The 57,671-nt window shown below is 44.9% G+C and carries 54 protein-coding genes, 2 tRNA genes and 1 pseudogene (1 of these 57 running past the window's edge); 29 read left to right on the top strand and 28 right to left on the bottom strand.

Annotation, left to right across the window (positions count from 1 at the left end; genetic code table 11):
• Window positions 1-168, bottom strand: the 5' end (the start) of a protein-coding gene (locus AC1W6K_RS02545) for an Lrp/AsnC family transcriptional regulator (protein ID WP_377983256.1). Its footprint begins 303 nt before the window's first position; only the first 168 of its 471 coding nucleotides appear in the window; its start codon is at window positions 166-168; its stop codon lies off the left edge, out of view.
• A gap of 99 nt (window positions 169-267) precedes the next feature.
• On the opposite strand from AC1W6K_RS02545, the gene AC1W6K_RS02540 reads away from it, so the two are divergent.
• The 5 genes from AC1W6K_RS02540 to AC1W6K_RS02520 all read left to right on the top strand — a co-directional run bounded on the left by AC1W6K_RS02540 (window position 268) and on the right by AC1W6K_RS02520 (window position 4,368).
• Window positions 268-340, top strand: a tRNA-Gly gene (locus tag AC1W6K_RS02540).
• Between the two features lie 45 nt (window positions 341-385).
• A tRNA-Leu gene (locus tag AC1W6K_RS02535) sits at window positions 386-471 on the top strand.
• A 290-nt stretch (window positions 472-761) separates the two neighbouring features.
• Window positions 762-2,018 carry a serine hydrolase domain-containing protein gene (locus AC1W6K_RS02530; RefSeq protein ID WP_481946316.1) on the top strand — a complete coding sequence of 419 codons (1,257 nt, stop codon included), beginning with the start codon at window positions 762-764 and terminating at the stop codon, window positions 2,016-2,018.
• A gap of 132 nt (window positions 2,019-2,150) precedes the next feature.
• Window positions 2,151-3,152: a glycosyl transferase gene (locus AC1W6K_RS02525; RefSeq protein ID WP_481946315.1), complete on the top strand. Its 1,002-nt coding sequence runs from the start codon at window positions 2,151-2,153 to the stop codon at window positions 3,150-3,152.
• A 61-nt stretch (window positions 3,153-3,213) separates the two neighbouring features.
• Window positions 3,214-4,368: an AraC family transcriptional regulator gene (locus tag AC1W6K_RS02520; protein ID WP_481946314.1), complete on the top strand. Its 1,155-nt coding sequence runs from the start codon at window positions 3,214-3,216 to the stop codon at window positions 4,366-4,368.
• Here AC1W6K_RS02520 and AC1W6K_RS02515 read toward each other — a convergent pair.
• From AC1W6K_RS02515 to AC1W6K_RS02500, 4 genes are read right to left on the bottom strand one after another with little or no spacing between them, the layout of a single operon-like run.
• A complete protein-coding gene (locus AC1W6K_RS02515) occupies window positions 4,363-5,973 on the bottom strand; it encodes an OmpA family protein (protein ID WP_481946313.1) in 1,611 nt (536 codons plus the stop codon). The two genes, AC1W6K_RS02520 and AC1W6K_RS02515, sit on opposite strands and share 6 nt — an antisense overlap.
• Complete coding sequence (locus tag AC1W6K_RS02510; RefSeq protein ID WP_481946312.1) at window positions 5,955-6,536, bottom strand: LOG family protein; 582 nt, start codon at window positions 6,534-6,536, stop codon at window positions 5,955-5,957. Before AC1W6K_RS02510 ends, AC1W6K_RS02515 begins: the two co-directional genes overlap by 19 nt.
• Entirely contained in the window at window positions 6,529-7,404 is an 876-nt protein-coding gene (locus AC1W6K_RS02505; RefSeq protein ID WP_481946311.1) for a TIGR01777 family oxidoreductase, read from the bottom strand. The genes AC1W6K_RS02510 and AC1W6K_RS02505 overlap by 8 nt, the downstream gene beginning before the upstream one ends.
• Window positions 7,404-10,514, bottom strand: coding sequence for a serine hydrolase domain-containing protein (locus AC1W6K_RS02500; RefSeq protein ID WP_481946310.1), 3,111 nt, complete (start codon window positions 10,512-10,514; stop codon window positions 7,404-7,406). Before AC1W6K_RS02500 ends, AC1W6K_RS02505 begins: the two co-directional genes overlap by 1 nt.
• Before the next feature lie 105 nt (window positions 10,515-10,619).
• On the opposite strand from AC1W6K_RS02500, the gene tpiA reads away from it, so the two are divergent.
• A complete protein-coding gene (tpiA, locus tag AC1W6K_RS02495) occupies window positions 10,620-11,381 on the top strand; it encodes a triose-phosphate isomerase (protein WP_481721490.1) in 762 nt (253 codons plus the stop codon).
• A 79-nt stretch (window positions 11,382-11,460) separates the two neighbouring features.
• Window positions 11,461-12,138: an HAD family hydrolase gene (locus tag AC1W6K_RS02490; RefSeq protein ID WP_481721488.1), complete on the top strand. Its 678-nt coding sequence runs from the start codon at window positions 11,461-11,463 to the stop codon at window positions 12,136-12,138.
• Between the two features lie 234 nt (window positions 12,139-12,372).
• Here the strand turns inward: AC1W6K_RS02490 and AC1W6K_RS02485 are convergent, their stop codons facing one another.
• The 10 genes from AC1W6K_RS02485 to AC1W6K_RS02440 form a co-directional block, all read right to left on the bottom strand.
• Entirely contained in the window at window positions 12,373-12,972 is a 600-nt protein-coding gene (locus AC1W6K_RS02485; protein ID WP_481946376.1) for a NifU family protein, read from the bottom strand.
• Between the two features lie 95 nt (window positions 12,973-13,067).
• Window positions 13,068-13,475, bottom strand: coding sequence for a 50S ribosomal protein L27 (gene rpmA / locus AC1W6K_RS02480; protein ID WP_481946309.1), 408 nt, complete (start codon window positions 13,473-13,475; stop codon window positions 13,068-13,070).
• Window positions 13,476-13,513: 38 nt separating this feature from the next.
• Window positions 13,514-13,828: a 50S ribosomal protein L21 gene (rplU, locus tag AC1W6K_RS02475; RefSeq protein ID WP_395785081.1), complete on the bottom strand. Its 315-nt coding sequence runs from the start codon at window positions 13,826-13,828 to the stop codon at window positions 13,514-13,516.
• Window positions 13,829-13,935: 107 nt separating this feature from the next.
• The gene (locus tag AC1W6K_RS02470) at window positions 13,936-15,105 is read right to left on the bottom strand and encodes an AIR synthase related protein (RefSeq protein WP_481721484.1); all 1,170 of its coding nucleotides are present in this window, start codon (window positions 15,103-15,105) and stop codon (window positions 13,936-13,938) included.
• A gap of 2 nt (window positions 15,106-15,107) precedes the next feature.
• Window positions 15,108-16,079 carry a porphobilinogen synthase gene (hemB, locus tag AC1W6K_RS02465; RefSeq protein ID WP_481946308.1) on the bottom strand — a complete coding sequence of 324 codons (972 nt, stop codon included), beginning with the start codon at window positions 16,077-16,079 and terminating at the stop codon, window positions 15,108-15,110.
• Between the two features lie 31 nt (window positions 16,080-16,110).
• Window positions 16,111-16,443 carry a helix-turn-helix domain-containing protein gene (locus AC1W6K_RS02460; RefSeq protein ID WP_481721480.1) on the bottom strand — a complete coding sequence of 111 codons (333 nt, stop codon included), beginning with the start codon at window positions 16,441-16,443 and terminating at the stop codon, window positions 16,111-16,113.
• A gap of 70 nt (window positions 16,444-16,513) precedes the next feature.
• The gene (locus AC1W6K_RS02455) at window positions 16,514-17,989 is read right to left on the bottom strand and encodes a M61 family metallopeptidase (RefSeq protein ID WP_481946307.1); all 1,476 of its coding nucleotides are present in this window, start codon (window positions 17,987-17,989) and stop codon (window positions 16,514-16,516) included.
• Window positions 17,986-18,672 carry a DNA repair protein RecO gene (gene recO, locus AC1W6K_RS02450; protein WP_481946306.1) on the bottom strand — a complete coding sequence of 229 codons (687 nt, stop codon included), beginning with the start codon at window positions 18,670-18,672 and terminating at the stop codon, window positions 17,986-17,988. The genes AC1W6K_RS02455 and recO overlap by 4 nt, the downstream gene beginning before the upstream one ends.
• Window positions 18,666-19,445, bottom strand: a complete 780-nt coding sequence (locus AC1W6K_RS02445) for a lysophospholipid acyltransferase family protein (RefSeq protein WP_481946305.1) — start codon at window positions 19,443-19,445, stop codon at window positions 18,666-18,668. The genes recO and AC1W6K_RS02445 overlap by 7 nt, the downstream gene beginning before the upstream one ends.
• 1 nt (window position 19,446) lies before the next feature.
• Complete coding sequence (locus tag AC1W6K_RS02440; protein ID WP_481946304.1) at window positions 19,447-24,003, bottom strand: hypothetical protein; 4,557 nt, start codon at window positions 24,001-24,003, stop codon at window positions 19,447-19,449.
• Here AC1W6K_RS02440 and AC1W6K_RS02435 point away from each other — a divergent pair.
• Together AC1W6K_RS02435 and AC1W6K_RS02430 are read left to right on the top strand one after the other, a co-directional pair.
• Complete coding sequence (locus tag AC1W6K_RS02435) at window positions 23,972-24,481, top strand: KdsC family phosphatase (protein WP_481946303.1); 510 nt, start codon at window positions 23,972-23,974, stop codon at window positions 24,479-24,481. The two genes, AC1W6K_RS02440 and AC1W6K_RS02435, sit on opposite strands and share 32 nt — an antisense overlap.
• Window positions 24,472-24,981, top strand: coding sequence for a gamma carbonic anhydrase family protein (locus AC1W6K_RS02430; protein ID WP_481946302.1), 510 nt, complete (start codon window positions 24,472-24,474; stop codon window positions 24,979-24,981). The genes AC1W6K_RS02435 and AC1W6K_RS02430 overlap by 10 nt, the downstream gene beginning before the upstream one ends.
• A 190-nt stretch (window positions 24,982-25,171) precedes the next feature.
• On the opposite strand, the gene AC1W6K_RS02425 is transcribed toward AC1W6K_RS02430, so the two are convergent.
• A complete protein-coding gene (locus tag AC1W6K_RS02425) occupies window positions 25,172-25,564 on the bottom strand; it encodes a GNAT family N-acetyltransferase (RefSeq protein WP_481946301.1) in 393 nt (130 codons plus the stop codon).
• Between the two features lie 59 nt (window positions 25,565-25,623).
• Between AC1W6K_RS02425 and AC1W6K_RS02420 the strand changes: the two genes are divergently transcribed.
• The 4 genes from AC1W6K_RS02420 to AC1W6K_RS02405 are packed head-to-tail and all read left to right on the top strand — an operon-like array spanning window position 25,624 to window position 27,667.
• Window positions 25,624-26,193 carry a methyltransferase family protein gene (locus tag AC1W6K_RS02420; RefSeq protein WP_481946300.1) on the top strand — a complete coding sequence of 190 codons (570 nt, stop codon included), beginning with the start codon at window positions 25,624-25,626 and terminating at the stop codon, window positions 26,191-26,193.
• Between the two features lies 1 nt (window position 26,194).
• Window positions 26,195-26,680, top strand: a complete 486-nt coding sequence (locus AC1W6K_RS02415; RefSeq protein ID WP_481721462.1) for a DUF4442 domain-containing protein — start codon at window positions 26,195-26,197, stop codon at window positions 26,678-26,680.
• Window position 26,681: 1 nt separating this feature from the next.
• Window positions 26,682-27,401 carry a pirin family protein gene (locus AC1W6K_RS02410; protein WP_481946299.1) on the top strand — a complete coding sequence of 240 codons (720 nt, stop codon included), beginning with the start codon at window positions 26,682-26,684 and terminating at the stop codon, window positions 27,399-27,401.
• Window positions 27,398-27,667, top strand: a complete 270-nt coding sequence (locus AC1W6K_RS02405) for a hypothetical protein (protein ID WP_481946298.1) — start codon at window positions 27,398-27,400, stop codon at window positions 27,665-27,667. The genes AC1W6K_RS02410 and AC1W6K_RS02405 overlap by 4 nt, the downstream gene beginning before the upstream one ends.
• Window positions 27,668-27,862: 195 nt before the next feature.
• Here the strand turns inward: AC1W6K_RS02405 and AC1W6K_RS02400 are convergent, their stop codons facing one another.
• The 7 genes from AC1W6K_RS02400 to uxuA all read right to left on the bottom strand — a co-directional run bounded on the left by AC1W6K_RS02400 (window position 27,863) and on the right by uxuA (window position 36,723).
• Window positions 27,863-30,151, bottom strand: coding sequence for an NADP-dependent malic enzyme (locus tag AC1W6K_RS02400; protein ID WP_481721456.1), 2,289 nt, complete (start codon window positions 30,149-30,151; stop codon window positions 27,863-27,865).
• A 325-nt stretch (window positions 30,152-30,476) separates the two neighbouring features.
• Entirely contained in the window at window positions 30,477-31,184 is a 708-nt protein-coding gene (locus AC1W6K_RS02395; RefSeq protein WP_481946297.1) for a DUF2490 domain-containing protein, read from the bottom strand.
• Window positions 31,185-31,205: 21 nt separating this feature from the next.
• On the bottom strand, window positions 31,206-32,459 hold the full coding sequence (locus AC1W6K_RS02390; protein ID WP_481946296.1) for a YeiH family protein: 1,254 nt from the start codon (window positions 32,457-32,459) through the stop codon (window positions 31,206-31,208).
• 108 nt (window positions 32,460-32,567) lie between these two features.
• The gene (locus tag AC1W6K_RS02385) at window positions 32,568-33,500 is read right to left on the bottom strand and encodes a 3-keto-disaccharide hydrolase (protein WP_481946295.1); all 933 of its coding nucleotides are present in this window, start codon (window positions 33,498-33,500) and stop codon (window positions 32,568-32,570) included.
• 4 nt (window positions 33,501-33,504) lie between these two features.
• Window positions 33,505-34,770: an MFS transporter gene (locus AC1W6K_RS02380; protein WP_481946294.1), complete on the bottom strand. Its 1,266-nt coding sequence runs from the start codon at window positions 34,768-34,770 to the stop codon at window positions 33,505-33,507.
• Window positions 34,770-35,528, bottom strand: coding sequence for an SDR family NAD(P)-dependent oxidoreductase (locus tag AC1W6K_RS02375; protein ID WP_481946293.1), 759 nt, complete (start codon window positions 35,526-35,528; stop codon window positions 34,770-34,772). The genes AC1W6K_RS02380 and AC1W6K_RS02375 overlap by 1 nt, the downstream gene beginning before the upstream one ends.
• A 10-nt stretch (window positions 35,529-35,538) precedes the next feature.
• The gene (gene uxuA, locus AC1W6K_RS02370; RefSeq protein WP_481946292.1) at window positions 35,539-36,723 is read right to left on the bottom strand and encodes a mannonate dehydratase; all 1,185 of its coding nucleotides are present in this window, start codon (window positions 36,721-36,723) and stop codon (window positions 35,539-35,541) included.
• 215 nt (window positions 36,724-36,938) lie between these two features.
• On the opposite strand from uxuA, the gene AC1W6K_RS02365 reads away from it, so the two are divergent.
• From AC1W6K_RS02365 to mscL, 3 genes are all read left to right on the top strand, one after another.
• The gene (locus AC1W6K_RS02365; protein ID WP_481946291.1) at window positions 36,939-37,904 is read left to right on the top strand and encodes a zinc-binding alcohol dehydrogenase family protein; all 966 of its coding nucleotides are present in this window, start codon (window positions 36,939-36,941) and stop codon (window positions 37,902-37,904) included.
• 62 nt (window positions 37,905-37,966) lie between these two features.
• Window positions 37,967-38,107 (top strand): hypothetical protein, encoded by a 141-nt coding sequence (locus tag AC1W6K_RS02360; protein ID WP_481946290.1) that lies wholly within the window; start codon window positions 37,967-37,969, stop codon window positions 38,105-38,107.
• Window positions 38,108-38,170: 63 nt separating this feature from the next.
• Complete coding sequence (mscL, locus tag AC1W6K_RS02355) at window positions 38,171-38,551, top strand: large conductance mechanosensitive channel protein MscL (protein WP_481946289.1); 381 nt, start codon at window positions 38,171-38,173, stop codon at window positions 38,549-38,551.
• Here the strand turns inward: mscL and AC1W6K_RS02350 are convergent.
• From AC1W6K_RS02350 to AC1W6K_RS02340, 3 genes are read right to left on the bottom strand one after another with little or no spacing between them, the layout of a single operon-like run.
• A complete protein-coding gene (locus AC1W6K_RS02350) occupies window positions 38,548-40,050 on the bottom strand; it encodes a GH3 auxin-responsive promoter family protein (RefSeq protein WP_481946288.1) in 1,503 nt (500 codons plus the stop codon). The genes mscL and AC1W6K_RS02350 overlap by 4 nt on opposite strands.
• Window positions 40,051-40,055: 5 nt before the next feature.
• On the bottom strand, window positions 40,056-40,742 hold the full coding sequence (locus AC1W6K_RS02345; RefSeq protein WP_481721070.1) for a tetratricopeptide repeat protein: 687 nt from the start codon (window positions 40,740-40,742) through the stop codon (window positions 40,056-40,058).
• Window positions 40,743-40,753: 11 nt separating this feature from the next.
• A complete protein-coding gene (locus AC1W6K_RS02340) occupies window positions 40,754-42,169 on the bottom strand; it encodes a DEAD/DEAH box helicase (protein WP_481946287.1) in 1,416 nt (471 codons plus the stop codon).
• A 93-nt stretch (window positions 42,170-42,262) separates the two neighbouring features.
• On the opposite strand from AC1W6K_RS02340, the gene AC1W6K_RS02335 reads away from it, so the two are divergent.
• The 3 genes from AC1W6K_RS02335 to AC1W6K_RS02325 are packed head-to-tail and all read left to right on the top strand — an operon-like array spanning window position 42,263 to window position 45,286.
• Window positions 42,263-43,453, top strand: a complete 1,191-nt coding sequence (locus AC1W6K_RS02335) for a chloride channel protein (RefSeq protein WP_481946286.1) — start codon at window positions 42,263-42,265, stop codon at window positions 43,451-43,453.
• Entirely contained in the window at window positions 43,453-44,643 is a 1,191-nt protein-coding gene (locus tag AC1W6K_RS02330; protein ID WP_481946285.1) for a M14 family zinc carboxypeptidase, read from the top strand. Before AC1W6K_RS02335 ends, AC1W6K_RS02330 begins: the two co-directional genes overlap by 1 nt.
• Before the next feature lie 7 nt (window positions 44,644-44,650).
• On the top strand, window positions 44,651-45,286 hold the full coding sequence (locus AC1W6K_RS02325) for a DapH/DapD/GlmU-related protein (protein WP_481722365.1): 636 nt from the start codon (window positions 44,651-44,653) through the stop codon (window positions 45,284-45,286).
• On the opposite strand, the gene AC1W6K_RS02320 is transcribed toward AC1W6K_RS02325, so the two are convergent.
• Both AC1W6K_RS02320 and lipB read right to left on the bottom strand, forming a co-directional pair.
• On the bottom strand, window positions 45,281-46,006 hold the full coding sequence (locus AC1W6K_RS02320) for a 3'-5' exonuclease (RefSeq protein ID WP_481722367.1): 726 nt from the start codon (window positions 46,004-46,006) through the stop codon (window positions 45,281-45,283). The genes AC1W6K_RS02325 and AC1W6K_RS02320 overlap by 6 nt on opposite strands.
• Before the next feature lie 5 nt (window positions 46,007-46,011).
• Complete coding sequence (gene lipB, locus AC1W6K_RS02315) at window positions 46,012-46,746, bottom strand: lipoyl(octanoyl) transferase LipB (RefSeq protein WP_481946284.1); 735 nt, start codon at window positions 46,744-46,746, stop codon at window positions 46,012-46,014.
• Window positions 46,747-46,816: 70 nt separating this feature from the next.
• Here lipB and AC1W6K_RS02310 point away from each other — a divergent pair, with 70 nt between their 5' ends.
• The 10 genes and pseudogenes from AC1W6K_RS02310 to AC1W6K_RS02265 form a co-directional block, all read left to right on the top strand.
• Window positions 46,817-47,170 carry a YraN family protein gene (locus tag AC1W6K_RS02310; RefSeq protein WP_481722371.1) on the top strand — a complete coding sequence of 118 codons (354 nt, stop codon included), beginning with the start codon at window positions 46,817-46,819 and terminating at the stop codon, window positions 47,168-47,170.
• 22 nt (window positions 47,171-47,192) lie between these two features.
• Window positions 47,193-47,606 (top strand): rRNA maturation RNase YbeY, encoded by a 414-nt coding sequence (gene ybeY, locus AC1W6K_RS02305; RefSeq protein ID WP_481722373.1) that lies wholly within the window; start codon window positions 47,193-47,195, stop codon window positions 47,604-47,606.
• A gap of 64 nt (window positions 47,607-47,670) precedes the next feature.
• Window positions 47,671-49,530 (top strand): tRNA uridine-5-carboxymethylaminomethyl(34) synthesis enzyme MnmG, encoded by a 1,860-nt coding sequence (mnmG, locus tag AC1W6K_RS02300; RefSeq protein ID WP_481946283.1) that lies wholly within the window; start codon window positions 47,671-47,673, stop codon window positions 49,528-49,530.
• 1 nt (window position 49,531) lies between these two features.
• Complete coding sequence (locus AC1W6K_RS02295; RefSeq protein WP_481722249.1) at window positions 49,532-50,416, top strand: class I SAM-dependent methyltransferase; 885 nt, start codon at window positions 49,532-49,534, stop codon at window positions 50,414-50,416.
• Entirely contained in the window at window positions 50,409-52,040 is a 1,632-nt protein-coding gene (locus AC1W6K_RS02290; protein ID WP_481946282.1) for an Ig-like domain-containing domain, read from the top strand. Before AC1W6K_RS02295 ends, AC1W6K_RS02290 begins: the two co-directional genes overlap by 8 nt.
• 482 nt (window positions 52,041-52,522) lie before the next feature.
• Window positions 52,523-54,301, top strand: coding sequence for an AMP-dependent synthetase/ligase (locus tag AC1W6K_RS02285; protein ID WP_481946281.1), 1,779 nt, complete (start codon window positions 52,523-52,525; stop codon window positions 54,299-54,301).
• Between the two features lie 96 nt (window positions 54,302-54,397).
• Window positions 54,398-55,471, top strand: a complete 1,074-nt coding sequence (gene gmd / locus AC1W6K_RS02280) for a GDP-mannose 4,6-dehydratase (protein ID WP_481946280.1) — start codon at window positions 54,398-54,400, stop codon at window positions 55,469-55,471.
• A gap of 2 nt (window positions 55,472-55,473) precedes the next feature.
• On the top strand, window positions 55,474-56,727 hold the full coding sequence (locus AC1W6K_RS02275; protein ID WP_481946279.1) for a nucleotide sugar dehydrogenase: 1,254 nt from the start codon (window positions 55,474-55,476) through the stop codon (window positions 56,725-56,727).
• Window positions 56,728-56,730: 3 nt separating this feature from the next.
• On the top strand, window positions 56,731-57,219 hold the full coding sequence (locus AC1W6K_RS02270) for a UpxY family transcription antiterminator (protein ID WP_481946278.1): 489 nt from the start codon (window positions 56,731-56,733) through the stop codon (window positions 57,217-57,219).
• Window positions 57,220-57,402: 183 nt separating this feature from the next.
• A pseudogene (locus AC1W6K_RS02265) lies at window positions 57,403-57,671 on the top strand (hypothetical protein); the annotation flags it as partial.

Raw genomic sequence — 57,671 nt, 5'->3', positions numbered from 1 at the left:
ATGATAACTTTGAATGATTCCGAGCGACTCCAATTTCTTAACCCGCTCCAGGGTAGGTGCCGGTGAAAGGCCTACTTCCTTGGATAATTGGGCGTTCGTAATTTTCGCATTTTGCTGTAAAATCTCCAATAATTTATGGTCGATTTGGTCAAGTTTGTTGATGCTCATTTGTTGGTTTTAAAAGACAAAACTAAAGATTTTTTGAGGATTTTTTCGCTTCTCCCTTGCATAAATAACTTTAAGGTTCTACTTTTGTACCCACAAAACGCGAAAGTAGCTCAGCTGGTAGAGCGCGACCTTGCCAAGGTCGAGGTCGCGGGTTCGAACCCCGTCTTTCGCTCAAAACGAGAAGGCACCTCTGGGTGCTTTTAAGTTTTACAGGGCTGCCTGGGTGGTGGAACTGGTAGACACGCAGGACTTAAAATCCTGTGAGCAGAAACGCTCGTGTGGGTTCGATTCCCATCCCAGGTACATTAATCGACGAAAACCTACTTAGGAAACTGAGTAGGTTTTTTGTTTATAGACGTTAGACGCTGGACGTTAGATGTTGGACACTAGACGCTGGACGCTAGATGTTGGACACTAGAGGTTAGACGCTGGACGTTAGATGTTGGACACTAGACGCTGGACGCTAGACTCTGAACATTAGACGATGAGTGAGAGGCTAAATATCAAACGTCCAGCGTCCAGAGTCCAGCGTCTAATGTTTATTTGCAAGTCCCCCTCACAATTGTTAGTTTGCGGTATAATTAACAAACCAAATGAGAACTCTTTTATTTTTCCTCCTGAGCATTGCCAGTGCATCAGCCCAAATCCTCTCTCCGATTCAGAAATCTCATCCGCAAATGGATGATAAACGTTTGGCCTTAATCGATTCAACCATGAACGAATATGTAGCCAAAGGGTGGTTAGCCGGCGCTGGAACACTCATCGTCAAGGACAATGCAGTGGTTTACTACAAGGGACATGGCTATTCAGATGTAGCAAATAAAAAACCGATGCCTGCGGATGCCATTTACCGCATTATGAGCCAAACGAAGGCCATCACGAGCTTTGGCATCATGCAATTATTCGAACAAGGACTTTTGCGTTTAGATCAGCCCGTTTCTGATTTTATCCCCGAATTCGAAAATCAAACCGTCTTAAAAGATTTCAATTCCGCGGATTCCAGCTACACGACCGAACCCGCCAAACGTAAAATCACGATTCGCGATTTATTGACGCACCGCTCCGGCATCGATTATCCCGCCATTGGATCCGACAAAATGAAAGCCATTTACGCGAAAGCCGGCATTCCTTCTGGTTTAGGAAATATTAACTCACAATTGCTAGACAAAATGAAGGCCTTGGGGAGATTGCCGCTTGTGCACCAGCCGGGTGAAAAATTCACCTATGGACTAAATTCAGATTTATTGGGTTGCCTAATTGAAGTCATCTCTGGGAAGACATTGGAAGAATATTTCAATACCCAAATCTTCGAGCCGCTCGGCATGAAGGATACGTATTTTACAGTTCCATTAGAAAAAGCCGCACGCATGCCGAAGGTGTATACGGAAGATGCCAACAAGCAAGTTATTCCGTGGGCGCCAACGTTCCGCAACCTGGATCCAAATTATCCGCTTTTCCCAAAAGAATATTTTTCCGGTGGTGCGGGACTTTCGTCAACGGCGTTTGATTATGCGATTTTTCTACAAATGTTGCTAAATGGCGGTGTTTACAACGGAAAGCAATTGTTAGGACGCAGAACGGTTGAAGTTATGCTCAGCCCGCAATATGAAATCACGAATACCGAAAAAGATTTATTTAGCCTCGGATTTTCACTAACATCCAAAAGGTCCTCTTTCTTGGGCATGCGCTCCGAGGGATCGTTTAGTTGGGGCGGATACTACGGAACGACCTACTGGGCAGATCCAAAGGAGAAAATGATTGTACTCATCATGACGCAGCAAAGTCCAAATTCACATAGCGAAATAACTCCGAAAATCGAAAATATCATTTACGGTAGTTTGAAAAAATAAGGCTTGGCGACTGCCAGCCTGCGCGCGGGGAAACGCTGCCGGGGTCTTCAACCCCGGCAGCGTAGTCGCAGCGCCAAAGCCCTAACGATTTCCAACTTACATTTCGTATTTTTGTAACTGATAATCTGACGCATGCAAAAAATAGTCATCACCATTTGTTCCATTAACTACCTCGCGCAGGCGAAAACACTTGGTGATTCCCTCCTCAAGCACAATCCAGATTATCAGTTTTTGATCGGGCTCGTGGACCGCTTAGACCAATCGGCCATCGAAAAAAGCCAATTGCCCAACTACCCATTAATCGAACTACATACCATCGGGATTGAAGATTTGGACCAGATGTGTGCTAAATACAACATCACCGAACTGAATACTGCGGTCAAGCCATTCTTCCTCGAATATGTCTACACGACGTACTCAGAGGCGGAAATAGTGCATTATTTTGATCCAGACATCATTGTCTATCAACCTTTGACCATCATCGAGGACGCCCTTAAGACAACTAGTTTATTCCTAACGCCACACATCACAAGTCCATATCCGGACGAAAATAGACCGCAAGAACGCGACCACTTGAATACAGGAATTTTTAACCTAGGTTATTTAGGAACGCGCCGTACCGAAAATACAGCAAAATTTTTGACGTGGTGGAAAGATCGACTGCGTGACCATTGTTACATTGACCTAGCGAATGGCATGTTCGTGGACCAAATCTGGGCCAATTTTGCGCCCGTATTTTACGATGATGTGTATGTAAGCAGACACCTTGGCCTGAATATGGCCTATTGGAATTTACATGAACGTACGATTACAAACGACCAAGAACCTTACGAAATTAACGGAAATACACCGCTAATCTTTTTCCATTTCTCTGGATACTCCCCTGAAAATCCGAGTGAAATTTCGAAATACCAGAACCGCTATACCTTCCAAGAAAAAGGCGATGTGGCCTCCTTATTCGATTTTTATGCACAAGCCCTTATAAAAAATGGGCACCATGAATACAAAAAATTCCCGTGCTTTTACATCAAACCAGAAGTCCTAGCTCCGCGAAAACGCTTTCTGCGCGTACGTAAATACGCCAGCATGCCATTCCGCTGGCTTGTTAATTTCATTGATTCTGTGAACGTTTGATTTGAATTTCCAATCATTTTTATTAGAATTGATAAAGTAAGAGGTTTTGTTCTAAAGATTTATGCTTTTATATTTTGCAATAACCGTATTGTTCCTTTCCATCATTCTCCTGATTTACAATTGGAATGAAAACAAAACGGCTATTTACCTAGGCGGTTTCCTTTTCTTAGTTGCCTGGTACGCGGTAACCCATTATTACACTTCAATTGCAAAAGATCCATTTTGGTTCGCCATTTTTTACGGAAACTTTGCCTTTTTAAACCTTGCGGCTGGCCCTTTAATTTATTTTTATGTACGGGGGACGATCCAAGATACCGCTCAGTTACTCCCAAAAGATGCCCTGCATTTTATCCCGTTTGGGTTGAATTTTGTCGGCCTCTTGCCTCATATTCTTTCGCCGTTTTCGGACAAATTAGTGCTTGCTAAAAATATTATTGCAGATTTTAGCACATTGCCAACGTATCAAATCGACCAAATTGTTCCGATACAAGTGAATTTTATGATGAGACAGCTACTGCTTTTGGGATATTCCACTTATTCACTTTACAGCTTATACCAATTTAAGCAGCGCCAAACTCAGCCGCAATCTTCTCCTCAATACCGCATTACATTCCGCTGGCTATTTGCCTTTCTATTCATCACTCTTTTTTCAACTACCTGCTACCTTTATTTTACCGTTGGCTTCTTCTTCGATCAACCCACTAACGCATTAATAAGATTGAACTGGGCAACCTATGTCATGACGTTTACACTTTTTACAATATGCATATTCCTACTCATCTTCCCCCAAATTTTATACGGACTTCCTCATTTCAATACCAAATCAAATGAGGCGCTAGAAATCACACTCGATTCTGATCTAGAGGAAAGATTTATCGATCTGGGCGAACAAATAAAAACATATATTGTTGAAGAAAAGCCCTATTTAAATCCGGAGTTTTCTTTGACTGATTTAGCCCAAAAACTAGACGTCCCTCAGCATCACATCTCCTATTGTTTTCGATTTATATTCAAACAAGGCTTCCCTAAAATGCGATCTGAGTACCGCATTGCATATGCCAAAAAGCTTCTCGAAAATCCAGAAAATGACTACTTAAGTTATGAAGGAATCGGCCTAGAATCTGGATTTAGCGCCCGCTCGCGTTTCTATGCAGCCTTTCAGGAAATCGAAGGTTGCTCACCTGGCGAGTACCGCGAAAAAATCCAATCACTATAAAATCGCAAATTCCACCCGACGATTTTGACTACGACCCTCTTCTGTTTCATTGGAAACCTTCGGCTTCTTCGACCCATATCCCTTTGACTGAATACGCGTTTGTGCAACGCCGGCGGCCAATAAATACGCTTGAACTGCATCAGCACGTGCTTGCGATAAACGATCATTAATTAAATCCGTACCCGTATTATCCGTGTGCCCACTAATTTCAATGCGAAGACTCGGATTATCTTGCATCACCTGCACCATCCGCTTCAATTCTGGATCAGATTCTGGCGTCAAGGTCGCCTTGTTCAACTCGAAAAACAAGTTATTTATGGTCATGCTTGACCCTTTAGCAATCGGAACCATCGTCAAATCACGATCATCTAATTCCAAATAACGTCCCCGCATTTGGCTTAAATCCAAGTGCAAGGAACTCGGCAAAAATCCCTCTGCCTTCGCCGTAATGCCATAATTGATCCCGTAAGGCAAGACCAATTTATACTGCCCCGTAGATGGATCAGGCGTGGCTTGGCCAATAATCTTACCCGTTTTTAAGTCCTCATAGGCGACAGATGCTCCGCCAGGCACCGTCCCCGTCGCATTCAAAATTTTACCGGAAAGTAAGACTACGGCCGACGAGGTCTCCGATGACGCAATGCGCGGACTCGACTTCACATCCTGTTGGATGATCGGCTCCTCTTTCGCCACCGCAGCAACGACCGGCTCCGGCTCCACCGCAATCCGAAAAATATCCTTCTTTCCCGTTTCAGTAGATGATAAAAAATAAGCAAAATCACCTTTGGCAGATAACGTATAGTAAGCATCGTACGCTGGCGTATTCACCGGCGGTCCGATATTCACCGGCTTTCTCCACGATGTCCAGCCCTGGCCCAAGCGCTTCGCCATGTAGATATCATGACTACCCTGTCCGCCCGGTCGGTCCGAAGAAAAATACATCGTCATCCCATCAGCAGCCAAAAAAGGCGTCGTTTCGGAGTATTCGGAGTTAATGGCATCCGATAATTTTTCGGGTTTGGTCCATCCAGTCGCTTGTAAAAAACTCACATAAATATCGTCGCGGTCACTTTTCTTCTTCTCCGAAAAAGCGAGCAAAAGCGTCTTCCCGTCCATCGACAAATAGGCGTACTCATTGAGTCCTTTACTCATCCGCTCGTAATTGGGAATATTGATTTTCTCGGGAATGGACCAACCGCTAATCTGTTTCTTCGCTAAAGAAAATCCACGCGTTTCATAGGTTCCATTGACATACGAACCTTTCAACAAGATGGTTTGGCCATCAGGCGAAATAGATAAAATGGTATTGTATTGATCGCGATTCAGCACATCAGGCATGCGTCGCGCCGTGGACCATGCTTCCCCTACGCGTTCGCTATACCAAATATCCTGCGAACCCGCCACCGTCTCCGAACCTTGCGTTCCGTACTTATTGGCCGGATGATTCTTCCTGCCAAAAAACAAGGTATTCCCATCTGGCGCCATCACCGGGTTTAATTCCGCGTAGTCACTATTAATCGCAGAACCCAAATTCTCCGGTTTTTGCTGCGCGAAAATCGTGCTCGCACTCACTAAAATCACACAAATTATCCGCGATAAATCCATTTCTTTTCCATTTTTGCTGGCTCATAAGCCATCATCCAGTCGATCAACACATCTGGATCTTGCTCCACCTGCAAAGCTTCTAAATTAGGCACTTTTAAAAATCCTTCATCCACCATGTGCTGCATTTGAGCCAATAAATGATCGTAATAGCCATTGGTATTCAGGATGGAAATTGGCATTTGGTGTAAGTCTAATTGCTTCCAGGTCAACATCTCAAAGAGTTCGTCCAACGTCCCAAATCCACCTGGCAATGCGATTACCCCATCCGCGCGATTCGCCATAAATTGCTTGCGCGCATGCATAGATTCCGTGACAAAACACTCTTGAATCCCGGTATGCTTGACTTCCCACGGTTCCATAAACGAGGGAATCACCCCAACACAATGACCGCCAATTTTTAAATATTCATCCGCCAGAACCCCCATAATACCAACACTCCCTGCACCAAAAATCAACTCGCAATCATAGCGTTTCAACGCATGTACGAGGCGCTTCGCTTCCTGCTCATAAATCGCATTATGCCCCTTTGATGACCCACAATACACTAAAATCTTCTTAAACATGCACTAATTGTTTAATCGCTTCCGAGAAGCGTTTGTATGTAAACGTAAAACCAAGCTCGTTTTGTATTTTTTGAGACGAAACAAAATTTCCGCCCGTCACCAAACAAGCCATTTCTCCTAATATCAGTCGTAACATGAAGGCCGGAGCATGCGGCCGCCAAACAGGTCGGTGCAACGCCCCCGCAATCTCCCGAGTCATCGCCGCATGCGTCAATGGTTCCGGTGCGACCGCATTATAAACGCCCTGAGCGCGTTCGTCCGTCAGCGCCTGCGCAAACATCCGGACTAAATCATCCCGATGAATCCACGACTGACCTTGGTCTCCGGTACCTAATATAAAGCCTGCAAACAGACGAATCGGTTGGGCCAATACCGGAAATATTCCCCCATCACGCTCCATGACCAAGCCGATGCGTAATTTCACCACACGTAAATCCTTGATTTCGTCCACGGCATCTTCCCATGCCCGTGTGCATTCTGCTAAAAAATCTGTACCCGAATCGGTGGTTTCCACGCATGTTTTTTGGCCTGAATCCGCACCATAATACCCAATTGCCGAAGCTGAAACTAAGGTATGCACCTGATGTTTTTCGGTTCGCAACGCGTGCGCTAAAAGTCGAGTCGAATCTACGCGCGACGAAATTAATTCTTTTTTACGCGCGGATGACCAGCGCTTATCCGCAATTCCTGCGCCGGCCAAATGCACAATGGCATCAATCCCATCTAAAACGTGCGGGTCCATCATTTGATTCACGACATCCCAACCCGAATTCCGCGAAAGTATCCGCACTTCGTGGCCGGCATTTACCAAGTATTTTTGCAGTGCCTGCCCGATAAACCCGGTTCCTCCCGTGATGAGAACGTGCATTAATTTCCTTTTTTGATGGCCTGGTAAATGACTTCGTTGATGCCTGTCCGAATATTCGCATCGGAAATCCGGCTGTTATTTCGCGTTGGATATACCCGGTTGGATAGAAATACATACACAATGTCGTGCGCGGGATCTACCCACGTATATGTTCCCGTAAATCCTGAGTGACCGAAACTCTCTTGGCTAGCAGATTCCGCAGCTGAAATACCCGGCTTTTTACGATCCGGCTTATCAAAACCAATCCCGCGGCGGGCGTTTTCCTCCATCGAGAATGGATACGAAGTCCATTGCTTAACTGTCTTTTCATCAAGAAATTGCCTGCCGCCATAATAGCCTTTTTGCAAATACATTTGCATCAATTTTGCGAGGTCATTTGCATTACCAAACAGACCTGCGTGGCCACTAATCCCGTCTAAAAGCGCGGCGCCTTCATCGTGAACTTTGCCATGGATCAAGGTTTTGCGGAAGAGGGAATCGTATTCGGTGGGCACGATGCGCGCCAACGGGAAATGTTTCTCTGCCTGGTAAACGAGCGTTTTCGCGCCCAGCGGTTTGTAAAAAGTATCCGACAAATAATTCGTCCACGTTTTTCCTGTCATGCGCGTGGAGATTTGCGGCAATAAATAATACGATAAATCCGAATAAACATATTCCTTCTTATCTCGCAAGGCTGAATTTTTGATCGCCTCCGCAATCATAGCTCCCGTGCTGCGATGTGCCCAAAGATTAGGCGCTACTTGGGTTGGATATTCTTCCGAAGCCGCATAAGAAAGCGTGCGTGGTTTCCAGCGGGTCACCTCGTTTTTCAGATCAACACACGTATCCCACATCACTTTTTGATTTTGTTTGATGCGCTTTAAGCGTTCCGCGGCATTCGATTTCAACACATATTTATTCACAAAAGCATCTGCATCGAACTGCTTGCGGTATTTTTTACTATGTAAAATCATGTTCGTGCTATCCACGTAATCTTGCCAAAACGGAATCCATGCCCGCAAGCGTGCTTGGTGCGTCAAAATATCCAGGTATTTTAAGTCACTTTTGTTGCTCGTTTCAAAACCCGGAATCAAACTTCCCATCGTAGTTTGCACAGAGAATTTCCCTTCATCTTGCCACTTCATCAAAGCTAGCACTGAAGTTGAAATTTTCGTAATCGATGCCAAATCGAAAATATCACTGGTCTTCATCGGCTCTTTTGTTTCGTAAATTTGCGTACCAAACGCTTTGTGGTAAATCACTTTCCCTTCTTTGGCAATCAGTACAACGGCACCTGGAGCACCTTTGATATCGATGGCTTTTTGTGCCAACGAGTCAACTTTTCGGTATAGAAATTGGCTCGAAATACCCACCGCTTCCGGAATAACTTGATACTGCAACCTGCCTAATGAAGGCGTCATGACGCCCATCCCAGCCGGATACTCAGCAGATGCGCTCACTGGCAATTTCCCTTCTGCCGAAATCCCACCAAAAATCGCCATCGCCGCGGCTTCTTGTTGGGCAATTCCATCCTGATACATTAAAACGAGTCCGGCCGTCTTGTTTAAATTCTCAAATGACTTGAAGGTAAAGGGATTCGCAAAATGGGTATAAATGGCTTTTTCAGTAGCAAAGCGGCTGACCAACGATTGAATCTTTGGTTTAATCGCGTAATTATTGACTGGGCGATAGGAGATACCATGCAAACCCACGAGCACAACGTCCACATTTTTAAGTGCGTTTTCAACATGCGTAATGGTGCTATCTACCGAATTTTCGTCGAGGTAGTAGTGGTCCATTTCCATGTAGTTTTGGGCCATTTTTTGGAATTCGGTTGGGAAAACGGATCCGTAATTCGCTTTACCGATCGCCAGGGTGGCAATCTTCAAACTGTCTAATTGGCGAATTGGGATCAGGCCTTTCGGGTTTTTCAACACGGTCACTGTTTTTTCAGCTAGGGTACGTTTCAGAATCTCAGCGTTGATTGGATTCAGGTCTTCAATCAACTGCTTGATTTCGGTGGGTTGATATTGATCAAGGCCAGCCCACGCTTTGGCATTTAATATTCTACGGACACGCACGTCTAATTCCGCTTCCGTAATTTCGCCGTCGGTGAGTGCTTTTTTTATCGCATTAAACGCGGCAGGAACATCCACAAACGTTTCGAGGATGTCGTTGCCGGCTAGAAAAGCTTTGACATTTGCTTGTCCTTCTGGGAACATTTTGGTGGCGCCTTTCATGTCCATGGCGTCTGTGAAGACAAGGCCTTGGAATTTCAATTGGTCTCTGAGCAATCCGGTGACAATCGGTTTGGACATCGTAGACGCCAGATTCGTGGTGGTATCGAGGGACGGAATACTTAGATGGCCCACCATTACACCTTGCAAACCTTTGTCGATGAGCTCTGCATAGGGAAATAATTCCAGGCTATCGAGGCGCGCGCGGTTGTGCGTCAAAACCGGAATGTCGTAATGGGAATCGACGCCGGTATCACCGTGCCCGGGAAAATGTTTCGCCGACGTAATTATGCCACCTTTTTGAAGGCCTCGCATGTAGGCTAATGATTTTTGGGTGACTTGATTTCTATTTTCACCAAAAGACCGGAAGTTGATGACCGGATTATTCGGATTATTATTCACATCCACCACGGGCGCATAATTGATGTGCACGCCTATCCGTTTACACTGTTGGGCTATCTGAAAACCCATTTTCTCGATCAATGCATCATTACCTTGCATCGCCCCGAGTGTCATTTGGTAGGGATAGCGAACCGTCGAATCGAGGCGCATATTTAAGCCCCATTCAAGGTCCATGCCGATGAAAAGGGGCACTTTAGACATGGCCTGAAGTTTATTGACCAGTCTGGCTTGGGTCGTTGGGTATCCGGCAAAAAGTACGAAACCGCCCACGTGGTAGTTGCGGATAATGTCGAAAAGACGCGTTGTATCGTAGATGGGATTGGAATTTCCGCGGGGCATGAGCACTTGTCCAATTTTCTGGTCGACACTTAGTGAGGCCATGACGGAGTCTACCCATTTGGATTTGGTATGGGGGAAGAGGTCTTTTTGGCTTAAAGCGGGTAGCGAAAATAGTAGAAAAAGGCAGGCTAATACGGCAAAAAATCGTCTCATAGGTGTTGATTAGTCTGTGAAAATACGGAATGTTTGGGATTTTTTTCGCCGAATTTTCGCAAGCGAGAAAGGAATTGTATTTTTGAAGCTTAATTAGATGAACGTATGAGAAAAAAAATTGTTGCTGGAAACTGGAAAATGAATAAAACGGCTGTTGAAGCATTCGTTTTAGCTACTGAGGTAGCTCAATTAGTGAAGTCGGATGTTCCGGCGGACGTACAAGTGATTATGGCGACGCCGGCCTTGTATTTAACGGGTGTTTCTCAGGTGGTTGAGGGCATGTCAAATTTAGCGGTTGCGGCACAAAACTGTCACGAGAAAGATTCTGGGGCTTATACAGGTGAGATTTCGGCGGTACAATTAGCATCAGCTGCGATTCCATATGTGTTGATTGGTCACTCGGAGCGTCGTGAATATTTTGCGGAATCAAATGAGCAGTTGGCGTTGAAGGTAGACGCAGCTTTAGCCAACGGTATCACACCGATTTTCTGTTGTGGTGAGAGTTTAACGTTACGTGAGGGCGGTAATTTCTTAGCCTTTGTGGCGGATCAATTAACGGCAAGTTTGTTCCATTTATCTGCTGAGGAGTTCGGGAAAGTGGTTATTGCTTATGAACCTATTTGGGCGATTGGAACGGGTTTGACGGCTTCGGCTGGGCAGGCACAAGAGATGCATGCACATTTACGTGTACATATTGCTGCCAAATACGGCGCAACGGTCGCAGATGATTGTTCTATTTTATATGGTGGATCTTGTAATGCGAAGAATGCACAAGAGATTTTCGCGGGTCCGGATGTGGATGGCGGGTTGATCGGCGGTGCGTCATTGATCGCGGCGGATTTCATTACGATCGCAAAATCGTTTTAATCGGGTAAACGCTGCCGGGGTCGTAGACCCCGGCAGCGTTACGCTCCGAACGTTTTTACAGGGTAAAAATTACATCAGTATGTTGATAATCGCATTTGACGCCGACGATACCTTATGGGTAAATGAACCTTATTTTCGCGAGAGTGAGGAGGAATTTGCTGCGTTGTTTGAGGACTTTTTGCCCATGCATCAGACGCAACAGGAGCTTTTTAAAACGGAAATGGACAACCTGGCCCTGTATGGGTATGGTGTGAAGGGATTTATGCTATCGATGGTTGAAACGGCGCTTCGTATTACCAGCGGAACACTTTCAGCTGAAGGAACTGATCGAATTTTGAATATCGGCAAACGCTTGTTGGCTCGCGAAAATGAGCTATTAAAAGGCGTAGAGGAAGTTTTGTCAACACTTTCCTCCAAATATCGCTTGGTCGTAGCGACGAAAGGGGACTTATTAGATCAGGAGCGAAAACTGCGCAGATCAGGTTTAGAAAAATACTTTCACCATATTGAAATCATGTCGGATAAGAAGTCGGCAGATTACTTAAAACTGATCAAACACCTCGATATTGCCCCAAATCAGTTCATGATGGTGGGTAATTCATTAAAATCAGATATCATTCCTGTATTGGAAATCGGCGGTCATGGCGTGCATGTGCCTTTTCATACCACGTGGGAACATGAGGTGGTGAGTCATCCGGTGGTGCATCCAAAGTTTCGGGAGGTAGGCCAACTGGCTGATATTCTAGAATTCTTATAAGATAAAAATCACAACTTTAGCAAATGGGCTAGGCAGTTTATCAACAAACTGGCCAGTTACACACCAAAAATAGGCCCTATGGCCTGTAATGAAGGAAAAATTATGCGTTTCGCGCGGGAGTTTGACTTTCGAAAAAGTGGGACCGGGAAGTGACGCTGCCGGGGTCTGCGACCCCGGCAGCGTCTACCCGCCGACAACGATCAAAAAAAAGATTAATTGTCCAACAAACTGATATTAAACACCTTCCGCAACAACTTCCTTTACTTCAGAAATCATGCGCGTCATTAAGGTTTCGATACCGGCTTTTAACGTCATTTGGGAAGAGGGACATCCAGAACAAGAGCCCTGCAATAATACTTTCACCTGGCCAGAAGCCTCATCGAATGAGTGAAAGGAAATAGCACCACCATCAGATTCAACAGCGGGGCGTACATATTCTTCTAAAACTTGCTTGATTTTACCGATAATCTCGGTATCCGAAACACCCTCTTCGTTGATCACCGCATCTGGCAATACAAAAACAGGACGTTTTTCGGCAAAATACTGCTTCAAATACTGCTTTATCCCAAACAACTCATCCTCCCAAGCAGCGCTTTCCGTCTTCGTTAACGTAATAAAATTAGTTGTTATAAATACCCGACTTACAAACTCAAATCCGAATAAAGCTACAGCCAATGGAGAATTCTTCTCTTTTGTTAACCCGTCGGCAGGTTGCGTATAGTCGAATGACATACCCTCAGGCAACAATTCCACATTGAAAACGAATTTCATGGAATGCGGATTGGGCGTAGACTCAGTATATATATGAATTTGACCAGTAAGCATAAAACTAATTTATGAAAGCTAAACCACTAATTTAGGCACAAAGTTTTCGAAAAATAAAAAACCTGGCATGAAAATACCAGGTTTCTTAAAAAATCTAGAAAAAACTACTCAGCAGCAGCTTCTTTTTTCTTAGCAGGAGCTTTTTTCGCTTTTGGCGCAGCTTCTACAACTACTTCAGCAACAGCGACTTCCACAGCCGGAGCTGCTTTTTTCGCTGACGCTTTTTTCGCTACCGGTGCCACAGGTGCCGCCGCTGCCACAGATGGCAAAACGTGCACGAATGAACGACCTTTAAATCCTTTTTTGAATGCAACTACACCGTCCGCTAAAGCAAATAATGTGTGATCTTTTCCAAGACCTACATTTTCACCTGGGTTGTGCGCTGTACCTCTTTGACGTACAATAATATTACCAGCGATTACAGCCTGGCCTCCAAATAACTTAACGCCTAGACGTTTACTATGTGATTCGCGCCCGTTTTTCGACGATCCGGCGCCTTTCTTATGTGCCATGTTTTTTTATTTTATGCGTATAAAACGCTAATGTTCAATTATTTAACAGAAATACCTTCGATTAACACTTGTGTCAAATTTTGACGGTGTCCATTCATTTTTTGGTAAGACTTTCTACGTTTCTTTTTGAAGACCAAAACCTTTTCACCACGAACATGGGCTAAGATTTTAGCTTGAACAGTCGCACCAGCCACGGTGGGTGCTCCTACGGAAATCTTTCCGTCATTGTCAACAAGTAATACCTTGTCGATAACCAGTGCAGCGCCTTCCGCTCCCGCCAAACGGTGGGTGTATACGGTACGGTCTTTTTCTACTTTAAATTGCTGCCCGGCAATTTCTACGATTGCGTACATTTTAGATGTATTTAAGTGAAACAAACCCACGAGGCCAGGTCGTTACCTTTACAAAGCCTTTTAAATGGGGTCGCAAATATAAAAAGTATTTAGAACAAAGGCAAACCCTAGTCGTAAATAAATTCTCCGTACGTACTTTTTATTGTTAATTTCTTAACTGTAGCCGACTCGACACGTCCTACAATCTGAGCCGGAATGCCAAATGACTTCGAAATCTGAATGATCTCCTCCGCAAATTCAGGCGCCACATAAATCTCCATCCGGTGACCCATATTAAACACCTTATACATTTCCTGGAAGCTGGTGCCACTCTCTTTTTGAATCAAATCAAACAGGGGTGGAATCGGAAATAAATTGTCCTTAATTACATGAACCTCCTCCACAAAGTGCATCACCTTCGTCTGTGCCCCACCTGAACAATGCACCATTCCGTGAATCTGTGCCCGCATAGCACCCAAAATGGCCTTAATAACCGGCGCATAGGTACGCGTTGGCGACAAAATTAATTGGCCTACATTTAAAGGCGTCCCCGGTACCGCTTCCGTCAAAGAACGGGATCCCGAATACACTAAATCGGAAGGAACCGATGGATCAAAACTCTCCGGATATTTTCCAGCTAGATAATTCCCCAACACGTCATGGCGCGCTGAAGTCAAGCCATTGCTGCCCATACCGCCATTATAGGTTTTTTCATAGGTAGCTTGACCATCCGAAGCCAAACCCACAATCACATCGCCCGCCCGAATGTTGCCATTCGAAATCACATCCGAACGCTTCATCCGACCAATCACCGTACTATCAACAATAATTGTACGGACCAAATCCCCCACATCCGCCGTTTCGCCACCGGTACTATATATGCCTAGACCATTCTCCCGCAACATCTCCAACACCTCTTCGGTCCCGTTGATAATCTCCGCAATCACTTCGCCTGGAATCAAATTTTTATTCCGACCAATCGTACTCGAAAGCAACATTTGGTCCGTCGCCCCCACACAAATCAAATCATCCGTATTCATCACAACCGCATCTTGTGCAATCCCTTTCCACACCGAAATGTCACCCGTTTCTTTCCAATATAAATAGGCCAAAGAGGACTTCGTTCCCGCTCCATCTGCATGCATGATGTTGCAAAAATCCGCATCTCCACCCAAAATATCCGGTGAAATCTTGCAAAAAGCCTGCGGAAATAAGCCCTTATCTAGCTTGGCAATGGCCTTATGAACATCTTCTTTAGAAGCCGAAACTCCCCGTTGCATGTAGCGATCGGTTGACATATTTACGCTTTGGTTAATTGAGCAAATTCTTTGGCAAAATACGTCAGAATCACCTGCGCACCCGCCCGTTTAATCGATAATAAACTTTCTAACATCGCCTTTTCTCCATCAAGCCAACCATTATGAGCGGCCGCTTTGATCATCGCATATTCGCCTGAAACATTATACGCGGCAATCGGTAAATTTGAATTTTCACGCAACAAAGCGATGATATCTAAATAGGCCAAAGCGGGCTTTACCATCAGAAAATCTGCACCTTCCGCCTCGTCTAATTCCAATTCAATTAATGCTTCCCGGCGATTTGCAGGGTTCATTTGATAGGATTTTTTGTCGCCAAATTTAGGTGCCGACTCCAATGCATCCCGGAACGGGCCATAAAAAGCGGACGCATATTTGGCGGTATAGGCCATAATTCCCACATTCGAAAATCCTGCGCCATCCAATGCTTCGCGCAAATAACCAACCCGACCATCCATCATGTCTGATGGGCCTATCAAACGAGAGCCAGCTTGCGCCTGTGCGATCGCCATTTTGGCAAGCACCGGTAAGGTTTCGTCATTTAAAATTTGACCATCTTTCACGATACCATCATGCCCATCGGAACTGTATGGGTCCATGGCAACGTCGGTCAATAAAGATATTTCTGGGAAACGGCTCGAAACCGCATGAATCGCGTCTACATACAAAGAGCCTTTTCGGTGACTTTCAGAAGCAATTGAGTCCTTTAATGACTCCTCCACCTGCGGAAATAAAGCGAATGAACGAATGCCCAAATTGGCACATTCATCCATTTCCTTCAACAACAAATCAACAGAATAGCGATTAATTCCGGGCATTGAGACGATTGGCGTCTTTTTGCCTGATCCAGCCTGAACAAATAGTGGGAATAACATGTCTTTCACCGACAGGCGAGTTTCCTCGACCATATCACGAATGACAGCACTTTGACGATTTCTACGGGGCCTTTGCAGCATAACGATGAATTTAAGCGACAAAGGTAGGAATTTATTGCGGCAGTTTGGACAGGATTTCGCTTAATTTCAACTGCAGTTGGTGCACCGCCGCCGCCTGTTCCGCAAATTCGCCTCGGGTAACAAAACCATAATCGGGGATGGCAGCCTCCGCAACTTGCCCGACCGTACTTTCCCTGAGAAAATCGATAATATCCACTTCAAGAACTGAAGCGATTTGCCCAAGACGAAAAAGAGTCAACTCCGTTTTTCCGCGTTCAATTTTGGAATAGGCCGACATCGTTATGCCCATCTTCATCGCCATAAATTCCTGACTAAAATCTTGTAACTGGCGAAATTTGCGTATACGCATCGAATATTCTTTCATGGTAGTAAATATCAAAAACATATAGGCTGTAACGTTCAATCAATTTAGCCAAATTAGTTCTTAATTCGCCCTAAATATTCTGTTTCTGACTATTTGCCAATGTGAAAGAGGTTAAAAGCGCCGAATTTTGAATCTCCAACTGCATAGGGGATTCACTAAATGACAACCCGACAAACACCAATAGTTCTCCAATTCGTTTACCCAATGGCTCATTGCCTTCCACCCAGATTCGCCAAAAATCAATTAACGATGCTTCATATACTTTTTCTACCAAAGCATAAAAATCCGTCCTCGTATATCCGTTTTTGAATTCCGCCTTCATCGCCACTAACACATCGCGTAAGGAACGCTGATGATTGAATTTTTGACGTATCATCAAATCCAAGGCCAATGCCACAAGTGCCCCTTTGAAATAAATAGAAACTCGCTTCCCCGGCAAGGCCTGTCCGTAACCATCCAACCACAAATCAATCGAACTTTCCACTAAAGATTGTTGGGCCGCGCCATCACGCTCAAAATGCAATTTCAAATTTCCAAGCAACATTCCCACATACTCGTCAGCTGTCACCACGCCTGATGCCCACAAAAACCAATCCCCCAAATACGTTGTAATCCCCTCAACAACCCAGCCAGTATCAAAAAGAACTTGCCTCGTGTAATCATACGGCAATAATTCCTTCGGTCGGATCGTCGCCACATTCCAAACATGAAATAATTCATGCGATGCCAAACCAATCAAATCATCATACGAATCTCGATCCTCAGGCCCCATGACCATCATCGTAGATGCCGCATGCTCCACCCCATGGTAAAATGGCTTCGGACATATCCAATGCAAAAAATGGTATTTCTTACCCGGAAATCCCCCCATGTAATCGATCTGAAAATCCACAAATCGTTCATATGCCTGCAACAACCGCTTCGAAAAATGCTGTTGGGGCCCCACACCTTCAACAAAAAACTGAACTCCATGTGATTTCCAGCTGTGTGAAAAGATTTCAGGAGCAGCTATAAACGGAGAATCAACCAATTCGCGATACGATTTAGCACGAAATCCAGACCCGTAAGTAGTTAAAGAACAGGCAGTTCCGCGATACCCCGGCAGCGTGGAAATCGCCGGCGGAATGGAAATCGGCAGCGTGGAAATCGGAGGTGTGGAAATCGCCGACGAGATGTTTACTTCACAAGGCCTATTTTCTCCCCGATCTGGAAAGATTAAACAAGCAATAAAATTGATGTAAAGTAAGTCCGACTGTGAAACGCAGCCCCCCGCATCCGGCTGATCCGCAAAATAGCGATAACTCAAAACGACCGGATCCAGCGAATCTATAGTAAGCGTCCACGTAGATAAACCCGACTTCCGAATCAATCCCCGCGAAGAAGTAATTCCAGCGATATTCTTTGCAAAATACTGAGCCTGATACCGCCCCGGTCGCCAAATAGGCAAATGAATCTCCTGTGGCCCCACGCGCTGCGGCGTAAACTCCAACGAAATCGATAAAAACCGATCCTCCCCCTCAATCGTATAGCGCAACAATCGACTCATGACAATACTTCCTGTAAAATTTGCAACGAACGTAACTCTCCAAACGACTCCATGTGCAATTGATAATAAAAAATTAAAGCGGCCAAAATCGCTTGCCGTTGGCCGCGCTTCATCAGCACCTCTTGCCCATAATCCGCATGAAAAAGAGCCCCTAAAGCCGCTGCATCAATCCCCGCCAAACCCGGAACTCCCGCCACGCGCAATTGCTCCAAAAACTCAGACGCCAAACCCGGATAAAAACCCAAAAACTCCGTCAAATTCCACAGAAATTGCAAGTGAAAATTCTCCGTATGCCCCGGAGCTTGATCCAAAAACTGAAATGATGATTCCAGAAATTCAAACAACACCGGATTCGCCTCCTCCTCCTTCAACACTTTCGACAAGACCTCACTTAAAAATAAAGCAATACTTGAATACGCAATATCAAAGGGTATTTTTCGGTATGGATAATAACATTTGGCAGAAGAAATACGATGAATTCCCTTGCCCGGCTTGTGAAAAACCTCGAGCTCCAACAAAGTCAATGGTTGGAAAAGGGCCATTTTATGTTTCGCCTTCACCGAACGCACCCCATTTTCAATATAAGTTGTTATGCCACATTCCGCCGTGTAAATCGTGACCAGCAACGATGATTCGCGGTAACGCATATTGGAAATCACCAAGCCTTTGGTCTTCGTTAACATGCCTCCGCTTCCAGTCCAATTTCCAACCGCAAACGCTCCAAAATTTCCTCTGGCGTCGCTGACGAATCAAAGCGAATTGGCTCACGGAATTCAACAGTCAAAGTCGTTTGGCGCTTGCGCATCAACAAGCCTTTCTTATCAAATGCCCGCCGAAATCCATTAATTCGAACAGGTACCACAATTGGATTTTCGCCCTTAATCAAGTGAGCCGTTCCCTTGCGCAAAGGCGCAAAAGCACGTGTTGTGCCCTGCGGAAAACTAACTACCCATCCCGATTTTAACCCCTTTCCAATCTTTTCAACAGCAGCTAAATCAACATCGCGCTTGACATCTTGGCCCTCCGCGCGCCATGAACGATTCACTAAAATTGCCCCCGCAAATGCCAAAATTCGAGGTAATAAACCATCATTTTTCATCGTTTCCGCCGCCGCCACATAGAATAAATTGGACCTCGGGGCCACCAAATAAATCGGGTAATTCAAGGAATTTCGAAAGCCCCATTTGACCGAAAAAAAGATATGATACAAACACACCACATCCATAAAATACGTTTGATGATTCGGTAAAAACAAAACGCCATTCATAGGTAAATCGTCTAAATATTCAGTCCCCGTAACCTTCGTTTTATTATAAACATTCAATCGATTATACGTGATGAATCCCAGAATCATCACAACAATTCGCTTAAACAATATTGGATTTCCAAAAGGATCTCTTTCCCCCAATCCGAGCGTATCCATAAACCGAAAAAGCTTTCCTAACTTCGTTTCCATATTAAAATCCTCCCTTTTTTACCGCCGGCTTTGTTGGCGCCGACTTCTTCACAGGTGCCGCTTTTTTAGCAGGAGACACACCACGATAATAACTCAAAAACCGTTTCAAAAATGCATCCTTTTCATCCGCAGCAGCCTCAACTACGGCCAATTTACCCTTTTTGTCCCCCTTAACAGCCTCGCGAATCGCCGCAAGAAACGCATTATCCGACGAATAAACACCTAATTCTTCATTAAAATAGGCAAAATAATACCAAAGATCTGCCGACAATTCCCAGTACCCATAAAACTCTTCTTTACTCGGCTTTTTAATCACCTCCATATATCCTTTCACCGTACTATTCACATCCACCGGACCCACATTCACCACCGGCAAACCTCCCACGGAATAAAATGAAGACGTATTAGGCGACCAAACCCAGCGAACCGCCGAAAGATTGATACTGCCCGCAAATTCCGGCGCTACTTTATCCAAGCCCAAATGTACTTGATCCATTTTCGTACGAATCGCTTCGGGAATGGCACGCCCCAACACCTGTGCCGCTCGCTTCAAATACGCATCTCGATTTTCAGGCTCATCCGCTGACTCTCCCGGTATTCCCTCATCCAACCCAAACTTAACGATGCGGTCGCCCATCACTTTGAGTAAATTTGGCGGGAAAGCAAATTGAAGACTTAACCAAGTTTCCAATCGTGGCACCAAGGAATCCGTGGACATATCTATTTTCCCAAAGGCCTTGATCGGCTTATTCCCCGTAAATAATTGCACCGCTCCCTCCGCCTCCATGCGCCGCTTTTCTACAAACAAACGAATTTCTGAATCTTTCCCCTTCACCTCATAACGATCCTTTTCTTCCACAACTTCCCCCTCCGCTTGAAACAAAACCGGATCTAAATCGTCTGAAACAGGACCCAAAAATGTAGGATATAATTTATTGTCCGCATTGATAAAAATTCCGGCGGTGACTGGCCGACCGGCCTCATCGCGGACACTTGGATCCAACTTAAGTGTAGGCGTTTCCCCCTTTGCATTCTCAAACGGAATCCATGCCGCCTTGAAATTGGGTAAGCCTAAAACGGGGCGCAAAAATCCTTTAAACTGTAAATTTGCCTTCCCCGAATTCAGGGCAACTTCTCCCTTAAATTGCTGATGTTTACTAAAATTCAAAGGCGTCTTCTCGGAAATTAATCCCTCCGCCGTAATGACTGTTTCTGTTTTTTTATTCGCCAAAACCGACTCCACAAATTCAAAATTGCGCAAAGCCACTTTCACCGTATCCCCATCACTCCGCGGAAATAAATAATTCGCCTCGCCCTTCCAGGAGGTCGAATTTCCTTCGGTTACTTTTAAGTCGGCCAACATATGTGTTCCGTTTAACAGCGCTCTTGCGCTAGAAAACGGCTTAAATGCCCCCTCTTTTTGTAAACCAAATACCCCTTTCGCCGGGTAAATAATACTCGGCCCTGAACTAACTTCCTTAACCCCACTAAGTGATAAAAACTGTCCTTTTAAATCATATTCGGCCGTATTTGCACGAATGAGCCCTTGGGACTGATCTGGAATTAAGCTATCATTTTCTGCCCAGCGCTGTAGTTCAAACCCTGACTTTCCTGTCAGTTTAAACGTCTGATTTTGCGTGTCCCAAACAGCATCTTTGAGTGTACTTTGGTAGGCAACATATGGAAAAACAATGGGGCTTTCTTCGCCTTTCATCGGCTTGATTATCATTTTTCCCGTACCCACTGTCGCGTCAATGGTTACTGATTGCGCTTGAACCGCAGGTTTAAACAAGGCCATTTGTCGGCCTATCTTCATCTCCACCTGATCACCGTGCCACGAATTTGCATTCAATCGAAAGTTATTCCCCACGAAAACCCCATCATTAAACGTCATTTTTCCTTGGGCAAATACTTGTTTCTGATGCATGCCGAGTCGGCCTTCTAGTTGCACCTGATTTTGAAAAAGCGAAATAGCCAATTTTTCTGGTTGGATCCACAAACTGTCTTGCGATGGAATCCAGCGTAAACTATGGGCCGGAATTTTAGCTTCTGGGAAAATAGATTTGCCTCCAAAAACGGATGTTATTTTAGCTGCTGTACCTGAAGAAATCAATGAATCGGGATAAAAATGGGTTGCTTTTTCTTGGGCAAGTAGACCGAGAAATTGCAAATTTCCTTGACTCTGCAGACCCGCGCGATTCATGGTTAATGGGGCGCTAAGGGTATATTTGGCTTGTCCTTTATAGATCTCAAGCGGTGTTTTGCTGGTATATTGAAAACCAAAAGACTGGTCGGCCATTAAAGCCAATGAGGCTTTTAGTGTGGGCAAAAGACCATCCGAATAAAAATTCCCTTGAAAGGTTATTTCCTTTTGGGTGAGGCTGTCTAATTCGATCCGCGGAACTTTGAAATAATACTTTTTGGTATACACACCTTGCGCGCGCCAGTCTTCATCGAAATAAGAAACTACGCCATTCGGAATGAGTAATTTAGGGTAGGCTGCGATTCCGTTTCGACCTGATTTGTTGGATGGTGGACTAAGTAAAATTGTCCCTGCTTCGTATTTAAATTGGCCGCCAACTTCATGTGAGCTGTTTTTTGGTAGGAAAGTAATGGAATCAATCTTGGGAAATTGAACCGCAAAATTGGTGAAATTGAAATAAAATGCGGGGCCACGAAAGCGGTAATTGCCTATTTTTATTTCGCCTTTAAAGTCGAAATCGCGTCCTTGGCTGAAGGAAATTTGGGAATCGGAGGGAAGGAAATTGGCCTTGAGCGAATCGGAAATCATGACTTCTTTGATCCCGCGCACCATGAGTTTTTTTTGTGCCAAATCAAGGGAAATATTGGCTGAATCCCGAGGAACTAAGTTGCCATAGGAAGGAACATAAAACCGATCAAAGTCTTTTTTAGCAAACTTAACTTGCGCATAATGTTTCCCGAGGCGCGTCCAAGAAACCCGATCGGTGGACGCTTGATAATTCAATAAGCCTGCACGTTTAAATTGTTCGAATCCACCTTGTAGCGATTTAGGATCCCGCTGATATCGGGTGGCGATGTCGCCCAAATAGGCCTCGCTCTGCTTCGTTTCATTTAAATAATTATACAACACGCGGAGCGGGTCATAGGTCAAAATTCCTTGTTCGGAGTCGATGCGCTCAGCATCAAAAAAATCGAATGATTCAACCCAAGCGGGCACTTGGGTCCTTCCCGACACACGGTAAAAATCAATCATTCGGGTGGGCACTTTCAGAATGGCCAAATCTACCGCAAAGCGCATTTGATGAAAACTTTCTTCAAACATTTGCTTGCTTTCGTTCAAATTTATGTGCCAAGCTTCCTCTCCTGGAAACCAATTTGCGCGCACATTGGAGTGATAAAGTGAATCTTTGGCGCCAACAAAAGCAGTGAATTCACCTTGGGACATCTGAATTTTCTCATCGGCACTAATGTAAGCAAGCGGCGTCTTAAATTCGGCTAATTTCTGTTTTTGCGCAAAGACTTCAATCCGCGCGGGCGTTGATCCATTGGCGGAAATTCCTTGCTTATTATCTTGAATATTTAAGCGGCCAAACGCCTTCCAATACAGGCCTTGTAAAGGTTCTTTTAATTCCGTTTTTGACTGGAAATCAAAGGAGAAAAATGGCGTTCCTGCTTTGCGTTTGAGGGATAATTTTCCTGATCCTTCGAGCAGGCGTTCGCCTAATTTCAGTGTTCCTTCTTGACTGACCAACACCCCTTTACGCGGAATTAATTGAAATGTTTTCATCTCCCAATCACCGTAAGCGCCACCTTTCGTGCGCGCTTGGGTCCCAATTCCGATGCGATCTTTAATCGACCACTGAAAGGATTCTGGGGCAAGTGCAAGGCTATCGCGCGTAATTTTGGATTGTAAAACGGCCTTATTCCATGTTAGCGTAGGTCCATTTGAAAAGGTAAATGTAGGCGTGGTATCACTAAGCGGAGATTCGGAATCCCAGCTATCGGCGGCAGAAACAACGGCTTGGGTTTGATGCCAGGCCAGATGTAGATTTCCTTGGATTCTAATTTGGTAATTTCCCGTTCCTTCTAGGGTTTGATTAAACTGCCATGTGTCGATTTGTTCTAGGAGGGAAATGGCTATTTTGGGGTCCTTTGCCTCGAGTATTTTAGGCCAAATTTCCAGTAATTCCGATTGTAATTCAGGTGCAGATTGGAGGTAAACACGTACCAATAAGTAGGCAATTTGAGGCGAACGCATTCCTTTTGTGGCCGTTTGTGTGATTTGCGTACGCAGGTTTTCTTGGGGGGTAGACTGCCAAAAAGCGCTCCATTTGGCGGCAATCTGTGGGGCATCTTGGTATTTGCTTTGGAGCATCCAGCTTTTAACCTCGTTGGCAAAGCGATCGGGATTACCTGAAAATTGCTGGGCATGCAGTGCCTTTGGCATAACCAAGCAAATACATAAACACCAAATAATTCGATTCCACATGGGGGTAAAAATACGTAAAAATTGCAGATATTTGTTGGCACAAATCCCCCCAATCATGTCGAACGTCCTTTCCTTATTTTCCTCCATTAAAGCATTTGTATTTGATGTAGATGGTGTGATGACGGATGGTTCGGTACATGTGCTTGAAAGTGGGGAACATTACCGGACGTTTTTTATTCGGGATGGTTATGCGATTGAGCGTGCGCGGATGGCGGAATATCGGATGTGTGTGATTACGGGTGGGGGTCATGCGGGCGTGAAAAAGCGTTTAGAAAATCTAAAATTTCAGGATATTTATTTTGGTTTGGGGGGCAAGGACAAATTGGAAACCTATTTGGGATGGTTGGCCCAAACCGGCTTACAAGAATCCGATGTATTATACATGGGCGATGATGTTCCCGACTTAAAAATCTTGTCCCGACCGGGGCTATTGAGTACGTGTCCGGGGGATGCGATTCCGGAGATCCAACAAGCGGTCAAATATGTTTCGCCGTTTGGCGGCGGGAAAGGCGCGGTGCGTGATGTGATTGAAAAAGTAATGAAACTACAAGGAAAATGGCATTAATCTTACCAGTAAAGGGCGTTTCGCCTGTGTTTGGCGCGGAAAATTGGCAGGCACCGAATGCCACGATTGTGGGTGATGTGACCTTTGGGGAGCATTGCACGGTTTGGTTTAATGCGGTGGTTCGCGGGGATGTGAATCGCATTCGCATTGGAAATTATACGAATATTCAGGATGGTGCCGTGATTCATTGTACGTACCAAAAGACCGAAACGACCATCGGAAATTATGTGTCGGTGGCGCATAACGCTATCGTTCATGGCTGCACGATTGAGGACCACGTGCTGATCGGCATGGGCGCTATCGTGATGGATGGGGCGGTGATCGAGACAGGTTCAATTATTGCCGCGGGCGCTGTGGTGACTTCGAATACACGCGTTCCGGCTGGCAGTATTTATGCGGGGAACCCGGCGAAATTTTTAAAGCCGGTGAGTAACGATGCGGCAGGTGTTTTTATGCGAACGGCGATGAATTATGTGGAGTATGCAGGGTGGTTCAAATAGACGTTAGACGCTGGACGTTAGACGCTGGACGTTAGTCCGCAGTCAATAGTCCGAAGTCCGGAGGATTTTTTTCTTCGTTACCTTATTTAAAATCAATTTTATAAAAGATGACCCAATGTTCAATTTTCCCTTCGGACTGTTGACTCCGCACTTACTTCTATTTTGAACTTACGTCCCGATACGCTGGACGTTAGCCGCGCTCCATGCGCACATAGGTTTTCCCAGACTTCACAAAGGTAGTCAAACGTGCAAATAGGCCGAATTTCTCGTAAAAAGCCTGTTTTTCGACTCGGGCATGGCACCAAATGTTTTGACCTGGACGCAAATCAATCACATGCCGCAATAAATAAGATCCATACCCCTTTCCTTGCTCCGATTTAAGCGTCGCAAATTTTCGAAACTGCAGGCCTTCAGGTGTGTCAAAAAGTGAAATGATCGAGACAACTTGGTTGGCCACGACCACCCCGAGATGTTTCCCTTGCGCATCTTCAGGAACGCGCACAAAGCTTGGGTCGCGCTCCGGCCACATGACCTCATGGCGAATTTGCCAAACCGCTTCGAGGGGTATTTCTTGAATCGTCATGGTCGTAAAATTAATAAGAAAAAGGTGTAAATGAGGAAGAAAATTGCCAACTAGCATGCATGGAAATCTATTTACTAGCAAGCGCATGGGCGGCATACTTTTTTGTCCATAGTTTTTTGGCGGCTACAGAGGTGAAAAATTGGGTGGAAAAAACGCTCCCTACCGTCTTTCCATTTTACCGAATTGGCTATAATATCATCGCCTTTTCTAGCTTATTACCACTCTTATATGTAAGCATCGCTGCGCCCAATCAGGCACTAGAACTTCCCACTTGGACCTGGTACCTGGGTATAATTTGCATGGCCTTGGGATTGGTTTTGCTCGTACGTGCCTTTCAGGCATTTGATGGTGCCGAATTTTTAGGCATTAAAAAAGAAGCGACGCCACTGTTAGTCCAAAAAGGAATGTATCAATATGTGCGCCATCCACTTTACTTCGCGACAATTGTGCTCATTTTGGGCCTATTTTTATGTCTGCCTACCCAGAAAATGGGATTGACGTTAGGCATATCGTACACCTACATTGGCATCGGTTACCGTTTGGAAGAACGAAAATTAATAGCCATTTTCGGTACTGAATATCGAGCGTACCAAAAGCGGGTCAAGGCCCTCATTCCATTTATTTTATAAGATGAATCCAAACTTCCCAGCCTTCAAACGGCTCATCACGAACCCCATTTTATTTAAATTATTTATCCTTCAAAAGCTATCCGCTGCATTTTGGGCTGGACTTTCGATCGCTCATTTTGATGAAAAAACATGCGTCGTTCGGGTCAAATATTCCTGGTTTAGCCAAAACCCCTTTCGCTCAATCTACTTCGCCGTCGAGGCTATGGCCGCTGAAATGAGCGCGGGGATGTTGGCCTTCGGACAAGTATACAAACGTGATCCCGCCGTCAGCATGCTAGTAGAAAAAGTAGAGGCCACATTCACCAAAAAAGCGACTGGCGTCGTGCACTTCACCTGCGAAGATGGACTTGCATTTCAAGCTGCGGTCGAAGAAGCACTCGTGAACAATTCAGGAAGTAAATTGGTTTCGAAGTCGGTAGGAACAAATTCAGCTGGCCAACAAGTCGCTGAGTTTACCATCTCATGGACCTTTAAAGCGAAGAATTAAAATGACATCTTATGAATTACATGTAGCAGGAACGCGTGGAGCGGCTGATCATGGCTGGTTGAAAAGTTTTCACACCTTCAGCTTTGCGAATTACTATGATCCGAAACGTATCCACTTTGGTGCACTTCGCGTATTAAATGATGACACCGTTTCAGGTGGGATGGGCTTTGGCCAACATCCACATGATAATATGGAGATTATCAGTATTCCGTTGGAAGGCGATCTGGAGCACAAGGACAGTATGGGAAATACGACCGTGATTCGCCATGGAGAAATTCAGGTGATGAGTGCGGGGACGGGGATTTACCACAGCGAATACAATCGAAATAAAGATGCGACGGTCAAGTTTTTGCAGATTTGGATTTTCCCAAATAAGAAAAATGTAACGCCACGGTATGATCAAATCGAGTTAAATCCGGCGAATCGTGCCAATAAGTTTGATCAGATTTTATCTCCATCACCGGATGATGCCGGGGTATGGATTCACCAAGATGCCTGGTTTCATATCGGGAAATTCGATTCAGGGGTGTCGGCTGAATATAGCGTCAAAAAGACTGGAAATGGCCTTTATGTGTTCGTCTTAAATGGAGAAGTGGCCGTAGACGGGTATGCCTTAGCTTCGCGTGATGGCCTCGGTATTCGCGATGCGGCTTCCGTTTCATTCAGCGAAATGAGTCAAGACGCTGAAATTTTACTCATGGAAGTTCCCATGCAATTATGAAACATGTCGTGATTTTTGGCGGCAATAAAGACATCGTGGGGTTGTTGGTGCGCTTAATAGGCAACTACCCCGAGTTTACGGCCAGTGGATTTCAGGATGCCCAGGAGGTATTAGCTCTGGGGGTTCCGATGGATGTATTGCTGTTGAGTAGCGGTGTTTCGCCTGAGGATGAAGCGCTAGTTCGAAGGAGGGTTTCGGTGCCGATTATCCAACATTTTGGAGGTGGAAGTGGCTTGTTACGGGCAGAATTACAGCCTTATTTATGAGGCAAAAAAGGCGTTTCAGCCTTAGCTTTGGCAAAGCTTGGAGCTTTGCCAAAGCTAGCTAAGAAGAGCAAAATTTCAATAGCTGAAAAGTATTTTATCAATTAGTTGGGCCCGCTTATTCGTTTAAATCTAGTATTTTCGCGATACGCTGCCGGGGTCGTTGACCACCGGCAGCGTATAAATTAATTTAAAAAATTATTTGTTCATTTGCGCATCCACGACGGCGATGGCAATCATATTAACGATTTCTCGAGTCGTTGAACCTAGCTGCACCACGTGCACCGGTTTCTTCAAACCTAAAAGAATAGGTCCAATTTTTTCGATATCTGCAATTTCTTTCACCAAGTTGTACGCAATATTAGACGAAGATAAATTCGGGAAAATTAGAACATTCGCCCCTTGTTCCGCCAAATCGCTGAACGGATGATTCTCTTTCATCAAGTCCAAATTAAACGGTAAATGCGCTTGCATTTCACCATCCACAATCATTTTTGGATTACGTTGTTTCAGCATGTGAACTGCCTGCCTCATCTTCTTCGCATCATCCCCATCCGCACTTCCGAAGTTCGAATAGGTGATTAACGCGATCCGCGGTTTGATGTTAAACTTCTCCACTTGCTTCGCTGAAAGCTCTGCAATCTCCACAATTTCTTCTGCGGTTGGGTTGAAATTCACGGTTGTATCCGCTAAAAATAACGGACCAAAACGCGTCATTAAAATGTACATACCCGACACTTTTTGTACGCCTTCTTTCCGACCAATCGTCTGCAACGCTGGGCGAACCGTATCCGGATAATTCCGACTCATACCTCCAATCATCGCATCCGCATCACCCATGTCCACCATCATACTGCCGAAATAATTTCGCCGACGAATGATTTTTTGGGCCTCTGCTTTATTATATCCTTGACGCTGGCGACGCAAGAAAAACTCCTCGCTGTAACGCGCTGAACGTGCCTTATCTTCCTTCGTTGCCGGAACATACGGATCAATAATTTCGACATTTGGAAGGTCAATTTTATTATCAGTCAGCATCTGCTCGATCACCTCGCGATTGCCCAACAAGATGGGCGTAGCGATGCCTTCTTCGCGAACTTCCTTGGCCGCTTTTAATACAGAAAGATTTTCAGCATCGGCTAGAACCACACGTTTTGGTTTCGATTTAGCTTTGTTGATGATCACCTTCATCAACGTATTATCAAGTCCCAAACGTTTGGACAATTGCAACTCGTACGCATCCCAATCTTGGATCGGGAATTTAGCCACACCCGTTTCCATGGCGGCGCGGGCAACGGCCGGTGCGACGGTTGTCAACAAACGTGGATCTACCGGTTTTGGGATAATATATTCGCGACCAAAAACTAGGTTATCGTGATCATATGCCAAGTTGACAATATCGGGAACTGGTTTTTTGGCCAAATCAGCCAAGGCATACACCGCCGCTAATTTCATTTCTTCGTTGATGACCTTCGAGCGCACATCGAGTGCCCCACGGAAAATGTAGGGAAAGCCCAACACATTATTCACTTGGTTCGGGTAATCGCTACGTCCAGTCGCAAAAATAATATCTTTACGCGCGTTCATGGCCTTTTCGTAGGCGATTTCAGGCGTAGGATTTGCCATGGCAAAAACGATTAGGTCTTTGGCCATTGGGGTAATCATTTCTTCAGTGAGGATATTTCCTTTGGAAAGACCTACGAATACATCAGCGCCTACAAGCGCTTCTGTTAAAGTCGTTTCTGCTGGATAACGTTCATTTGCAAATTCGGATTTGCGACCGTCCAGGTTGGTGCGACTCGGGTGAATCAGGCCTTTGGAATCGAACATCAGAATGTTCTCTTTTTTAGCGCCCAATGAACAATACAATCGAGTACATGAGGTAGCAGAGGCTCCGGCACCATTGATGATTATTTTTACTTTGGCGATATCCTTGCCCACAATTTCAAGCGCATTTAACAACGCGGCGGAGGAAATAATGGCTGTTCCGTGCTGGTCATCGTGCATGACCGGGATATTCAATTCCGCTTTTAATCGTTCTTCGATCTCGAAACATTCGGGAGCGGAGATATCTTCTAAGTTGACACCACCGAAAGTGGGCTCCAGTATTTTCACGGTACGAACGAATTCGTCGACGTCTTTGGTATTCAATTCTAGGTCAAAAACATCGATATCTGCATAAATTTTAAACAAGAGCCCCTTGCCTTCCATGACGGGTTTGCTGGCGCCGGGACCGATGTCTCCGAGTCCAAGCACGGCGGTACCGTTAGAGATTACGGCAACTAAGTTTCCTTTGGCCGTGTATTTATAAATGTCTTCCGGATTAGCTGCTATTTCGAGGCAGGGATCAGCCACGCCAGGCGAATATGCGAGTGTTAAATCCTTTTGAGACGCCGTTTCTTTGGATGGAATGACCTCAATTTTGCCGGGCCTGCCTTTGGCGTGGTAATGAAGGGCTTCTTCTTTAAGCGAGTTGGTTGATGACATAATATGTTGATGAATTCAAGGTGCAAAGTTGCGAAATTTCATTCATGATGGTGTAAAAACTTAATAAGTTTCAACAAATTTAAAGTAAACCCTTGTTCCCTCGTTAAATATCAAGTTACTGAAGTTTGCTTTTGCGCTTAAGGGCGCATCGGACTGATTTTATCAGAAAACTTATGAAATATAAGGGTAACTCGAGGGTAGACGCTGCCGGGGTCTACGACCCCGGCAGCGTCACCACCACTCCTGATAAGCAGAACTAACCGGTAACTAAACAAACCACTGCTTTAGAGCGCGAAATTTTACGAAAACTGATAAACTGAGTAATCTAATTCATTTGATGATACACCATTAAACTCAAGATACTGCGATCATAATAATTCAGATTCGGTCTTTGCTGAAACGCATGCAAATACCCAACATCCATTGTCAGATTATCACGAATGGGAATACTCAATCCTGCAAACATCCGGTGTTGATCTAATACATTCGCCGGATTCTCCTGGCCCACATTCAATAAAATCTCTGTATTAACTTTCCCCTGAATATGCTTAACTAATGGAAAAAAAGCCTGAAAACGATAACGAAACCGGTAGTTACTAAAATTAACATCCTCTGATAACTTCGTGCGCGCCAGGTCAGTCCCGCGATTAAACCGCATTTCAGAGCGAAATCGGTGGTCAATTCTAAATGCAGTACTGCCATGCCTATAAACAACATCTACATGCGGCCGATATTCTGGGATGGCCAAACGTGTAGATATACGCGGATCATTTGGCGTATTTAAAAAAATAGCTGTTCCGGCAGAAACATCCCAATTCTCCCCAAATGTATGATGCACATGCGCACGAAATGCGTTTTGATGATGTACAAGCGGGTCAGCAAAATGCCGTGTGTGCACTTCCCCTTGCACAAACCATTGATTATTAATGGGATAAGTTAAATAGTACCCGTACCAAACTTGGGATTGATGCTCGATTTTGTGTTGAGCAAAAAGACCAAATATTGGAACCAAATAGAAAAAGAACCACTTCATCTTTACAAAACAACTGTTTACCTAGTTGAAAAGCACATAAGCAACGGCCAGCGTCACAAACACGTTAAATAACTGAGCGATTAAAAAAGCATACAATGGCTTCTTTCCTTCCTTCGAAAATAAATCTGAAAATTTGGTTTCCAAACCAATGCTTGTAAAAGCTAAGGCAAACCAAAGGCCCTGCAAGGATTTAAATCCACCCTTCACAGCATCAATCGACTCAGCAGGAATAACAAATGAAAAAAGTAAAGACGCTGCAATAAAACCCAAAACGAATTTTGGGAAGCGCTCCCAAATAACCGCCACGGTAGGTTTTGCCTCTTTTGCCGTTGCTGAGTTGTTATTTGTTACGGTCCAATAAATAGAAATTGCGAAGGCTGCAAAGCCCAATAACACATTCTGCGAAAATTTAACAATCGTCGAAATCTTCAAGGCCTCTTCCCCCACCATCGTCCCAGACGCGATCACCGCGCCCGTCGTGTCGATGGTTCCACCTAACCAGGCCCCTGTCACTGCTTGCGAAAGACCTAAAGCTTGTGCGATAAATGGTAAAAAAATGATCATCGGAATAGCGGTAATCAACACAATTGAAATCACATAAGACAATTTTTTTGAATCGCCTTTAATCGCGCCGGCCGTTGCAATCGCTGCCGAAACACCACATATAGACACCGCACTCGAAATCATGATGGCAAATTCTTCGTCAATGCCCATTTTTTTGGAAACCCAAAACGCAAAATACCAAACTGAAATAACCACCACCAAGGCCTGAATTAAACCAAGCGAACCCGCCTTCAAGATATCTCCAAAAATCACACTGGTACCTAGTAAAATAAGTCCAATTTTCACAAATAGCTCGGTGGACAGCGATTCTGTTAGCCACCCCGGCAGCGTGAAAAAATTGCTTAATAATAGACCTATCGTTAAGCTGAAAATCACTGCTTCCAAATTCCAGTTTTTCAAAAATGCGTTCCCCGCTAAGATTAATGCCAGTGACGTAAGCACGAAAACAATGGGAAATCCTTGCGCAGTGCCCTTTATTGACTTGCCAAGTAGTCGGGCAGCAACGATCGCAATGGCATAGGTGAATAGAAATACCTGGCCCAACTTCCACAAATTTTTGCTTGTCAGCACCTTATCCTGTAATTCTACTTGATTTTCCCAGCCGAAACTTGGGGTGGGGATCAGAATACCAAGAAGTGCGATACCAATGAGTAAAAATCCAAGAAAAACGACCGTCCAGTCTTCTGAGAGTACTATTTTATTTTCCTTCATGTTTATGCTCCTTTTTACGTGCGGGGGTGACGCTGCCGGGGTCTGCGACCCCGGCAGCGTCTACCCGGAAGCAAGTTCCAATTATTTTCTAAAAGTTTCCTGATATTTTTAACGTGCCGGCGTAATGACAATGTTCCGATATTCAACTGGACCGTGGTCTCCCTGAATCATAATCGGCCCTGGGGCCGCCTCATCGCTATCCATCGCACCACCCGTGATGCCCGGAATATTCTGGTCAACAATCACTTTTTGGCCATTCAATGTCACAGAAACTTTACGCCCCGCCAGCGTGATGTCGTAGGTTTGCCACTCGCCAGAAGGTTTAGCGGCTTGAAATAAAGGATCAATAAATCCGTAAATTCCTCCTAAATAAATGCTAAACGGCTCCTTTCCATAGCTGTCCTCCACCTGAACCTCATAACGTCCGCGCAAATACACCCCGCTATTACTTCCTGGCGGCAAACGGAATTCAATATGCAATTTGAAATCCGTAAACTTCTGCTCCGTACAAATATTCGCTCCCGAAGCAGCACTCTTCAATACGCCATTCTCCACAACCCACTGATTTTTTGGGCCCAAAGCCTTCCAACCAGTCAAATCTTTTCCATTCAATAACGATATTGGCTTGCCCCATATAGGCTCCGAAGAACGCCACAACGAAGGCGCACGTACACCCGTAAATGCCATGGATTTTCCGTTTGGCTTAACAATGGTTCCCGATAATTTTCCATCTTTCAAATCCCCCTCAAAAGACAAATACGCATCCTCCTTCTCCCACTGCGGCGGAATCTTAAACGACACATGACCATCCTTAAAAAACACTTCAGCGATCGGACGCGCCGAACCGCCATCCCCCACAAAATGACCAGTCAATGTCCGCAATCCAGAATGCCGAACCTGCAACCAAGATGGTGCCGTCGACACACCTCCGTTCCGATTTTCCATCGAAACCGATAAATCCCATGCACCCTCTAACGGATGATGTTCCTGTGCCAAAGCACTGGAAGAAAATGCAAGTAAAGCAATCAATAATTTTTTCATAGGTCTACGATTTAACCGCCTCCATTTTAGGCGAAATGAAATGAATCAACAACCACGCAAACAAATACGCGCAGCCACAAGCAACAAATATAACATTATATCCGGCCGACAATGCCTGGTCTGCCTTGTAGGAATCTAAAATTACGCCAATAATATACGGAAAAATCACCCCCCCAAGTGAGCCCGCAAGTCCCCCGATCCCCACGACAGATGAAACGGCGTGCTTCGGAAACATATCCGATACGGTCGTAAATATATTTGCCGACCATGCCTGATGCGCCGATGCAGCAATGCTAATTAAAAATACAGCCTGCCAAATATCCGTCGCCCAGCGTGCCCCGATAATCGGCACCGCACACAAAGCAAAAAAGAACATCGAATATTTTCGCGCCTTGTAAACTGGCCAGCCCTTCTTCATCAACCAGCCTGAAATATAGCCTCCGCCAATACTACCAATCGACGTGCATGTAAACAAAACCGCCAAATGTAAACTCGGCTTTTTCAAATCCAATGCAAAAGTCGTCGAGAAATAAGACGGCAACCAAAACAAGAAAAACCACCAGATCGGATCCGTGAAAAACTTGCCCACAATGAAGACCCAGGTTTGGCGATACCCAAATAATTTACCCCACGCAATAGGCGCCACCTGCGTAGTTTCCTCCTCCGATTGAATATGCGTAAGTTCTTCTGGCGTAACAGAACCATGTTTCGCAGGCACCTCGTAAAACCACCACCACAAGGCCAACCAAATAAATCCGATCGCACCTGTAATGATAAACGCCTCTTGCCAGCCATAAGCCCCCAAAATCCAAGGCACCATAATGGGCGCCACCATGGCTCCGATATTTGCCCCGGAATTAAAAATGCCGGTTGCCAAAGCGCGCTCCCGTTTCGGAAACCACTCCGCAACCGTCTTTATCGCAGCAGGAAAATTCCCTGCTTCACCGGCTCCTAAAGCTGCGCGTGCAACACCGAATCCAAAAGTTGTCTTCGCTAAGGCGTGTGCCATGCATGCAATAGACCAAATAACAATCGAAATCGAATAGCCCATTTTGGAACCGATCTTATCAATCACCTTTCCAAAAGCTAATAATCCAATCGCATACGAAGCCGTAAAACACATCACAATAAAACTGTAATCCGTCTCCGACCAATTTAATTCTTTCTCCAGTGTAGGCTTCAACAACCCAATCACCTGGCGATCCAAATAGTTAATCGTCGTCGCAAAAAACAACAGAGCGACCACCACCCACCGATAATTTCCTTTCATTAGAATCCGATTGAATTCCCGCCGTCAACCGGGATTGAGACGCCTGTTACGTAATTTGATGCATCCGATGCCAAATACACTGCGGCCCAACCGATATCCTCTGGTTTCCCGAAATGGCCCATCGGCGTGCGATCCATCGCCTTGTGCTTCCGATCCGGATCCGAATTCATAGCAGTCCGACTCATCGCCGTTTCAATAAATCCGGGGGCAATCGCATTCACGCGCACACCCTGCCCCGACCACTCCGAAGCCAGCACACGAACCAATCCATAAATACCGGTTTTTGACGACGCATATGCCGCCACCCGATCGATTCCGTAATAAGCCGCCATGGATGAAATCATAATGATGGATCCTTTGCCGCGCTCGAGCATATGTTTCCCCACTTCACGTGTCAAGGCAAAAACAGCATTCAAATTCACATTAATTATGTTGGCAAAATCGTCATCCGAAACTTCCACCGCGTATCGCTTCATATTAATCCCCGCATTATTCACCAAAATATCGATGCCCCCATGTTTCGAAACAATCTCGGAAACTAAAGAAGTAGTCAAACTCAAATCCGACACATCATTCACTGCAAAATGAGCACCTGCACCAAGGCTAGCCACGGATTCTTTCAGCACATCTTCGCGCCTACCGGTAATCACGACCGTCGCGCCGGACGCTAAAAAACATTTCGCGATATCAAACCCGATTCCAGTTCCGCCACCTGTGATGAGCGCCACGCGCCCGTGTAATGAGAATGGTTGTTGCATTTTACTTTTTCTAATTTAAAGTGGAGCGAATCGCTAATTCTAGTCCACGTATTTCTGCCAAACCGCGTAATCGTCCGATCGCCGAATAGCCTGGGTATGTTTTCTTGTTCAAATCATCGAGCATTTGATGACCGTGGTCGGGACGCATCGGAATCTCCGCGCCTCCTCTTCTTTTTTCTTCTTCCGCGACTGCTTTGACAACCTCGAACATATCTACGTCGCCCGTTAAATGCGGCGCTTCATGAAAAATCAAGGGGTCATTCTGTTCCCGGAAAGTCGTACGTAAGTGCATGAAATGAATGCGATCTGCGAACCGACGAATCATCGCGGGCAAATCATTATCGGCCCGCACCCCTAAAGATCCCGTGCAAAATGTGATACCGTTAGCCCGCACCGGCGACGCTTCCATCAATAAAGCTAAATCCGATTCCGTACTCACCACCCGCGGCAAGCCTAATAAAGGAAATGGAGGATCATCCGGATGGATGCATAGATTGATGCCTAATTCCTGTGCCAAAGGCGCAATCGATCGCACAAAATAGTGCAAGTTTTCACGCAACTGATCCGCTGAAATATCGCGGTATTCGTCCAGTAGACTTTGAAAATTCTCTAAATGAAAGGCCTCCTCGGAGCCCGGAAGACCTAAAAGTGCCGTGTTTTTTAACTCGTCTTTCTCGGCTGAAGTCATCGTCGCAAAACGCTCAGAAGCTGCCGCCTGCACAGCCCATGTATAATCCGCGGCCGCACCTGTGCGCTGTAAAATATGCAAATCAAATACAGCAAAGTCGGTCCACACAAATCGCAAAGCACGTGCGCCATCCGGCATTTCGAAATTTAATTTGGTACGTGACCAATCCAGCACGGGCATAAAATTATAGCAAACCGTTTTGATACCGCAAGCTGCTAGATGACGTAATGAAGTCTTGTAATTTTCGATGTGCTGAGCACGAGAAGGCAAGGCCTTTTTTATTCCTTCGTGTACGGGAAGCGATTCGACCACCGACCAATGTAAGGGCGTCCAATCCTGATTCCCTGCTTCAATAATCGAAATGCGTTCTTGGATAGCTTCGGTGGACCACACATCGCCAACGGGGATTTGATGTAACGCAGTGACAACGCCAGTACATCCGGCTTGTCGTATATCCATCAACGAAACCGGGTCGTTCGGTCCGAACCAACGCATCGTGTGTATCATGTAAAATTGTTTAAAGGCTTACGCGTTGTAAAGTGCAAAATGCACAAAATTTACTGAAATCTTTGCGTGTTTATTGGTTCATTTAGCCCAAAAGACGGCTGGGAATTAGGCCAAAGCCCAGAAGAAAACGTCGTTGATTTTCACTTGGTTTAGAATTATGAGGACTAATTTAATTTAAATTGCTAATTTCAGAAACCTAAACCGATTTAATCCTGATGCAAACTTGGTCATGCACCCAACCGGGAACTTTTGAATTACAAGAAACAGAAATACCTAATCGTCCTGCAGGATATTCGCTATTGCGCGTCCGCGTGATTGGAATTTGTGGCACCGACATACACGCGTTTGCTGGGAACCAACCCTTCTTTCAATATCCCCGAATTTTAGGGCATGAATTGGCGGCCGAGGTCGTGGAATCCGAACAATTTTCAAGCAGTTCATTGGTGACGATTATCCCTTATTTTAATTGTGGGACTTGCTCCGCGTGCCAACAAGCCAAACCGAATTGTTGTGAACATATTCAGGTTTTTGGCGTGCATACCGATGGCGGCATGCGCGAATATATCACCGTGGAGGACCGATTTATCTTAGCCGGGAACGGGCTTTCTGCTGATGAACTTGCCCTGGTAGAGCCCTTATCCATCGCCGCCCATGGACTGCGTCGTGGAAAAATTCAGGCGGGCGAAAAAGTGCTTGTCATGGGTGCCGGGCCCATCGGATTATTCACCATTTTACTCGCCAAAATCCAAGGGGCACAGGTCGAAGTAGCTGAACCGAATGCGGCGCGTTTGGCATTTTGTGAGGATAAATTGGGTGTGTCTGTAGCTTCACAATCGAGCTATCAAACGGTCATCGACGCCACCGGAAACCGCGCAGCCATCGAATCTGGTTTTGCCAAAATCGCCCACGGAGGTCAATATATCCTCATTGGGCTTCAAAAAGAGGCCATTTCCTTCATCCACCCCGAATTCCATAAACGCGAAGCGACGCTGATGAGTAGCCGCAACGCTACAATTGAAGACTTCCTGTATGTCATGGATTTGCTGCGTACAAAGCGGGTCAATGCAAGTGATTTCATCAGCCACCACGTGGCTTGGTCGGCAGTCGCTGAGGTATTTCCGAAGATTCACCTGCCGGAGATGGGGGTGATAAAAGCAGTCGTCAGTAGTCAGTCAAACTAGACGTTGGACGTCAGACACTGGACGTTAGTCCGAAGGGAATTAGTCTGGAGGAAAATTAGACATTGGACATTATACGCTGGACGCAGGACATCAGTCCGGAGGGAATGAGTCCGGAGGAAAATCAGACATTGGACATTAGACGCTGGACGCTGGATGTCAGTCCGAAGGGAATTAGTCCGGAGGATACTTTTACACACGTCTAACGTCCAGCGTCTAACGACTAGTGTCTAGTTGGACTAGCTACTATTTTCCCTACCTTTGCCCCCATGTCCTGGATAAAAGAATTTAAAGCCTTCGCCATTAAAGGAAATGTCATCGAACTTTCCGTGGCCGTCGTCATCGGAGCAGCGTTTTCGAGCATCATTAATTCGTTGGTAGAAGATGTTATTACGCCACTAATATTAGCTCCGGCAACGCATGCGGCGGGCGTGGCCGACATCGATAAGCTATCCTGGGGTGCCGTCAAATATGGCAAATCACTTGCCGCAACCATCCAATTTTTAATGATTGCTTTCGTGTTGTTTTTGGCAATTAAGGGGATAAATAAATTGAAAATCAGCGACGAACCCAAGGATGAGAACCTGAGTTCCACCGACAAGCTTTTGACCGAAATTCGGGACCAACTCAAGAAACAAGGGAAAAATTAATTCGCCACAAAGGCGCGTAAACCATTCGCAATGGCCCGGTCATTCGATAAACGAGGAACCTTGTTTTGGCCGCCCAACTTACCCTGCGATTTCATGTAATCAATGAATGCATTCGGTTTTAAAAGCGTCAATTCCAATCCCCGCAACACCTTGCCCGTAATCAAATCTTGGTAGTAAATATTTTGCGCACGCATAGATGCCTCTAAAATGGCTTGAAATCCAGCTTTGTCTGGTAAGGGGCCAGATAGCTCCACCAACCACTCATGGTGCGGTAAATCGCCTTTTTCTGAATTTACTTGGGGGGCGACGGTGAACTCCACCAGCTGCACATCTGGGAACGCTTTGCGCGCCTCAGCCATCGCACGTTCCACTTCCTCCGCAATCACATGCTCCCCAAATGCCGAAATAAAATGCTTAATTCTTCCCGTCACCACAATCCGGAACGGATCCAAAGACACAAATTTGACCGTATCCCCAATCGAATAAGACCACAATCCTGCGTTCGTAGACATCAATAACGCATAATTTACGCCCACCTGTACCTCCGCTAATGAAAGTCGCTTCGGCGTTGCGGTGAAATACGTTTCCGTGGGAACAAACTCATAAAAAATTCCGCCATCCACATTCAGCAATAAGCCTTCTTCCCCGGTCGAATCCTGAAATGCGATGAATCCTTCCGATGCCGGATAAGTTTCTACCACATCAATATCCCGCCCAATCGACTCCATTATTTTCTGTCGGTACGGTTCAAAATTCACCCCTCCCGTCACAAACAATTGAAAATCAGGAAATAAATCGCCTATTTTTTGGCCCGACTGCGCCTCCAAGCGGTCAAAATACATCTGTACCCAAGGCGGAATTCCGGATATCAATCCCATCCGTTGGCCTATCGTCTCCCCCACAATCGCAGTCAATTTCTCCTCCCAATCTTCAATGCAATTCGTCGCATACGTTGGCAATTGATTCCCACGCAAATACCCTGGAACGTGGTGATTCACGATGCCCGATAAGCGTCCGGTAGGAATTCCGTTCTTGGCTTCCAACTCCGGGGAACCGGATAAAAAAATCAATTTTTGGTCCAAAAACGCCGCATTTCCGGAGTAGTGTACATAATGCAATAGGGCATCACGCGCGCCAGAAATATGAAAAGGCATGGATTCATTCGAAATGGGTATATATTTCGCACCCGAGGTTGTGCCCGATGTCTTCGCAAAATACGCCGGTTTGCCCGGCCATAAAATGTCAGGCGAACCTAAGACCATCTCGTCGATGTAGGTTTTCAGGTCCTCATATTCCGCAATGGGAACGCGGATTTTATACTCTAAATAATTTCGGATTTTGTCAAATTCGTAAGCCTGACCAAAGATTGTTTTTTCGGCTTTCTTTAGATTTTCTTTCAACCAATTTTCCTGAATTTGAACCGCCAGGGCATGCGAACGCTGATGCTGTTTCACGATGCGCTTGGCAAATGGTTTCGCGAAAAATGACCGAATTCCCATAGATTCTACTTAAATATACCCTCCGGATCAGGCATTTTTTCAGCTAATAATTGGCCTAAACTAATGTCCAATTGTGAAATATCTAGCTTTCTTGACGTATGCAAATACGTCCACGCTTCCGCATAACGTTCCTGTAAATACGCCACTTGCGCACGCTTCATCCACGCCATCCCATATCCGGGTTGTTGGCGCAATGCAATTGCCAAATGCCCCTCTACCCCATCCAACGTTCCACATTCCATTTGTTTCAAATAACAACTCAATTGAACCACCGCTAAGTCGACACGTAAAATCGCCTGCGCCGTATCCAAGCTCAATCCTTTTTCTAAAAATTCAATGGCTTTAGGGAAATCATTGCGCTGAAAGGTGATGACCCCGAGGCCCCAATAGGCGTCCACCGACTGGTCATTCAATGCATGCAATAAATTAAAGCGGTACGTTGCCGTATCTAATTTTCCGGCTCCAACATACTCCCAAGCACGTTCCACAAAGAAATCGCTAGCCTCTTTCCGCGAGCCAAAACTCGCATCACAGGACTCCACAAATTGGGTTAATTCCGTTTGGTCTTTTTGAGAAAGGGCTTTCTGGCCGTAAAGAGGTAAATATTTTGCCTCTTTGACTAAGGAGTCTAGCGTCGCCGAATGTGCCGCAAAGCTAGCTAAAAGCAATAGTATCAGGTATCGTGTCTTCATGAAATGCAAATCTACCGTTTCTTTTTATTTGTCGTACCACCCGGACGAAATTTGGCATTTTTTCCTGGTCGGTTATTGCGCGGTGCCGGCTTGGGATCAAGCTTCGCGCCCCCCTTCGGTCCAGCCTTCGTCACAGCTTTGCGCGTAGGTACTTTTTTTCCACTCGCGCGGGCTTTGATGACCCACTTTTTCTCATGGAATGCGCCTTTGAATTCCGGATCCTCGCGTTTCCGCTGATCATCCACCGCACGCAACATGTCTTGCTGCTCTAAAAAAGGCGTTTCTTCAATCAATATTCCTTCGGGTAATGGGGCAATCTCTATCTTCTGTTGGATGATTTCCTCAATCTTTGCCCAGTGATATTGCTCAGCCAAGGTGATAAATGTGATCGACTCCCCCACCTGCTCCGCACGTCCTGTCCGACCAATCCGATGCACATAATCCTCATAAATTAGGGGCACATCAAAGTTGATGACATGCGACACCTTCGGAATATCAATGCCGCGCGACGCCACATCCGTCGTCACCAATACCTTTATCGAACCCTCCCGAAACTGCTGCATCGCATTGATTCGCGTATTTTGCCCTTTATTCGAGTGTATCACCCGTACTTGATCCTCAGGTAAGACTTTACGGGTTAGGTATTTTTCTACTTGGTTTACAGCGTCTTTGCTCCGACAAAATATCATAACGCGCTCAAAATGAGGCTGTTGTATGAAATATTCCAAGGCGTTAATTTTGGTTTTCAAGTTTTCCGCTTGATACACAAATTGCGTTACTTGGCTAGCCGGTGTCGCCTGAGGCGTCACTTCAATCCGTAAAGGAAACTCCAAAAACTCATGGGACAGGTTCTCTACTTTTTCTGGAAAAGTCGCGGAGAACAATCCATTTTGACGTTTTTTATACGGTATTTTTTCTAAGATCTCGCGGATTTGCGGCATGAAACCCATGTCCATCATTTTATCCGCCTCATCCAAAATCAAGAATTTCAACTCCTTGACAACAATTACATCCTTCCGATATAATTCTAAAAATCGACCTGGCGTCGAAACCAAAATATCGATCCCCGCCTCTAAGGCTTGAATCTGCGTCTTTGGCCCTAATCCACCATAAAGTGCGAGTAAACGTAAGTCGGTGAACTGCGCCAAACCCACCATCACTTCATGAATTTGAATAACTAATTCGCGCGTAGGAGCTAAAATAAGGGCCCGCGGGTTTTTACCTTGGGCATATTTAATGCGCATCAACAAAGGTAACGCGTAGGCTGCCGTTTTACCTGTTCCCGTCTGCGCGATACCTAAAACATCATGCCCCTGCAACATCATTGGAATCGCCTGTTCCTGAATAGGAGTAGCTGAGGTGTAGCCCACGGCCTCGCAAGCGCGCTGCAATTGTGGGTTTAAGCCAAGTGATGCAAAATCAGTCATAAAGGGAATTCAATTCGTTAAGGCAAGCTGAACTTGACCGCACAAAGGTAGGCAAAATAAAATTCCCTACCTTTGAAACAAATTTTTGCTTCTATGCAGTCAATTTGGGCCAAACGTCTCCTAATCGGAATCTTACTTTCCTTTTCCATGGGGACTTTAGCTTCTTTATTTTTGTGGGGCTTGGAGGTGATTGCTTCGATGCGCCAACCGGCCTACTTGTATGGCTTGCCGCTCGTCGGTCTTTTATTTTATGTACTCAAGTTCAAAACCTGGGCACAAATCAGTACCAAACAATTTATTGCTTCTAGCGATTCTCCCGTTTCGCCTTTAGCAACTCCCTTTATTTTAGTTGCCACGTGGGTCAGCCACATCGTGGGCGCATCGGTCGGCCGTGAAGGAACGGCCATCATGATAGGTGGAAACTTGTCGGCCTATCTAAGTGAAAAATTTGAAGTATCCCCTGAAGAAAAATCCATCTGGCTCCGCGCCGGCATGAGCGCTGGATTCGCTGCCGTTTTTGGAACTCCACTAGCCGGCTGTTTTTTCGGACTCGAAGTAGGGAAGGTTGGCAAAATTCATTGGCCATCCTTTTTTACCTGCGCCGCCCTCGCATTTGCGGCCAATTTTGTCAGTCTCCACGTGTGGGGTACAAAACACGTTTTGTATCCCCTTGTTTTTTTGCCCCCTATATCGGCCTCATTTTGGACCAAATTAGCGTTTATTGGCCTGTTTTTAGGGCTGATTGGGTTAATCTATACACGCTTAGAATCGATTATTTTTTCCGCGTACGGGAAATTGCCCATACAGCCGGCTCTCAAAGGGATTCTCGCGGGCTTAATTTTGCTCGGCCTATTTCAAATTTCCATTTTTTCAGAAACGGTCGGATTGGGTTCTGAATTTTTACTTCGGCCATTTTCAGACACGTTTGATGGGTGGGAATTTGCGCCAACTAAATTATTCGCGACGGCACTAAGTCTTGGTCTCGGATTTAAAGGGGGAGAAGCAACTCCCTTATTTTTAATTGGCTCCCATGCGGCGGCAAGTTTGTCAAGCTGGATTAATTTCCCCATTCCATTATTAGCCGCCATCGGATTTACTTCGCTTTACTGTGGTTTAGCCAAAACCCCCATCACCGGTCTGTTGCTTGGCTGTGAATTATTCGGACCTCAAGCTTGGTTCTGTTATCTATTCGTTACTATCATTGTGATTTATTTTTCAGGAAAAGAAGGACTGTTTAAAGTCCAACCTTGGTCTGATTATTTACCCAAACCGCCATATCGCTAATGTTCGACTACTTCTATGATCAGCATCCGCATTACCAAGAACCCACGTTAACGAAGCGCAGGTTCGCGGCCAGCACCTGGGAAAATCTACTTGCGGGCTGGTCGGCATCACCGCATTTTACCGTCACGCAAATCGGATTAACCACCGAAGCAAGACCGATTCATGAGGTCTGTTTTGGGTCCGGCCCCATACCTGTTATCGCCTGGTCACAAATGCATGGGGATGAGGCAACAGCTACCATGGCTTTGGCTGATATCTTCCGCTTTTTATCCTTAGATTCGAAAGAATCCATGGAAATTAGGGAAAAATTGCATCAGAAAATAAGTTTATATGTAATCCCCCGCCTAAATGCGGATGGGGCGGCTCGTTGGACCCGCGAAACTGCATTCGGGATAGATATGAACCGAGATGCGGTAGCGCAAAATAGTGTGGAAGCTCGGCTGTTATCATCTTGGGCCGACAGTAAAAAACCGCTATTTGCGTTCAATTTACATGATCAAAATCGGCTTTATTCCGTAGGCAATAGCGCCCATCAAACGCACATTGCTTTCCTTGCAACCGCTGGGGATGAGGCAGGAACATGGACACCTTCGCGCACACGCGCGGCACAATTAGCGAATCGCTCAACGCGTTTTACTCAAAAATATTTACCCAATAAGGTGGCCAAATGGAATGACGAATTTAACGCACGCGCTTTCGGAGACACCTTTCAATCGCGCGGCTATGGATTGCTACTCGTGGAAGCTGGTGGTGCAGGATGGGACCTAGAAAAACATTCGCTTCGTCGGATGAATGCCGCAATTCTACTAGATGCTCTTGTTAGTATTGCTGATGAAACCTACTCGAGCGAATCCATTGATCTCTACACAAATCTAGAGACAAATGAACGGCAAATCTTTGACCTAAAAATCACGCAGGCGCCCCTAGATTCCGAAGGAAAACACCGTGCAGATATCGGAATTAACTTAGTTGAAACTGCGCTGCCAACAGACGAAATTGCCTATTCATGGCGCATCGAGGAGATTGGAGATTTAAGTTATATGCAAGCCTTGAATCAAGTAGATGGTTCGTCCTGGGATTTACCTACAGGACAAGACGTCTCTTTGGGAGCCGAAATCTCCTCCTTGATCTACGTAGAAAACAATTCAATTGCCTTTGATTTGAGTACCTTTACAGCCAAAATAAAATAAGAAACACATGACTTCATTGCCCGTAATCATTATCGGAGTTAATCCATTTGCCTTAGAAGTGGCTCACATTTTTCAAAAAAACGAAGTAGTCGTTTATGGATTTCTAGATGATGACGTCAAAAAGAAAGACACGATCATCGGAGAAATTCCTGTGCTAGGAACGACGGAAGATGATTCATATTGGGGACTCATCGGTAAGTCTTGTTCTGTTTTTGTGGCATTAGAAAACCCAATAGAACGCAAAAAAATTATCGAGTTAATCGAGGAAGATCGTGGTACCAAACCCGTACACGCCATTCATCCGAGCGCTCAAATTGCAGATGTAAAAAGCTTAGCTTATGGATTATTTATAGGCGCATCAGCCGTGATTTCGCCTGAAAGTAAATTAGCCGACCATGTTATTATTGGCGCTGGTTCCATTATCGAAACAGGCGCCATCATCGAATCTTTTGTTCAAATCGGCGCAGGATCTGTCATCGGGAAAGAAGCCCAAATCGAAAAAAATGCGTTTGTTGGCATTCACTCCACCATCGTAGGAAGTGTGAAAATTGGAAAAGGAGCAACCGTAGGAGCGGGTAGTGTTGTGATAGAAAATATCCCTGCAAGCAAGCGCGCTTTCGGAAATCCGGCTAAAATACTATAGTTTTTCAATGTGTTGAGGCTCAACGAGCTCCATGAAGTGAAAGCGAAGGTAGAGCTGGGCCACAACAATAACATCCTCCATACAGTACGCCGTAATGCGCGACAAATCGTGATCCTGATAATAAACCGCATGTACGCGATCGCCAGATAAATCACTTTTGGCTCCTGGAATTCCCAACAAATCAGCTAATAATTCAAGCGATGTAAACGACCGTCGGTCGCCAAATTTCCACATCTCCATCGTATCCTGATGAATGATTTCCCATGGTTTTTTGCCCTGTAATTGCAAGGCCCGCGGTATCTCCAATCCATTCACCATCATTCGTCGGCATAAATAAGGAAAGTCAAACTCCTTTCCATTATGCGCGACAAGCGTCAATTCCTTCGACTTATACGTCTTGTTGACAAATGCAGCAAACTCGGCCAACAACACTTTCTCGTCCGTGTGCGCAATGGTCTTCACTTTCAGCGCCAATTCCTTCTGCGTATTCACATACAAGAAACCCATGCCTATCACAATAATCTTCCCAAATTCAGCGTACAATGCCGCACGATCTACGTAGAGCTCCTCAGCCGACAAATTGCCGGGATTCACTAAATTCTTCGCCTTTTTTACCCAGAATTCTTTTCGGGCTTCTGACAATTGGGAAAAATCCGCGGATTCCGATACCGTTTCAATATCTAGAAATAACGTATTCTTGAAATTCATTCGCGTATCCATATTGCTTAGGCTTGAGGTAATGTTTCACGTGAAACATGCTGCGTGTGAAACTGAAATAATTCTTGCAGGTGTGCTAAAACTTTGGGTTTGACTTCGTCTAGGCTTATCTCTCGACTTAATTCTTGGCTTAATGAGGTAACGCTTTTATTGGCAATTCCACACGGCACGATGTGCCCAAAATAAGACAGATCAGGCTGTACATTAAAGGCAAATCCGTGCATGCTAATCCAGCGAGAGGCCTTCACGCCAAAGGCACAGATCTTGCGCGCATCATCTGATTCAGGATTAATCCAAACGCCCGTGAGTCGTTCAATTCTTCCCGCAACTAGGCCATATTCGGAACATGTTCGAATGATGGCTTCTTCAAGCATGCGTAGGTATAAGTGTATGTCGGTGAAGAAATTCTCTAAATCAAAAATCGGATAGCCTACTAGTTGGCCTGGCCCGTGATACGTAATATCACCTCCGCGATTCGTCTTGTAAAATGTCGCGCCGATGGTGTGCAGAAAAGACTCCTGCATCAACAAATGTGTGGCATCGCCACTTTTGCCAAGTGTATATACATGGGGGTGCTCGCAAAACAACAGGTAATTTGGTGTCTGCTCAAGTGTATCTTCCGTTCGGTTTCGATTGCTCAATTTGATGCCTGAAATGTGTGCCATCAAATGTTCTTGTAAATCCCAAGCCTCCCGATAAGGGGCTACGTGTAAGTCAACAAACTGGACATTTTTATTCTGCATGCACAATATCAGTTTTGGGGCTTGCCGCTTAACTTAATGTAGCAACCTTTGGGCCAGCAAATATACAAGAATGGCCAAACATTTACAGCAAGGCAAAAGAGCAGAATTGGCGGCAGCGACATTTCTTCAAAAAAGTGGATATGGCATCCGCGAAAGAAATTACCGAAACGGAAAGGCCGAGGTTGACCTAATCGCCCAGCGGGGTATTTTTCTTGTCTTCGTCGAGATCAAGTCGTTGCGAAGCACCGCACACGGGTTCCCCGAAGAACGCATTGGCTATTCAAAAACAAACCTGTTTCACCAAGCCGCAAACAGCTACCAAGAGGAAGAAAACTGGCAAAAAGAGATACGATTTGACAGCATAGCCATTACTTTTTTTCCACAAGCAATTAAAATTGAGCATTTCGAGGATGCTTTTTCGTAAATTCGCGGTTTAATATGCGAAGATGATTAGTTTTCACACGGAAGAATTAGCATTCCAGCTACCAGAAAAGCTCAAGCACAAGCAATGGCTTAAAGCTGTGGCAGCCGAAGAGGGCAAAAAGATGGGCGAACTAAATTACGTGTTTTGCGCCGACGAATACCTGCTTAAAATCAATCAGGATTATTTGCAGCACGACACGTTGACAGATATAGTCACCTTTGATAATTCGGAAAATCCGAATCTAGTCGAAGGAGATATCTTTATTTCCTACGAACGCGTAGTTGAAAACGGAGCGAAATTGAACACCTCTGATAACGAATTGCAGCGCGTTATGGTGCACGGTTTACTTCATCTGTGTGGATACAAAGACAAGGCGAAGGCCGACAAATCTCTGATGACAGCGAAGGAAGATTATTATTTAGCCAAACGAAATTAATACGTTCCACGTGAAACGCGAATAGCTGAAAACAAAAAGTGTTCCACGTGAAACAAAGAAACATATGCAAAATTCATACGATGTAATCGTGGTAGGTGCGGGTCATGCAGGCTGTGAGGCGGCGTATGCGGCCGCCCAAATGGGGTCTAAAGTTTTGTTGGTCACCATGAACATGCAGACCATTGCCCAGATGTCTTGCAACCCAGCGATGGGTGGTGTGGCGAAGGGGCAGATCGTTCGCGAGATCGATGCATTGGGTGGGATGTCAGGAATTATCTCGGATAAAACGATGATCCAATTTCGAATGTTGAACCGTTCGAAGGGTCCTGCAATGTGGTCGCCTAGATGTCAATCGGACCGTGCGAAATTTGCAGAGGAATGGCGTTGGGCGTTGGAAGGAAATTTAAATGTCGACTTTTGGCAGGATGCGGTACAGCAATTAATCGTTGAAAATAATGAAGTAAAAGGCGTGGTCACTCGGATGGGTATGTCGTATTACGCGCCCACCGTCGTGCTGACAAATGGCACATTTTTGAATGGCCTGATTCACATTGGCGAAAAGAATTTTGGCGGGGGTCGTATGGCCGAGCCGATGGCCATGGGGATTACGGAGCAGCTGGTGGGACTCGGATTTGAGTCCGGCCGCATGAAGACCGGAACTCCACCGCGTGTGGATGGACGGAGCTTAGACTATAGTAAAATGGAAGAGCAAAAAGGGGATGAAAACCCAACAAGCTTTTCGTATATGACGAAGGATCCAATTCAAGAACAACGGTCTTGTTGGATTACGCACACCAACGAAAAAGTACATGAAGTATTGCGTAAAGGCTTTGATCGCTCACCGATGTTTGCGGGAAGAATCAAAGGATTGGGGCCGCGCTACTGTCCATCGGTGGAAGACAAAATCAATCGATTTGCAGATAAAGATTCGCATCAAATTTTCGTGGAGCCAGAAGGTTGGAACACAGTAGAAATTTATGTGAATGGATTTTCAACATCGCTTCCCGAGGACATTCAATTTGAAGCCATCCGATTAATTCCAGGTTTCGAAAATGCCAAAATGTTCCGTCCAGGTTATGCGATTGAATACGATTATTTCCCGCCTACACAATTGACAGCAACGCTCGAAACCAAGCGTGTCAAGGGCTTATATTTTGCGGGACAGATAAATGGAACAACGGGTTATGAAGAAGCGGCGTGTCAGGGATTGATGGCGGGGATTAATGCGCACCAACAAGCACACAATTTGGCCCCGTTTACCTTGAGTAGATCGGAGGCGTACATCGGGGTTTTAATCGACGATTTAATTAATAAAGGTACGGATGAGCCATACCGCATGTTCACATCGCGGGCCGAGTTTAGAACGCTGTTGCGCCAAGATAATGCGGATGAGCGTTTGACGGAAAAGGGTTTTGCACTAGGTCTTGCGACACAAGAAAGGCTTGATGCATTTTTGACAAAGAAACAACAGGTTGCGGAGTTAACGCAGTACATCCAACATACTAAAGTGCGGCCTGCGGAAATTAACGATTGGCTTACAGAACAAGGGACGGCAACGTTAAAAGAGGGTGCGCCTATCATTAATTTATTGAGACGGTCAGACTTAAGTTTTGCGCAAATATTAACGCATGCAATCGGGCTAGATATTAAAGCCCGCTTTAGTCAAGAGGTCATCGAACAAGTAGAAATCGTTGTGAAATACGAAAGCTATATTGAGAAAGAGCGCCTGATGGTTGGCAAAATGAAAAGCATGGAAAACCTAGCCATCCCAACACAATTCGACTACGATAAAATTAAAACTTTGTCGACCGAATCGCGGATTAAGTTAAAGTCCATTCGCCCACAAACGATTGGTCAAGCGAGTCGGATCTCAGGGGTGTCCGCTGCGGACGTGTCCATTTTGTTATTATTTATGGGTCGCTAATATGGAAACATTACAACATTGCCCAGCATGTGGGTCAACTAATTTTGAGAAACAATTTGAAGCCAAAGATTATACGGTTTCGCAAAATAGTTTTGGTATAGTGGCTTGCTCGGATTGCGGATTGAATTTCACGAACCCGCGACCAAAGTCAGATGAGGCTGGCTACTTTTACCAGTCGGAAACGTACATATCCCATAGCGATACTCAACAAGGTTTTGTTAATAAGCTTTACCACGCAGTTCGTAATATCACCTTGAAACAAAAGGCTGGTTGGATTCAAGCGGACCAAAAGGGAAACAAAAATCTATTAGACATAGGTTGCGGAAACGGCCACTTTTTAAAGACCTGTCAGGATACGGGCTGGAACATTACGGGTATGGAACTAGATCCGGAAACGGCGGCCCGTGCGGCAGCGCTGGTTCAAGATAAAATCTATCCCAATTTAGCTGCGATTCCGGAGGACAAACAGTTTGAGCTGATCACCTTATGGCATGTGCTCGAACACGTTTATGAATTAGGTGCCTATTTTGAGTTTTTCAAAAAGCGCATTTCGGCAGATGGAAAATTGCTTTTGGCCTTGCCTAATTCCAAGAGTTTTGATGCGGGATATTTTCAGGAATATTGGGCCGCCTATGATGTGCCGCGACATATTTATCATTTCAACCCGGAGACAATTCAGTTTGTGGCGAATAAACATGGCTTTAAACTCGTGAAACAGCGCGGTCAAATCTTTGATAGTTTTTATATTGCTTTATTGAGTAATCAATACCGTTCGGGAAGCAAACGCTTGATTCATTCGTTCCTATTGGGGCTTTGGTCAAACGTGTTGGCCTGGACAAAAACCGGAAATTACTCCAGTAATGTTTATATTTTCAAACATGTTTAATTATCTAAAAAGATCGCTGGCGCTTTTCATTTTAATAGGGGGTGCTACCCTGGCCCTGCTTCAAGGATGTGCACAAATGGCGAGTCCACCTGGGGGCAAAAAAGATACATTAGCTCCCAAGGTTATTCAATCGGTTCCGCTCAACAAAAGCAAGAATTTTCAAGGCAAAAAACTGGACCTTAATTTCAATGAATACATTGCGGTTAAGAATTTAAATCAAGAATTACTTATCACCCCAAATATTGGCACGTACGAAACCCGTATCCGTCCGACGGGCTTGAGTATCCTATTGGATAGTGCCTTAAAACCAAATACAACTTATACGTTCAATTTCAGAAATGCGATTGAAGATATGTCGGAGCGCAACATTGGCAAAAACATTAAGCTCGTTTTTAGTACATCAGACCTCATTGATTCCTTACAGATTTCGGGACGTGTTCGGCATATACAGACAAATAAAAAATTAGAGAATATTCTAATTGGGCTTTATCCGTATAGCGATACGCTGAGCATTGATAAAAATAAGCCCTATTATTTTACAAAGACGGATACGTCGGGAATTTACCAACTAGAAAATGTGGCGGCTGGGAAATATTACATGGCGGCATTTCTGGATTTGAATAACAACCTACTCTATAATTCCAACAAGGAGGTGGTTGATTTCATCACAGAACCTTTTATTGATTTACAATCAAATCAAACCCGCGATTTCCAAGTGGCACTACAAAATTTAGATCCATTAAAAGTTGCGAAAACAACGACTACCGCAAAAACTTCTCTCGTTGAATTTAACCGTGGCTTAGCTACTGTAACACTAATTAAATGTCCCTTAGCCTATCAAATTGAGCAAAATCGTGGTATTCGATTCTACTCAGGAAACGTGGAACATAAAGATACGCTCGTGTTTCAGGGCCAATTAGCGGATTCGTTGGGCCGCGAGATTACGCAAACATTTCGAATTAAATTTCGGGAACCGGCTAAAAGGGAAAAGCCTGTTAAGGCGGCCTATAAATTCGATGTTTTCCCAGTAATGGGGAAACTTGTAAGCCCGAACGACTCGATCCGCATTCGCTTGCAAAAACCGGTTGTTGGCTTTGACTCCAAATTGATTTATTTTGACACGGGGGATGACGAGCGTAGCTACCTTCCAGACGAGGGCTTTCGCTGGAATTCCGTTGGTAATGAATTAACTATTCGAAAAGACTATTTACCTATCCGTTCTAAATTTTCATTAGCTATATCCAAAAAGGCTTTTGTGTCAGTCGAACAAGATTCGTCGGAAACATATAAACAAGCGTATGAAATGCAGGATTTAGAGAATTATGGCAGTATTTCGGGAGCGTTGAATCCAACGAAAGCAAATACTTCTTATATCGTTCAATTGATTCATCCGGAGACAAAAGAAATTATCTATGAAACCAAGACGATGGAGAATTTTGTGTTTCCATATGTTGAGCCTTCCACCTATGAAATGCGTGCCATTGAAGATCGTAACCAAAATGGGCGCTGGGATATTGGAAATTTTAAAACGCGAATTAAGCCCGAGGCCATTTATTTCTTTCCAACAAAGATCAAACTTAAAGCCAATTTCCAGTTGACAGACCTGTGGATAAGTACCCAATAAACACACATTTTATCCACAATTCATCCGCACCAGTGTGGATAAAAAATGTAAGGGCTTCTAGATTGTGGACAAGTAGGCAATTGTCCACACAAAAAAATAAGTTATCTACACAGAGATCTCCAAGTACCAAGCTACTAATCAATCACTTAGACTAGTTATCCACTTATCCACAGAGAACAATAAAGAAGAACAAAAAAGAGATACTTAAAATATTTCTTTCTTTTTATTTTACATGTGGATAATGTATTCTCAAAATGACTTTGTGCTGAATGGTATCTAATTAATTCTAATTTAACTTTTCATTATATTTTAAATATATAGACGGTTAAAATAACATTATTTGTGTGGCATAGATGTGGATAACTTGTGGATAACGTTGATTTTCAGAATGAAACAATTTTGTGCAAAAAAATACAGCATAAGTTCTATTTGGCTCAAATCGATTGCTTAACTTTGAGTCAAACAGTAAGTTGAAAAAACCTATGATACAGCACGAACACTTCACTCGGGTATTTGATTTATTACCTCAATACCAACAACTACACAAATCAGACTTATTTAATTTAAAGCGTGATGGCGAGTGGCGCCATTTTAGTTCAACGGAGATGTTGGACATTATTCATGAAACTGCTTTAGGTTTATTAGCTCTCAAAATTAAACCAGGCGATAAAGTGGCCATTATTTCGGGAAATCGGCCGGAGTGGAACTTCATCGATTTTGCGATTCAAATTATAGGCGCCGTTTCGGTACCCATGTACCCCACAATTACGGTAGAGGATTATGCATTCATTTTTGAGAATGCGGAAGTGGGATTTATTTTTGTCGAGGGTGAAGATTTATATTTAAAATCGAAAGAAGCTTCGAAGGGAAATAAGAAGATTAAAGAAATATACACGTTTGATCCTGTTGAGGGGGCTTCCATGTGGACAGAGGTAAAGGAAATGGGCGAAGGAAAAGATCGGTCTGTTTTACAGCTATTGATGGATGCAGTCAAACCATCCGATCTACTTACGTTGATTTATACGTCGGGAACGACCGGTCGGCCTAAAGGCGTCATGTTAACGCATCACAATATCGTATCTAATGTTAAGTCATTAGATCGCGGTCAGTTTTTCGAATTACGTGCAAGTGATAAGGCATTAAGTTTTTTACCGCTGTGTCATATTTATGAGCGGACAGATATCTACATGTACATGTTTTATGGCGTTTCGGTTTACTATGCAGAGAGCATGGAAACGATCGCGGATAACATTCGTGAAGTGAAGCCTGCTATGTTTGCCACGGTTCCACGTTTGCTAGAGAAGGTATATGACAAGATTTATGCCAAAGGCAACGAGTTAACGGGTATTAAGCGGAAGTTATTTTTTGGGGCCATTGATTTTGGGTTACAATATGATCCCATGGAGAAACTCGGATTCTTGGATTCCATCAAATACGCGGTTTACAATAAACTTATTTTCTCTAAATGGCGTGAAGCTTTAGGCGGCAATGTGCGTTTGATCGCTTCGGGATCTGCAGCGTTGCAACCGCGTTTATCGCGTGTTTTCTGGGCAGCAGGTGTACCTATTTCGGAGGGTTATGGTTTGACCGAAACATCGCCAGTGATTTCTGTTTCATTTATTAATCCCCCTGATTTTAAAGTAGGTTGTGTAGGAACGGTCATTGATTGCATGGAAATAAAGATTGCCGAAGACGGAGAAATTTGTGTGCGTGGCGACTCGGTCATGCCAGGTTATTATAAAAACCCGGAGGCAACGGCGGAAGCAATCGATCCAGAAGGCTGGTTTCATACCGGCGATATTGGGATGATGGTAGACGGTAAGTACTTAAAAATCACTGATCGCAAAAAGGAGATTTTCAAAACTTCAGGTGGCAAATACGTTGCCCCACAACTGGTGGAGAATAAATTAAAGGAGTCGATTTTCATCGAACAATGTATGGTGGTGGGCGAAGGCCAAAAGTTCCCATCGGCCCTTGTTATTCCAGAATTTGTCGCATTGGGCAATTGGTGTAAGCAACAAGGTATTGAGGCGGGAAGTCCAGCGGAGATGATTGCTAATGCGAAGGTCATCAACAAAATGGACGAGGAAGTGCAGTCGGCCATGGCGTCTGTTGCCAAGTATGAGCAGGTAAAAAAATTCGTTTTATTGCCGCGTTTATTTACGATTCAGGATGGAGAAATTACGCCGACCTTGAAGTTAAAGCGCAAGCAAATTTATGCGAAGCACGAAAAAGAAATTTTGGCTTTGTACATAAGTTAAAACCCATTTAATAAAAATTGGGGGAAGCTCTGCCAAAATTTTCGTAATTTTGAAGCTTGTATTTACAGGCCCGAAAGGTCATTTATTTAATTCAGTATGTCACAAAACAAAAAAGTTGCGTTAGTTACCGGAATCACCGGACAGGATGGTGCGTATTTAGCCGAGTTATTATTGAGTAAGGGATATGTGGTGCACGGCATCAAGCGTAGAAGTTCTTTGATCAATACGCAACGCATTGACCATTTATATGCGGATCCGCATGTGGCGTCCAACTTCCATTTGCATTATGGTGATTTAAGTGATTCGACCAATATCATCCGAATTATTCAGGATGTGCAGCCGGATGAGATTTATAATTTAGGTGCGATGTCACACGTAAAAGTATCGTTTGACGAGCCCGAGTACACGGCGCAAGTGGACGGAATAGGGACTTTGCGTATTTTAGAAGCTGTTCGATTGTTGGGCTTAACGAAGAAGACCAAAATTTACCAAGCCTCAACTTCCGAGCTTTACGGCTTGGTTCAAGAGGTTCCTCAATCCGAAAAAACGCCGTTTTATCCTCGTTCGCCGTATGCGGTCGCGAAGATGTATGGTTTCTGGATTACGGTCAACTACCGGGAGGCGTATGATATGTTTGCGGTGAACGGAATCTTGTTTAATCACGAATCACCTTTACGAGGCGAGACGTTTGTAACGCGTAAAATTACACGCGGGGTTTCGCAAATCGCGTTAGGCCAATTAGACAAAATATATTTAGGAAATTTAGATGCAAAGCGTGATTGGGGCCATGCTAAAGATTACGTCGAAGCGATGTGGTTAATCTTACAACAAGAGAAACCGGAAGACTTTGTGATTGCAACAGGTATTACGACAACTGTTCGTGATTTCATTCGGATGGCCTTTTCGGAGGTTGGCATTGAAGTGGAATTCAGCGGCGATGGTGTAAACGAAGTAGCTAAAATTGCGAAGTGCAATAATCCATTATATCAATTAGCCATTGGAACAGAAGTTGTGGCGGTAGACCCGCGTTATTTCCGCCCTACGGAAGTAGAATTGCTAATCGGAGACCCAACAAAAGCGAAGGAGAAATTAGGCTGGAAGCTGAAGTATGACTTGCCCGCTTTAGTGAAGGATATGATGGATTCTGATGTGAAATTATTTACGAAGTAAAAATGAATCCAACCCTTGCGATTATTGGTTTGGGCTACGTGGGGTTTCCGCTGGCAGTGGAGTTTGGAAAGCTATATCCAACGCTTGGATTTGATATTGACGCGTCGCGCATAGCCGAGTTAAATCGAGGGTATGACCGCACGCAAGAAGTAAGCGATGTGCAGTTGAAGGCTTCGACGCAGCTGCGATTTTCGTCGGAGCGCGGTGATCTAGCTTCATGCAACACGTTTATCGTCACGGTTCCCACGCCGATTGATCATTTCAAAAAGCCTGATTTAAGCCCATTGTTGAAAGCCTCCGAGATGATTGGAAAGGCGCTGAAAAATGGCGATGTGGTGATTTATGAGTCGACCGTTTACCCAGGTTGTACGGAGGAAGATTGTGTACCGGTGCTTGAAAAACACTCGGGATTGACATTTAATGTGGACTTTTTCTGTGGGTATTCACCCGAGCGGATTAACCCGGGAGACAAGGTAAACACCTTGACGAAAATCAAAAAAGTAACGTCAGGTTCTACACCTGAAATTGCGGAGTGGGTGGATCAATTGTATCGATCGATTATCACGGCGGGCACGCACAAGGCATCTTCGATAAAAGTAGCCGAGGCGAGCAAAGCGATTGAAAATGCGCAGCGGGATGTTAATATTTCGTTTGTGAATGAGTTGGCCTTGATCTTTGATCGCATGGGCATAGACACCACGGAGGTGCTTGAGGCGGCAGGTACCAAATGGAATTTCTTAAATTTTAAGCCCGGTTTAGTGGGCGGCCATTGCATTGGTGTGGATCCGTATTATTTATTGCACAAATCAGAAAGTTTGGGTTATTACCCGCAGGTTATTTTATCTGGCCGACGGGTAAACGACAATATGGGTATTTTTGTGGCGAATAAATTGGTCAAGTTATTGATTCAAAAAGGCAAGAAAATCGGGGGTGCGCGGACATTAATGTTGGGCATTACCTTCAAGGAAAACTGCCCCGACATACGGAACTCCCGTGTCGTGGATATTTACCATGAATTGCGCGATTTTGGCATGGAAGTAGATGTCTATGATCCATGGGCAAATGCGGTGGAGGTGAAGCATGACCATGGGATTGATTTGGTTTCGGAACTGGGTTCTGCTTACGATGCGATTGTGTTAACTGTTGCTCATCAAGAGTTTTTGAATTTACCATTTGCCACATTGAAGCAGGCGGATGGTATTATTTTCGATATCAAATCGGTTCTCGATAAATCTTTAGTAGACGCTAGATTATAACCTATGGCTTGGTTCGCGGTATATACGAAATCTCGTATGGAGAAGAAGGTGGCTTTACGTTTGCATGAGGCGGGTATTGAAGCCTATTGTCCTGTGAGCAAAAAGCGCAAGCAGTGGTCGGACCGTAAAAAATGGGTCGAGGAGCCCTTATTTCGTTCCTATGTTTTTGTGAATATTGATTTAGCCAAACAGAGTCCGATTGTCCGTCGGACGCTTGGGGTGGTGAATTTTTTATATTGGTTGGGTAAGCCGGCGGTCATTCAGGATGCGGAGATTTTGGCGATCCAACAGTTCTTATCGGATCATTTGGAGGTGGAGTCGATCGGCAATTCGGTCCAAGTGGGTGATTTTATCACGATTGACACAGGCGCCCTGAAGGGCCAAACGGCCAAGGTTGTTGGGATTAAAAACAAACACGAGGTGCGGTTGAGGATTGAGAGTTTGGGGTTTGAGCTGGTGGCGAAGATGGATAATAAGTCCGAAGGGAAATAGTCCGGAGGGAGGTAGTCCGGAGGGAACGAGTCCGAAGGGAACGAGTCCGAAGTCCGAAGGGAAATTATAGCAGAAAACAAAATAACTTACACTTTGCCTCCGGACTTCGGACTCGTTCCCTTCGGACTATTTTTTTCTTTCTTATCTCTTCTTTTCGTATTTTGCAGCCCAAATCCAGATTATATGCGTTTTCGCGCGATCATTCTTTTTAGTTTAGTGGCTTTACGTCTTTTGGGGCAAGAAAATACAGCACCTACGATTCTAGTAGGCGGTGGTGTTACAAGTGGTTCATATACACCTTTTTGGTTACGCGCGAATCAGTATGGAGCTGTTCCTACGGAAGAAAGCTATGGGACGGCTGGCTTTGAAACGCGCGGGAAAGTGGTGTTGAGTAAGCGGGCCGATTGGAGTTATGGGGTTGCGGCGCGGGTTAATTTGGCCGAAACGAAGGC

The sequence above is a fragment of the Aquirufa sp. genome (assembly GCF_964796385.1).
The sequence above is the reverse complement of the archived record's forward strand: the minus strand, read 5'-3'. Positions and strand labels throughout refer to the sequence as shown.

What these genes read in the sequence shown, in the direction of transcription:
- AC1W6K_RS02525 (WP_481946315.1), top strand. Translation starts at nt 2,151, where the DNA reads ATGCAAAAAATAGTCATCACCATTTGTTCCATTAACTACCTCGCGCAG.
- AC1W6K_RS02365 (WP_481946291.1), top strand. Translation starts at nt 36,939, where the DNA reads ATGCAAACTTGGTCATGCACCCAACCGGGAACTTTTGAATTACAAGAA.
- AC1W6K_RS02330 (WP_481946285.1), top strand. Translation starts at nt 43,453, where the DNA reads ATGTTCGACTACTTCTATGATCAGCATCCGCATTACCAAGAACCCACG.
- AC1W6K_RS02290 (WP_481946282.1), top strand. Translation starts at nt 50,409, where the DNA reads ATGTTTAATTATCTAAAAAGATCGCTGGCGCTTTTCATTTTAATAGGG.
- AC1W6K_RS02530 (WP_481946316.1), top strand. Translation starts at nt 762, where the DNA reads ATGAGAACTCTTTTATTTTTCCTCCTGAGCATTGCCAGTGCATCAGCC.
- AC1W6K_RS02320 (WP_481722367.1), bottom strand. Translation starts at nt 46,006, where the DNA reads ATGGATACGCGAATGAATTTCAAGAATACGTTATTTCTAGATATTGAA.
- AC1W6K_RS02420 (WP_481946300.1), top strand. Translation starts at nt 25,624, where the DNA reads ATGGAAATCTATTTACTAGCAAGCGCATGGGCGGCATACTTTTTTGTC.
- AC1W6K_RS02340 (WP_481946287.1), bottom strand. Translation starts at nt 42,169, where the DNA reads ATGACTGATTTTGCATCACTTGGCTTAAACCCACAATTGCAGCGCGCT.
- lipB (WP_481946284.1), bottom strand. Translation starts at nt 46,746, where the DNA reads ATGCAGAATAAAAATGTCCAGTTTGTTGACTTACACGTAGCCCCTTAT.
- AC1W6K_RS02415 (WP_481721462.1), top strand. Translation starts at nt 26,195, where the DNA reads ATGAATCCAAACTTCCCAGCCTTCAAACGGCTCATCACGAACCCCATT.
- AC1W6K_RS02310 (WP_481722371.1), top strand. Translation starts at nt 46,817, where the DNA reads ATGGCCAAACATTTACAGCAAGGCAAAAGAGCAGAATTGGCGGCAGCG.
- AC1W6K_RS02470 (WP_481721484.1), bottom strand. Translation starts at nt 15,105, where the DNA reads ATGTCAACCGATCGCTACATGCAACGGGGAGTTTCGGCTTCTAAAGAA.
- AC1W6K_RS02445 (WP_481946305.1), bottom strand. Translation starts at nt 19,445, where the DNA reads ATGGAAACGAAGTTAGGAAAGCTTTTTCGGTTTATGGATACGCTCGGA.
- AC1W6K_RS02410 (WP_481946299.1), top strand. Translation starts at nt 26,682, where the DNA reads ATGACATCTTATGAATTACATGTAGCAGGAACGCGTGGAGCGGCTGAT.
- gmd (WP_481946280.1), top strand. Translation starts at nt 54,398, where the DNA reads ATGTCACAAAACAAAAAAGTTGCGTTAGTTACCGGAATCACCGGACAG.
- AC1W6K_RS02350 (WP_481946288.1), bottom strand. Translation starts at nt 40,050, where the DNA reads ATGGGAATTCGGTCATTTTTCGCGAAACCATTTGCCAAGCGCATCGTG.
- AC1W6K_RS02500 (WP_481946310.1), bottom strand. Translation starts at nt 10,514, where the DNA reads ATGAGACGATTTTTTGCCGTATTAGCCTGCCTTTTTCTACTATTTTCG.
- rpmA (WP_481946309.1), bottom strand. Translation starts at nt 13,475, where the DNA reads ATGGCACATAAGAAAGGCGCCGGATCGTCGAAAAACGGGCGCGAATCA.
- mnmG (WP_481946283.1), top strand. Translation starts at nt 47,671, where the DNA reads ATGCAAAATTCATACGATGTAATCGTGGTAGGTGCGGGTCATGCAGGC.
- tpiA (WP_481721490.1), top strand. Translation starts at nt 10,620, where the DNA reads ATGAGAAAAAAAATTGTTGCTGGAAACTGGAAAATGAATAAAACGGCT.
- AC1W6K_RS02335 (WP_481946286.1), top strand. Translation starts at nt 42,263, where the DNA reads ATGCAGTCAATTTGGGCCAAACGTCTCCTAATCGGAATCTTACTTTCC.
- AC1W6K_RS02460 (WP_481721480.1), bottom strand. Translation starts at nt 16,443, where the DNA reads ATGAAAGAATATTCGATGCGTATACGCAAATTTCGCCAGTTACAAGAT.
- AC1W6K_RS02390 (WP_481946296.1), bottom strand. Translation starts at nt 32,459, where the DNA reads ATGAAGGAAAATAAAATAGTACTCTCAGAAGACTGGACGGTCGTTTTT.
- AC1W6K_RS02325 (WP_481722365.1), top strand. Translation starts at nt 44,651, where the DNA reads ATGACTTCATTGCCCGTAATCATTATCGGAGTTAATCCATTTGCCTTA.
- AC1W6K_RS02275 (WP_481946279.1), top strand. Translation starts at nt 55,474, where the DNA reads ATGAATCCAACCCTTGCGATTATTGGTTTGGGCTACGTGGGGTTTCCG.
- hemB (WP_481946308.1), bottom strand. Translation starts at nt 16,079, where the DNA reads ATGCTGCAAAGGCCCCGTAGAAATCGTCAAAGTGCTGTCATTCGTGAT.
- recO (WP_481946306.1), bottom strand. Translation starts at nt 18,672, where the DNA reads ATGTTAACGAAGACCAAAGGCTTGGTGATTTCCAATATGCGTTACCGC.
- AC1W6K_RS02395 (WP_481946297.1), bottom strand. Translation starts at nt 31,184, where the DNA reads ATGAAGTGGTTCTTTTTCTATTTGGTTCCAATATTTGGTCTTTTTGCT.
- AC1W6K_RS02270 (WP_481946278.1), top strand. Translation starts at nt 56,731, where the DNA reads ATGGCTTGGTTCGCGGTATATACGAAATCTCGTATGGAGAAGAAGGTG.
- AC1W6K_RS02295 (WP_481722249.1), top strand. Translation starts at nt 49,532, where the DNA reads ATGGAAACATTACAACATTGCCCAGCATGTGGGTCAACTAATTTTGAG.
- AC1W6K_RS02510 (WP_481946312.1), bottom strand. Translation starts at nt 6,536, where the DNA reads ATGTTTAAGAAGATTTTAGTGTATTGTGGGTCATCAAAGGGGCATAAT.
- AC1W6K_RS02385 (WP_481946295.1), bottom strand. Translation starts at nt 33,500, where the DNA reads ATGAAAAAATTATTGATTGCTTTACTTGCATTTTCTTCCAGTGCTTTG.
- rplU (WP_395785081.1), bottom strand. Translation starts at nt 13,828, where the DNA reads ATGTACGCAATCGTAGAAATTGCCGGGCAGCAATTTAAAGTAGAAAAA.
- AC1W6K_RS02515 (WP_481946313.1), bottom strand. Translation starts at nt 5,973, where the DNA reads ATGGATTTATCGCGGATAATTTGTGTGATTTTAGTGAGTGCGAGCACG.
- AC1W6K_RS02345 (WP_481721070.1), bottom strand. Translation starts at nt 40,742, where the DNA reads ATGAAGACACGATACCTGATACTATTGCTTTTAGCTAGCTTTGCGGCA.
- AC1W6K_RS02380 (WP_481946294.1), bottom strand. Translation starts at nt 34,770, where the DNA reads ATGAAAGGAAATTATCGGTGGGTGGTGGTCGCTCTGTTGTTTTTTGCG.
- AC1W6K_RS02440 (WP_481946304.1), bottom strand. Translation starts at nt 24,003, where the DNA reads ATGGAGGAAAATAAGGAAAGGACGTTCGACATGATTGGGGGGATTTGT.
- AC1W6K_RS02400 (WP_481721456.1), bottom strand. Translation starts at nt 30,151, where the DNA reads ATGTCATCAACCAACTCGCTTAAAGAAGAAGCCCTTCATTACCACGCC.
- AC1W6K_RS02375 (WP_481946293.1), bottom strand. Translation starts at nt 35,528, where the DNA reads ATGCAACAACCATTCTCATTACACGGGCGCGTGGCGCTCATCACAGGT.
- AC1W6K_RS02520 (WP_481946314.1), top strand. Translation starts at nt 3,214, where the DNA reads ATGCTTTTATATTTTGCAATAACCGTATTGTTCCTTTCCATCATTCTC.
- AC1W6K_RS02405 (WP_481946298.1), top strand. Translation starts at nt 27,398, where the DNA reads ATGAAACATGTCGTGATTTTTGGCGGCAATAAAGACATCGTGGGGTTG.
- AC1W6K_RS02435 (WP_481946303.1), top strand. Translation starts at nt 23,972, where the DNA reads ATGTCGAACGTCCTTTCCTTATTTTCCTCCATTAAAGCATTTGTATTT.
- ybeY (WP_481722373.1), top strand. Translation starts at nt 47,193, where the DNA reads ATGATTAGTTTTCACACGGAAGAATTAGCATTCCAGCTACCAGAAAAG.
- AC1W6K_RS02490 (WP_481721488.1), top strand. Translation starts at nt 11,461, where the DNA reads ATGTTGATAATCGCATTTGACGCCGACGATACCTTATGGGTAAATGAA.
- AC1W6K_RS02430 (WP_481946302.1), top strand. Translation starts at nt 24,472, where the DNA reads ATGGCATTAATCTTACCAGTAAAGGGCGTTTCGCCTGTGTTTGGCGCG.
- AC1W6K_RS02425 (WP_481946301.1), bottom strand. Translation starts at nt 25,564, where the DNA reads ATGACGATTCAAGAAATACCCCTCGAAGCGGTTTGGCAAATTCGCCAT.
- uxuA (WP_481946292.1), bottom strand. Translation starts at nt 36,723, where the DNA reads ATGATACACACGATGCGTTGGTTCGGACCGAACGACCCGGTTTCGTTG.
- AC1W6K_RS02505 (WP_481946311.1), bottom strand. Translation starts at nt 7,404, where the DNA reads ATGCACGTTCTCATCACGGGAGGAACCGGGTTTATCGGGCAGGCACTG.
- AC1W6K_RS02285 (WP_481946281.1), top strand. Translation starts at nt 52,523, where the DNA reads ATGATACAGCACGAACACTTCACTCGGGTATTTGATTTATTACCTCAA.
- mscL (WP_481946289.1), top strand. Translation starts at nt 38,171, where the DNA reads ATGTCCTGGATAAAAGAATTTAAAGCCTTCGCCATTAAAGGAAATGTC.
- AC1W6K_RS02455 (WP_481946307.1), bottom strand. Translation starts at nt 17,989, where the DNA reads ATGAGTCGATTGTTGCGCTATACGATTGAGGGGGAGGATCGGTTTTTA.